The sequence below is a fragment of the Methylobacterium sp. E-025 genome (assembly GCF_022829705.1).
Classification (GTDB): domain Bacteria; phylum Pseudomonadota; class Alphaproteobacteria; order Rhizobiales; family Beijerinckiaceae; genus Methylobacterium.
In genome coordinates this window covers 1-53,820 of the sequence record NZ_JAKSYR010000086.1, presented here as the reverse complement: position 1 = coordinate 53,820, position 53,820 = coordinate 1, and the positions used below count along the sequence as shown (strand labels likewise).

General features: G+C 71.4%; 57 protein-coding genes (1 of these 57 only partly in view). 33 read left to right on the top strand and 24 right to left on the bottom strand.

All coding sequences use genetic code 11. From position 1 onward, the window contains the following. Both sfsA and MKK64_RS10600 read left to right on the top strand, forming a co-directional pair. Positions 1-55 carry the 3' end of a DNA/RNA nuclease SfsA gene (gene sfsA, locus MKK64_RS10605; RefSeq protein WP_243934433.1) on the top strand. It extends 662 nt beyond the left edge of the window, so the window shows 55 of its 717 coding nt (coding positions 663-717); its start codon lies off the left edge, out of view; its stop codon occupies positions 53-55. Between the two features lie 81 nt (positions 56-136). After that, positions 137-760, top strand: a complete 624-nt coding sequence (locus MKK64_RS10600) for a Uma2 family endonuclease (protein WP_243934420.1) — start codon at positions 137-139, stop codon at positions 758-760. 32 nt (positions 761-792) lie between these two features. Here MKK64_RS10600 and MKK64_RS10595 read toward each other — a convergent pair whose 3' ends face one another. Then, positions 793-1,623 (bottom strand): FkbM family methyltransferase, encoded by an 831-nt coding sequence (locus MKK64_RS10595; RefSeq protein ID WP_147842613.1) that lies wholly within the window; start codon positions 1,621-1,623, stop codon positions 793-795. A 122-nt stretch (positions 1,624-1,745) separates the two neighbouring features. On the opposite strand from MKK64_RS10595, the gene MKK64_RS10590 reads away from it, so the two are divergent. Further along, complete coding sequence (locus MKK64_RS10590; protein ID WP_243934418.1) at positions 1,746-2,510, top strand: alpha/beta fold hydrolase; 765 nt, start codon at positions 1,746-1,748, stop codon at positions 2,508-2,510. Positions 2,511-2,526: 16 nt separating this feature from the next. On the opposite strand, the gene MKK64_RS10585 is transcribed toward MKK64_RS10590, so the two are convergent. Beyond that, on the bottom strand, positions 2,527-2,853 hold the full coding sequence (locus MKK64_RS10585) for a hypothetical protein (RefSeq protein ID WP_243934416.1): 327 nt from the start codon (positions 2,851-2,853) through the stop codon (positions 2,527-2,529). Between the two features lie 360 nt (positions 2,854-3,213). Here MKK64_RS10585 and rpsD point away from each other — a divergent pair, with 360 nt between their 5' ends. Further along, a complete protein-coding gene (gene rpsD, locus MKK64_RS10580) occupies positions 3,214-3,831 on the top strand; it encodes a 30S ribosomal protein S4 (protein ID WP_147725774.1) in 618 nt (205 codons plus the stop codon). A gap of 323 nt (positions 3,832-4,154) precedes the next feature. Here the strand turns inward: rpsD and MKK64_RS10575 are convergent, their stop codons facing one another. Together MKK64_RS10575 and MKK64_RS10570 are read right to left on the bottom strand one after the other, a co-directional pair. Continuing rightward, positions 4,155-5,102 (bottom strand): ABC transporter ATP-binding protein, encoded by a 948-nt coding sequence (locus tag MKK64_RS10575; protein WP_243934407.1) that lies wholly within the window; start codon positions 5,100-5,102, stop codon positions 4,155-4,157. A 30-nt stretch (positions 5,103-5,132) separates the two neighbouring features. After that, the gene (locus MKK64_RS10570; protein ID WP_243934406.1) at positions 5,133-5,390 is read right to left on the bottom strand and encodes a hypothetical protein; all 258 of its coding nucleotides are present in this window, start codon (positions 5,388-5,390) and stop codon (positions 5,133-5,135) included. Positions 5,391-5,555: 165 nt separating this feature from the next. Here MKK64_RS10570 and MKK64_RS10565 point away from each other — a divergent pair, with 165 nt between their 5' ends. From MKK64_RS10565 to MKK64_RS10540, 6 genes are all read left to right on the top strand, one after another. Beyond that, a complete protein-coding gene (locus MKK64_RS10565) occupies positions 5,556-5,906 on the top strand; it encodes a DUF2293 domain-containing protein (protein ID WP_243934404.1) in 351 nt (116 codons plus the stop codon). Positions 5,907-5,991: 85 nt separating this feature from the next. After that, a complete protein-coding gene (gene tsaD, locus MKK64_RS10560) occupies positions 5,992-7,047 on the top strand; it encodes a tRNA (adenosine(37)-N6)-threonylcarbamoyltransferase complex transferase subunit TsaD (protein WP_243934402.1) in 1,056 nt (351 codons plus the stop codon). Beyond that, on the top strand, positions 7,044-8,000 hold the full coding sequence (locus MKK64_RS10555) for a GNAT family N-acetyltransferase (RefSeq protein ID WP_243934400.1): 957 nt from the start codon (positions 7,044-7,046) through the stop codon (positions 7,998-8,000). The genes tsaD and MKK64_RS10555 overlap by 4 nt, the downstream gene beginning before the upstream one ends. Beyond that, the gene (locus MKK64_RS10550; protein ID WP_243934398.1) at positions 7,997-9,001 is read left to right on the top strand and encodes an NAD(P)H-dependent glycerol-3-phosphate dehydrogenase; all 1,005 of its coding nucleotides are present in this window, start codon (positions 7,997-7,999) and stop codon (positions 8,999-9,001) included. Before MKK64_RS10555 ends, MKK64_RS10550 begins: the two co-directional genes overlap by 4 nt. Next, positions 8,998-9,456 carry an opioid growth factor receptor-related protein gene (locus tag MKK64_RS10545; protein WP_243934395.1) on the top strand — a complete coding sequence of 153 codons (459 nt, stop codon included), beginning with the start codon at positions 8,998-9,000 and terminating at the stop codon, positions 9,454-9,456. The genes MKK64_RS10550 and MKK64_RS10545 overlap by 4 nt, the downstream gene beginning before the upstream one ends. 23 nt (positions 9,457-9,479) lie before the next feature. Then, entirely contained in the window at positions 9,480-9,896 is a 417-nt protein-coding gene (locus MKK64_RS10540) for an EVE domain-containing protein (protein WP_243934393.1), read from the top strand. 72 nt (positions 9,897-9,968) lie between these two features. On the opposite strand, the gene MKK64_RS10535 is transcribed toward MKK64_RS10540, so the two are convergent. Next, the gene (locus tag MKK64_RS10535; RefSeq protein WP_243934386.1) at positions 9,969-11,516 is read right to left on the bottom strand and encodes a sensor histidine kinase; all 1,548 of its coding nucleotides are present in this window, start codon (positions 11,514-11,516) and stop codon (positions 9,969-9,971) included. Between the two features lie 244 nt (positions 11,517-11,760). On the opposite strand from MKK64_RS10535, the gene MKK64_RS10530 reads away from it, so the two are divergent. The 5 genes from MKK64_RS10530 (at position 11,761) to MKK64_RS10510 (ending at position 16,480) form a co-directional block, all read left to right on the top strand. Next, positions 11,761-12,216 carry a (2Fe-2S)-binding protein gene (locus tag MKK64_RS10530; RefSeq protein ID WP_243934384.1) on the top strand — a complete coding sequence of 152 codons (456 nt, stop codon included), beginning with the start codon at positions 11,761-11,763 and terminating at the stop codon, positions 12,214-12,216. 99 nt (positions 12,217-12,315) lie between these two features. Then, entirely contained in the window at positions 12,316-14,532 is a 2,217-nt protein-coding gene (locus MKK64_RS10525; protein ID WP_243934382.1) for a xanthine dehydrogenase family protein molybdopterin-binding subunit, read from the top strand. A gap of 164 nt (positions 14,533-14,696) precedes the next feature. Then, positions 14,697-15,398 (top strand): uracil-DNA glycosylase family protein, encoded by a 702-nt coding sequence (locus tag MKK64_RS10520; RefSeq protein ID WP_147726029.1) that lies wholly within the window; start codon positions 14,697-14,699, stop codon positions 15,396-15,398. Between the two features lie 12 nt (positions 15,399-15,410). Continuing rightward, complete coding sequence (gene pyrF / locus MKK64_RS10515; protein WP_147726030.1) at positions 15,411-16,130, top strand: orotidine-5'-phosphate decarboxylase; 720 nt, start codon at positions 15,411-15,413, stop codon at positions 16,128-16,130. A gap of 5 nt (positions 16,131-16,135) precedes the next feature. Further along, on the top strand, positions 16,136-16,480 hold the full coding sequence (locus tag MKK64_RS10510) for a DUF1330 domain-containing protein (RefSeq protein WP_147726031.1): 345 nt from the start codon (positions 16,136-16,138) through the stop codon (positions 16,478-16,480). Positions 16,481-16,490: 10 nt separating this feature from the next. Here MKK64_RS10510 and MKK64_RS10505 read toward each other — a convergent pair whose 3' ends face one another. Next, positions 16,491-17,117 carry a TetR/AcrR family transcriptional regulator gene (locus tag MKK64_RS10505; RefSeq protein WP_147726032.1) on the bottom strand — a complete coding sequence of 209 codons (627 nt, stop codon included), beginning with the start codon at positions 17,115-17,117 and terminating at the stop codon, positions 16,491-16,493. Between the two features lie 144 nt (positions 17,118-17,261). On the opposite strand from MKK64_RS10505, the gene MKK64_RS10500 reads away from it, so the two are divergent. Both MKK64_RS10500 and MKK64_RS10495 read left to right on the top strand, forming a co-directional pair. Continuing rightward, the gene (locus tag MKK64_RS10500) at positions 17,262-18,032 is read left to right on the top strand and encodes an SDR family NAD(P)-dependent oxidoreductase (protein WP_243934380.1); all 771 of its coding nucleotides are present in this window, start codon (positions 17,262-17,264) and stop codon (positions 18,030-18,032) included. A 144-nt stretch (positions 18,033-18,176) separates the two neighbouring features. After that, complete coding sequence (locus tag MKK64_RS10495) at positions 18,177-19,859, top strand: methyl-accepting chemotaxis protein (protein WP_243934378.1); 1,683 nt, start codon at positions 18,177-18,179, stop codon at positions 19,857-19,859. Positions 19,860-19,920: 61 nt separating this feature from the next. Here MKK64_RS10495 and MKK64_RS10490 read toward each other — a convergent pair whose 3' ends face one another. The 5 genes from MKK64_RS10490 to MKK64_RS10470 form a co-directional block, all read right to left on the bottom strand. Continuing rightward, complete coding sequence (locus MKK64_RS10490) at positions 19,921-20,118, bottom strand: hypothetical protein (RefSeq protein WP_147842373.1); 198 nt, start codon at positions 20,116-20,118, stop codon at positions 19,921-19,923. Between the two features lie 353 nt (positions 20,119-20,471). Beyond that, entirely contained in the window at positions 20,472-21,569 is a 1,098-nt protein-coding gene (locus MKK64_RS10485) for a Gfo/Idh/MocA family protein (RefSeq protein WP_243934376.1), read from the bottom strand. 87 nt (positions 21,570-21,656) lie between these two features. Next, positions 21,657-23,453, bottom strand: a complete 1,797-nt coding sequence (locus tag MKK64_RS10480; protein ID WP_147726037.1) for an NADPH-dependent assimilatory sulfite reductase hemoprotein subunit — start codon at positions 23,451-23,453, stop codon at positions 21,657-21,659. A gap of 186 nt (positions 23,454-23,639) precedes the next feature. Then, positions 23,640-25,412 (bottom strand): sulfite reductase flavoprotein subunit alpha, encoded by a 1,773-nt coding sequence (locus tag MKK64_RS10475; RefSeq protein WP_243934374.1) that lies wholly within the window; start codon positions 25,410-25,412, stop codon positions 23,640-23,642. Positions 25,413-25,523: 111 nt separating this feature from the next. Beyond that, the gene (locus tag MKK64_RS10470; RefSeq protein ID WP_147725948.1) at positions 25,524-26,039 is read right to left on the bottom strand and encodes an Lrp/AsnC family transcriptional regulator; all 516 of its coding nucleotides are present in this window, start codon (positions 26,037-26,039) and stop codon (positions 25,524-25,526) included. 234 nt (positions 26,040-26,273) lie between these two features. On the opposite strand from MKK64_RS10470, the gene MKK64_RS10465 reads away from it, so the two are divergent. From MKK64_RS10465 to cysN, 3 genes are read left to right on the top strand one after another with little or no spacing between them, the layout of a single operon-like run. After that, positions 26,274-27,068, top strand: a complete 795-nt coding sequence (locus tag MKK64_RS10465; protein ID WP_243934372.1) for a phosphoadenylyl-sulfate reductase — start codon at positions 26,274-26,276, stop codon at positions 27,066-27,068. Then, a complete protein-coding gene (cysD, locus tag MKK64_RS10460) occupies positions 27,065-28,000 on the top strand; it encodes a sulfate adenylyltransferase subunit CysD (protein WP_243934370.1) in 936 nt (311 codons plus the stop codon). Before MKK64_RS10465 ends, cysD begins: the two co-directional genes overlap by 4 nt. Then, positions 28,000-29,412 carry a sulfate adenylyltransferase subunit CysN gene (cysN, locus tag MKK64_RS10455; protein ID WP_243934363.1) on the top strand — a complete coding sequence of 471 codons (1,413 nt, stop codon included), beginning with the start codon at positions 28,000-28,002 and terminating at the stop codon, positions 29,410-29,412. The genes cysD and cysN overlap by 1 nt, the downstream gene beginning before the upstream one ends. A gap of 143 nt (positions 29,413-29,555) precedes the next feature. Here the strand turns inward: cysN and MKK64_RS10450 are convergent, their stop codons facing one another. Together MKK64_RS10450 and MKK64_RS10445 are read right to left on the bottom strand one after the other, a co-directional pair. Further along, positions 29,556-30,572, bottom strand: coding sequence for a fumarylacetoacetate hydrolase family protein (locus tag MKK64_RS10450; protein ID WP_243934361.1), 1,017 nt, complete (start codon positions 30,570-30,572; stop codon positions 29,556-29,558). A gap of 173 nt (positions 30,573-30,745) precedes the next feature. Then, positions 30,746-31,768: an LLM class flavin-dependent oxidoreductase gene (locus tag MKK64_RS10445; protein ID WP_243934471.1), complete on the bottom strand. Its 1,023-nt coding sequence runs from the start codon at positions 31,766-31,768 to the stop codon at positions 30,746-30,748. Positions 31,769-31,952: 184 nt separating this feature from the next. Between MKK64_RS10445 and MKK64_RS10440 the strand changes: the two genes are divergently transcribed. From MKK64_RS10440 to MKK64_RS10430, 3 genes are all read left to right on the top strand, one after another. Beyond that, on the top strand, positions 31,953-33,155 hold the full coding sequence (locus tag MKK64_RS10440) for a pyridoxal phosphate-dependent aminotransferase (RefSeq protein ID WP_243934359.1): 1,203 nt from the start codon (positions 31,953-31,955) through the stop codon (positions 33,153-33,155). 95 nt (positions 33,156-33,250) lie between these two features. Continuing rightward, positions 33,251-34,114, top strand: a complete 864-nt coding sequence (locus MKK64_RS10435; RefSeq protein ID WP_243934350.1) for an NAD(P)-dependent oxidoreductase — start codon at positions 33,251-33,253, stop codon at positions 34,112-34,114. A gap of 356 nt (positions 34,115-34,470) precedes the next feature. Then, entirely contained in the window at positions 34,471-34,767 is a 297-nt protein-coding gene (locus MKK64_RS10430; RefSeq protein ID WP_147725955.1) for a hypothetical protein, read from the top strand. Positions 34,768-34,846: 79 nt separating this feature from the next. On the opposite strand, the gene MKK64_RS10425 is transcribed toward MKK64_RS10430, so the two are convergent. After that, the gene (locus MKK64_RS10425) at positions 34,847-35,425 is read right to left on the bottom strand and encodes a type 1 glutamine amidotransferase domain-containing protein (protein WP_243934348.1); all 579 of its coding nucleotides are present in this window, start codon (positions 35,423-35,425) and stop codon (positions 34,847-34,849) included. Positions 35,426-35,570: 145 nt separating this feature from the next. Here MKK64_RS10425 and MKK64_RS10420 point away from each other — a divergent pair, with 145 nt between their 5' ends. Continuing rightward, complete coding sequence (locus MKK64_RS10420; protein ID WP_243934347.1) at positions 35,571-35,777, top strand: hypothetical protein; 207 nt, start codon at positions 35,571-35,573, stop codon at positions 35,775-35,777. 7 nt (positions 35,778-35,784) lie between these two features. On the opposite strand, the gene MKK64_RS10415 is transcribed toward MKK64_RS10420, so the two are convergent. Beyond that, positions 35,785-36,174: a hypothetical protein gene (locus MKK64_RS10415; RefSeq protein ID WP_147843063.1), complete on the bottom strand. Its 390-nt coding sequence runs from the start codon at positions 36,172-36,174 to the stop codon at positions 35,785-35,787. Positions 36,175-36,465: 291 nt separating this feature from the next. On the opposite strand from MKK64_RS10415, the gene MKK64_RS10410 reads away from it, so the two are divergent. Continuing rightward, positions 36,466-36,675 carry a cold-shock protein gene (locus MKK64_RS10410; protein ID WP_147725959.1) on the top strand — a complete coding sequence of 70 codons (210 nt, stop codon included), beginning with the start codon at positions 36,466-36,468 and terminating at the stop codon, positions 36,673-36,675. A 187-nt stretch (positions 36,676-36,862) separates the two neighbouring features. Further along, the gene (locus MKK64_RS10405; RefSeq protein ID WP_147725966.1) at positions 36,863-37,099 is read left to right on the top strand and encodes an AsnC family transcriptional regulator; all 237 of its coding nucleotides are present in this window, start codon (positions 36,863-36,865) and stop codon (positions 37,097-37,099) included. A 73-nt stretch (positions 37,100-37,172) separates the two neighbouring features. On the opposite strand, the gene MKK64_RS10400 is transcribed toward MKK64_RS10405, so the two are convergent. Continuing rightward, positions 37,173-38,006 carry a 3'(2'),5'-bisphosphate nucleotidase CysQ gene (locus MKK64_RS10400; protein ID WP_243934345.1) on the bottom strand — a complete coding sequence of 278 codons (834 nt, stop codon included), beginning with the start codon at positions 38,004-38,006 and terminating at the stop codon, positions 37,173-37,175. Between the two features lie 354 nt (positions 38,007-38,360). Here MKK64_RS10400 and MKK64_RS10395 point away from each other — a divergent pair, with 354 nt between their 5' ends. Then, entirely contained in the window at positions 38,361-38,885 is a 525-nt protein-coding gene (locus tag MKK64_RS10395) for a DUF6101 family protein (RefSeq protein ID WP_243934343.1), read from the top strand. A gap of 4 nt (positions 38,886-38,889) precedes the next feature. Here MKK64_RS10395 and ubiA read toward each other — a convergent pair whose 3' ends face one another. Beyond that, positions 38,890-39,822, bottom strand: coding sequence for a 4-hydroxybenzoate octaprenyltransferase (gene ubiA / locus MKK64_RS10390; RefSeq protein ID WP_243934340.1), 933 nt, complete (start codon positions 39,820-39,822; stop codon positions 38,890-38,892). A 70-nt stretch (positions 39,823-39,892) separates the two neighbouring features. After that, complete coding sequence (locus tag MKK64_RS10385) at positions 39,893-40,357, bottom strand: hypothetical protein (RefSeq protein ID WP_147843066.1); 465 nt, start codon at positions 40,355-40,357, stop codon at positions 39,893-39,895. Positions 40,358-40,651: 294 nt separating this feature from the next. Between MKK64_RS10385 and MKK64_RS10380 the strand changes: the two genes are divergently transcribed. The 4 genes from MKK64_RS10380 to MKK64_RS10365 all read left to right on the top strand — a co-directional run bounded on the left by MKK64_RS10380 (position 40,652) and on the right by MKK64_RS10365 (position 44,035). Next, positions 40,652-41,404, top strand: coding sequence for a 16S rRNA (uracil(1498)-N(3))-methyltransferase (locus tag MKK64_RS10380; RefSeq protein ID WP_243934338.1), 753 nt, complete (start codon positions 40,652-40,654; stop codon positions 41,402-41,404). Between the two features lie 225 nt (positions 41,405-41,629). Beyond that, positions 41,630-43,000, top strand: a complete 1,371-nt coding sequence (locus tag MKK64_RS10375) for a glutamate--cysteine ligase (protein ID WP_147859372.1) — start codon at positions 41,630-41,632, stop codon at positions 42,998-43,000. A gap of 131 nt (positions 43,001-43,131) precedes the next feature. Next, positions 43,132-43,407 (top strand): sulfurtransferase TusA family protein, encoded by a 276-nt coding sequence (locus tag MKK64_RS10370; RefSeq protein ID WP_147728331.1) that lies wholly within the window; start codon positions 43,132-43,134, stop codon positions 43,405-43,407. A gap of 55 nt (positions 43,408-43,462) precedes the next feature. Continuing rightward, positions 43,463-44,035: an NUDIX domain-containing protein gene (locus MKK64_RS10365; RefSeq protein WP_147844208.1), complete on the top strand. Its 573-nt coding sequence runs from the start codon at positions 43,463-43,465 to the stop codon at positions 44,033-44,035. Between the two features lie 25 nt (positions 44,036-44,060). Here MKK64_RS10365 and MKK64_RS10360 read toward each other — a convergent pair whose 3' ends face one another. The 5 genes from MKK64_RS10360 to selD all read right to left on the bottom strand — a co-directional run bounded on the left by MKK64_RS10360 (position 44,061) and on the right by selD (position 51,145). Further along, positions 44,061-44,837: a WecB/TagA/CpsF family glycosyltransferase gene (locus MKK64_RS10360; RefSeq protein WP_243934330.1), complete on the bottom strand. Its 777-nt coding sequence runs from the start codon at positions 44,835-44,837 to the stop codon at positions 44,061-44,063. 148 nt (positions 44,838-44,985) lie between these two features. Then, entirely contained in the window at positions 44,986-46,470 is a 1,485-nt protein-coding gene (locus tag MKK64_RS10355) for a GumC family protein (RefSeq protein WP_147728333.1), read from the bottom strand. A gap of 262 nt (positions 46,471-46,732) precedes the next feature. Continuing rightward, on the bottom strand, positions 46,733-47,833 hold the full coding sequence (locus MKK64_RS10350; protein ID WP_243934328.1) for a glycosyltransferase: 1,101 nt from the start codon (positions 47,831-47,833) through the stop codon (positions 46,733-46,735). Then, a complete protein-coding gene (locus MKK64_RS10345; RefSeq protein WP_243934326.1) occupies positions 47,833-50,010 on the bottom strand; it encodes a glycosyltransferase in 2,178 nt (725 codons plus the stop codon). Before MKK64_RS10345 ends, MKK64_RS10350 begins: the two co-directional genes overlap by 1 nt. An 85-nt stretch (positions 50,011-50,095) precedes the next feature. Then, the gene (gene selD / locus MKK64_RS10340) at positions 50,096-51,145 is read right to left on the bottom strand and encodes a selenide, water dikinase SelD (protein ID WP_243934324.1); all 1,050 of its coding nucleotides are present in this window, start codon (positions 51,143-51,145) and stop codon (positions 50,096-50,098) included. 159 nt (positions 51,146-51,304) lie between these two features. Between selD and moaB the strand changes: the two genes are divergently transcribed. Further along, positions 51,305-51,859 (top strand): molybdenum cofactor biosynthesis protein B, encoded by a 555-nt coding sequence (gene moaB, locus MKK64_RS10335; protein WP_243934322.1) that lies wholly within the window; start codon positions 51,305-51,307, stop codon positions 51,857-51,859. Between the two features lie 3 nt (positions 51,860-51,862). Here the strand turns inward: moaB and MKK64_RS10330 are convergent, their stop codons facing one another. Continuing rightward, a complete protein-coding gene (locus tag MKK64_RS10330; protein WP_147844223.1) occupies positions 51,863-52,381 on the bottom strand; it encodes a hypothetical protein in 519 nt (172 codons plus the stop codon). 174 nt (positions 52,382-52,555) lie between these two features. Between MKK64_RS10330 and MKK64_RS10325 the strand changes: the two genes are divergently transcribed. Then, the gene (locus MKK64_RS10325) at positions 52,556-53,668 is read left to right on the top strand and encodes a PA0069 family radical SAM protein (protein ID WP_243934320.1); all 1,113 of its coding nucleotides are present in this window, start codon (positions 52,556-52,558) and stop codon (positions 53,666-53,668) included. Positions 53,669-53,820 lie beyond the last annotated feature (152 nt).

The following is a 53,820-nucleotide window of genomic DNA, read 5'->3' as shown; positions in this document are numbered from 1 at the left end:
CGACCGGGAGGGCGTGACGATCGCCGACGCGATCCCGATCGTCACGCCGCCCTGACGCGCGTTTTCCGCGCTCCCCGGCGCATGGTACGGTGGTGGCGAGGCTGCGGCGTGCGCTCCGGCCGCCCGAGGCATCCCGATGGCCGATCGCGCGATCCGTGAACCCGTCCTGTTCGATGTCGCCGACTTCCGCGAGTTCCTCGAGACGCGTCCGTCGGAGGAGCGATGGGAACTGATCGAGGGGCTTCCCATGCAGTCGGCGGCACCGCGGATCGGGCATCAGCGCATCGCCAGCAACTTCGAGCGCCATCTCAACGCGGCGCTCAGGAGCCGCCGCCCGGAATGGCACGCCGACCGCGAGATCGGGATCGAGGTCTCGCCGGATTCGCCCTATCGACCCGAGCCCGGGGTGACGGTGATCGACACCGACATCGACACCGAGCGCAATTTCACGGATCGCTTCCATCTCGTGATGGAGGTGCCGTCGGCGAGCGACCGCGGGCGCATCCTGGCGAGCAAGCTCCGATTCTATCGGGACCACCCGCCGAACCGCTGCATCGTGATCGTCGACCAGGATGCGGTCGCGGTGACGATCCACGAGCGCGACGCGGCGGACCTTTGGGCGGTCCGAGTGCTCCGCTCGGCCGGCGACGTGATCGAATTCGCCGGGCTCGGCTTGATCTGCACGGTCGGCGACCTCTACGAGAACACGCATCTCGACCCGCGGCGCGCGGCGCCGACCCGATCCTCGCAGGATCGGTGAAACCGGAGGCCGGTTTCGCGATCGGAGCCTGCTCAGGCGCTCCGCTCGAACATCCGGTTCAGCCGGGTGCGGCCGATCTCGCGGTAGCCGTGGCCTTCCAGGAGCTTGGGTAGATCAATCTGCCACTGGTCGGTGCCGTCCTCGATCACCAGCAGCGTCGGCAGCAGGGCAGGGGGCGCCTCGCGCAGGAACGGCTCGAGGATTAGGTCCTCGGCGCCCTCCACGTCGAGCTTGATCGCGTCGATCCGGGTCAGGCCCTCGCTGCGCACGAGGTCCATCAGGGTCACCGCAGGCACCTTGATCTGCGCGCTCTCGTTGGTGCCGACGATCTTGAGGCTCGATTCGCCGCGATTGCGCGGATCGACGAACAGCGTCAGCTCGCCGGCCTTGTCGGCGACCGCGCAGGCCACGGCCTTGACCGAATGGAATGCATTCTGCGCGATGTTGAAGGTCAACCGGTCGAACACGTCGGGCTGCGGCTCGACCGCGACGATCCGCGCCTGCGGGCCGGCGAACGCGGCCACGAACAGGGCGTAGGCGCCGATGTTGGCGCCGATGTCGAGGAAGACGCAGCCCGGCCGAAGCCGCGCCTTGAGCAGGGCGCGCTCCTGCGGGTCGAAGAATTGCGGCGTGAACAGCACCTTCTTCTCGCAATTGTTGTTGTAGGGGTGCAGCCGCATCCGGGCGCCGAGGCGCTCGACGTCGAGGGGCTTGCCGCGCATCAGCGTGATCGCGAGGCGGCGCAGGAACATCGCCATCCGCCGTCCGCGCCAGGACTCGGGTGAGATCCGCACGGTCCGCCGGGCGATCGCCGCGACGAGGCCGGCCGGGGCGTAGGTGCCGTAGGGCTGAAGGTCGCTCATGCCGGGCTGATGCCAGCCGCGCCGCCCGCGGGCAAGCATCACGCGCGTTGCCGATCGGCGCCGCGGCTCTTACAGCCGGCACGGACCGCGCGGGCCGGTACGCATGACGAGGAGCGGCGACCATGGACAGCTTCGATTCGGACGGCGTGCGCATCGCCTACATCGACGTGCCGGCCCCCGGCGGCTGCGGCGACCCGATCCTGCTCATCCACGGCTTCGCCTCGAACCACGTGGTCAACTGGGTCAACACGACGTGGGTGCGCACGCTCACGCAGGCCGGCTACCGCACCATCGCGTTGGACAACCGCGGCCACGGCGAGAGCGAGAAGCTCTACGACCCGGCCCGCTACGGCTCCGAGGACATGGCCGGCGACGCCGTGCGCCTCCTCGACCATCTCGGGATCGAGCGCGCCGACGTGATGGGCTACTCGATGGGCGGGCGCATCACCGCGCACCTCGCCCTCGACCACGCGGCGCGGGTGCGCTCGGCGCTGATCGGCGGCCTCGGCCTGCATCTCGTCGAGGGCAAGGGCCTGCCCTCCGGCATCGCCGAGGCGTTGGAGGCGCCGGCGGGCGCGAAGGCGGCGAACCCGACGGCCGCCGCCTTCCGCACCTTCGCCGAGCAGACGAAGAGCGACCTGCGCGCGCTCGCCGCCTGCATCCGCGGCTCGCGCCAGACGCTGTCGCGCGCCGAGATCGGGCAGATCGACGTGCCGGTTCTCGTCAGCGTCGGCACCCTCGACACCGTCGCGGGCTCCGGCCCGGGCCTCGCCGCCTTGATGCCGAACGCGCGAAGCCTCGAGCTCGAAGGCCGCGACCACAGCTCCGCCGTCGGCGCCAAGCCGCATCGCGACGGCGTGCTGGCCTTCCTCGCCGCGCGGCCCTGAGGCCGGCGCGGCCGCGTCACTTCAGCTTCGCATAAGCCTCGTCGAAGGCGGACTTCACCTCGGCGCAGGTGGCCGCGTCGGGCGCCGACATCGAGCGCACGCCGTCGGCGACGCCCTCCTTGAAGCGGGTCATCGCCGGGCTCGGGCCGCCGGTGTCGATGCCCGAGCCCGTGAGCATGGTGTCGGCGAGCTGAGAGACCTGATCCTTCGGCATCTTGCAGAAGGTGACGGCGCCCGTGAACTGGCCGAAGCCGAAGGCGAGCTCCTCGGGCGTCTCGGCCGAGGCGGGGGCCGGGCCGGCGAGCGCACAGGCGAGCAGGAGCGTAGAGAGGGCACGGTTCATCGATCGTCGTCCAGGCAGTGGCGTCAAGTCCAGCGACGAGGCATGCCGGCCCGGCCGTTCGCGGTCCAGGCGCGCGCAGGCGGTCCCGACGCGTTTGGGACGTACGGTCAAGGATACGGGACGGCGCGTTTCCCGGCGCGGCAGCGGCCGGTCGAGAGGCGCGGGCGGGGGCTTAGGATTGACCGGCCCGGCCGCCTCGACTACGAACCGCTCGTCACCGCGGCTCCTTCAGGGGCCGCTTGGCGTTTTCATACGCACCCGTGAGTCGCCTTCGAGGCGGCTCTGTCGTCCCGGGCCGCAAGGCCGGCGGGAAGAGGAGGGCGCGTTCCTCACTATCTCGTTTGCGAGAGGACACGCGATATGTCGAAGCGGATTCAGGCCAAGCACAAGCTCGACCGCCGCATGGGCCAGAACATCTGGGGCCGCCCGAAGAGCCCCGTGAACCGCCGCGAGTACGGCCCCGGCCAGCACGGCCAGCGCCGCAAGGGCAAGATGAGCGACTTCGGCACGCAGCTGCGCGCCAAGCAGAAGCTCAAGGGCTATTACGGCAACATCACCGAGAAGCAGTTCCGCCGCTACTACGCCGAGGCGATCCGCCTGCGCGGCGACTCGAGCGAGAACCTGATCGGCCTGCTCGAGCGCCGCCTCGATGCCGTGGTGTACCGCTCGAAGTTCGTCGCGACGCCGTTCGCCGCCCGCCAGTTCGTCAACCACGGCCACATCAAGGTCAACGGGCGCCGGGTCAACATCCCGAGCTACCTCGTGAAGCCGGGCGACCTGATCGAGGTCAAGGAAGCCTCGCGCCAGCTCGAGATCGTGGTCGTCGCCTCGCAGCTCCCCGAGCGCGACGTGCCGGACTACATCGAGGTCGACCACCAGAAGATGACCGCCCGCGTCACCCGCGTGCCGGGCCTGACCGAGGTGCCGTACCCGGTGCAGATGGAACCGAACCTGGTGATCGAGTTCTACTCGCGCTGAGCCGATCGACGGATCACCGTCGTGCCGCTGGGAAGGGTCGTCCGAAAGGGCGGCCCTTTTCCATGTCCAGGGGGCGGACGTGTCGCGCGCTCGCGCGCGTTCACGCGTCCCTCCGTCGCCCGTCATAGCCGCCCGGCATTTCCGGAGCGCCGGTGGCGAACCCGGAATTCGGAACCGCAGGTCGTGCTCCCACCTGCCGCTTCGGCGACTCTGGCTTTCGGGCTCCGCTGCGCGGACCCGGAACGACGGCGGGGGTCGGAAGTGCCGGGTCGGGGCAGGCCGGATCGCCTGTGCAGAACCGGCGACGGCCGAGCCGTTCGGTATCAGGCTTCGCGCTTGCCGACCGCGCCCGCCCGCCGGACCGCATCGAGCGTCACCACGTGCGGCCCGGCGGGACCGGCGACCGCGAGCCGGGTGCGACCGCCTGCCAGCATCATGGACAGCGCATCGCGCAACGTCGCCGTGTCCGCGATCTCCGGCGCGTCGGCGGCCGTTCCGGGCTCGGCGGTTTCGGAGACGGTGAGCAGCGCGAGGCGCCGCAGCGCCCGGTCCTCGCCGACGAAGGAGGCGACGAACGGGTCGGCCGGCGCGGCCAGCAGCGCCTGCGGCGCATCGGCCTGGACGACGCGGCCAGCCCGCATCAGCACGACGCGGTCGCCCATCAGCATCGCCTCGTCGATGTCGTGGGTGACGATCAGCACGGTCTTGGACAGGCGCTTGAGGATCGTGCCGATCTCGGCTTGGAGCCGGCCGCGCGCCACCGGATCGACCGCGCCGAAGGGCTCGTCCATCAGGATCACCGGCGGGTCGGCGGCGAGCGCGCGGGCGACGCCGACGCGCTGGCGCTGTCCGCCGGAGAGCGCGTCCGGGCGGCGGTCGCGGTAGAGCGCCGGATCGAGCCCGACGAGGTCGAGCATCGCGTCGACGCGCGCCGCGATCCGCGTCTTCGGCCAGCCGAGCAGCTCGGGCACGGTCGCGACGTTCCGCGCGACGCTGCGGTGGGGGAAAAGGCCGATGCCCTGGAGCACGTAGCCGATGCCGCGCCGAAGCGCGATCGGGTCGACGGCCGCGACGTCGTGCCCGCCGAGCGTGATGCGGCCGGCATCCGGCTCGATCAGGCGGTTGACCAGGCGCAGGGTCGTCGACTTGCCGCAGCCGGACGGCCCGATCAGCACGCAGGTGGTGCCCTCGGGGATCGTCAGGTCAAGCCGGTCGACGGCGGGGCCGGGCGCCCCGGCGAAGTGCTTGGAGACGCCCTCGAACCGGATCACCGCCGGTGCGGCGCGCTCGGACCCGTGCCCTCAGCAGCCCTTGCAGATCGAGGACATCGAGTTGCGCGTGCGGGCGTCCCAGGCCTTGTCGCGGGCGGCCGAGGCCTTCTGCGCCTTGATCATCTCGGCCTCGTTCGCCGCCTTCATCGCGGAGGCCTTGCTCGCCTCGCTGGCGGGGGGCGCGCCGGACGGCCGCGGCACGGTCGCGCCGGTGGCCGCCTTCTCGGCGAGGGCGGGGGCGGTCGCGAGGGCGGGGATCAGCAGGAGGAAGGCGAGGCGGCGGATCATGGTCGTCTCCGGGGCGTCGCGCGTGCGGCCGGCCGCACGTCCTCGTGCGGATCCCGATCGGGCGCGTCGTCGATGCAACCCATCCTAACGTGCACCTGGTCAAAAACTATGGCACGCCGACATCGAGGCCGGCCGATCGCGCCGGAGCGGAGAGGGGAGCGTCGATTGCCCGCAGCGCGACAGGACGGCGGGGCACCGCGCAACCGTCGCGAGCAGGTCGCCGATGCGCTCGCGCGGCTCGCCCGGCGCCTGCCCGGGTTCGAGGCCGAGGCGATCGTCGATTCGGCGCTCGCCAGCCCGGGCCTGCGCGGGGCGGCGCCCGAGACGGCGGCCCGGCTTGCGCTCGTCGCCTATGCCCGCCACGTCTTCACCGATTACGACGACCTCCTCGCCGAGGGCTACGACCGCGACAGCGCCCGCCACTTCGTCCTCGACGAGCTCAACGCCGTGCTGGCTGGCTGGGGCGCGGCGCCGATCCCGGAGGCCGATCCGGCCGACGACGCCGACGCGCCCTGAGGCGGTCCCGGTCGTTGCCGGGGGGCGTCCGGTGCGGATACACGGGGCGGGCGGGTTCGCGGAAACGGAAGCGTCGATCGTCACCATGAACGTGCTGGGCATCGAGACCACCTGCGACGAGACCGCCGCCGCGATCGTCGCGCCGGGGGAGGACGGCCGCGGCGTCATCCTGTCGAACGAGGTGCTGAGCCAGATCGCCGAGCACGCGGCCTATGGCGGCGTGGTGCCGGAGATCGCCGCCCGCGCCCATGTCGAGGTGCTCGACAGGCTGATCGCGCGGGCGCTCGACCGCGCCGGCTTGGCCCTCAAGGACGTGGACGGCATCGCGGTGGCGGCCGGCCCCGGCCTGATCGGCGGGGTGCTGATCGGCCTCGTCACCGCCAAGACCCTGGCGCTCGTGGCGCGCAAGCCCCTGCTCGCGGTCAACCATCTGGAGGCGCACGCGCTGACCGCGCGGCTGACCGACGGCCTGGCCTTTCCCTACCTCCTGCTGCTGGCGTCCGGCGGCCACACCCAGCTCGTGGCGGTGAAGGGCGTCGGCGACTACGTGCGCCTCGGCAGCACCATCGACGACGCCATCGGCGAAGCCTTCGACAAGGTCGCCAAGCTCCTGGGTCTGGCCTATCCCGGCGGCCCCGAGGTCGAGCGCATGGCGGAAGCCGGCGATCCGGAGCGGTTCACCCTGCCGCGGCCGATGCTCGGGCGCCGCGACGCCAACTTCTCGCTGTCCGGCTTGAAGACCGCGCTGCGGATCGAGGCGGAGCGCACCGCGCCGCTCGCCGAGCGCGACGTCGCCGACCTCTGTGCCGGCTTCCAGGCCGCGGTGGTCGACGTGGTGGTCGACCGCGTCCGCGTGGCGCTGCGCACCTTCTCCACCGTCGCCGGCCACCCGACCGCGCTCGTCGCCGCCGGCGGAGTCTCGGCCAACGGCGCGATCCGGCGGGCGCTGGCCGCGCTCGCGGGCGAGGCGGGCCTCGCCTTCGTCGCCCCGCCGCTGGCGCTCTGCGGCGACAACGGCGCGATGATCGCCTGGGCCGGCATCGAGCGGCTGCGCCTCGGGCTGACCGACGACATCACCGCGCCGGCCCGCGCCCGCTGGCCCTTCGCCGACGCCCCCCGCGCCGAGGCCAGCGCCGGATGAGCGGCGCAGCCCGCCACATCCTCTCGCGCGGCAATCTCCGCGATCTCCGCGTGACGGAGCCCGGGCCGGAGGCGGCTCCGGCCCCCGTCGGCGAGCCGCAGGCGCGGTGGCGCGAACTGGTCGACCGCCTGCTGCCGCAGGCCGCGCCGGACCATCCCGACTGGCCCGTCGTGAACGACCACTGCTTCGCCCGCATCCTGCTCGACAACGCCTGCAACGGGCCGTGGCGCGAGAGCGTGGCGGCGCCGGCCTGGGCCAACATGCCGCCCGACCGGCTCGCGGTCGCGATCGACCTCGGCAACGCCGTGCTCGCCGGCCGCGCCGACCTCGCCCTGCTCAACCGCCGCTCCCTGCTGTGGCGCGGCAAGCGCCGGCTGCCCAAGGCCCCCGAGACCCTGGAGACCGGTTCGCTGCGCCTGCGCCGTTGGCGCCGATCGGACGACGACCCGTTCGCGCGCCTGAACGCCGACCCCGCCGTGATGCGCCATTTCCCGAAGCTGAAATCGCCCACCGAGAGCCTGACCGAGGCGCGGGCGCTCGACCGCCGCTTCGAGGCCGACGGCTTCGGGCCGTGGGCGGTCGAGGAGCCGGGCGGCCCGTTCCTCGGTTTCGTCGGGGCGATGCGGCTGATGCGGTCGATGCCGTTTTCCGGGGGCGAGCGTCCGGGCAGCCTGATCGAGATCGGCTGGCGCCTGAGCCCCGAGGCCTGGGGGCGCGGCATCGCCACGCGCGCCGCGCGCTTGGCGCTCGCCGACCTGTTCGGCCGCTGCGGCCTGCCGAGCGTGGTGGCGTTCACGGCGCTGGCCAACGCGCCGTCGCGACGGGTGATGGAGCGACTCGGCATGGTGCGCGAGGCCGATTTCGACCATCCGGCGCTGACCGCCGGCCACCCGCTGCAGCGGCACGTGCTCTATCGGCTCGCGGCGGCGGATTTTTCCGGAGACTCGGCATGAGCAGCGAGAACGCGCGACCCGTCGCGGTCGTCGGCGGCGGCGCATGGGGCACGGCCCTGGCGAACGCCGCCGCCGCGGCCGGGCGCCCGGTCACCCTGTGGCTGCGCGACGCCCGATCCGCCGCCACCCTCGAAGCCGAGCGTGAGAACCCGCGCTACCTGCCGGGCGTGATGCTGCATCCGCGCATCCGGGCGACGGCCGAGGCCGACGACCTCGCCGCCGCCGAGGCGGTGCTGCTGGTCACGCCTGCGCAGACTTCCCGCGCGGTGCTCGGGCAGCTCGCGCCCGCCTTCGCGCCGGGCACGCCGGTGGTCCTGTGCTCGAAGGGCATCGAGCGGACGACCGGCGCCTTCATGAGCGCGGTGGCGGCCGAGGTGCTGCCGGCGGGTACGCCCGTGGCGGTGCTGTCCGGCCCGAGCTTCGCGGTGGACGTCGCGCGCAACCTGCCGACGGCGGTCACTTTGGCGGCCGCGGATGCGGACCTCGCGGCGCGCCTCGCGCGCCTGCTGTCCGGCCCGGCCTTGCGGCTCTACCACACCGACGACGTCCGCGGCGTCGAGATCGGCGGCGCCGGCAAGAACGTGCTCGCGATCGCATCGGGCATCGTCGCCGGGCGCGGCCTCGGCGAGAGCGCGCGCGCCGCCCTGATCGCCCGCGCCTTCGCCGAGCTGATGCGGTTCGCGCGAAGCTTCGGCGGCCGGCCCGAGACGCTGATGGGCCTGTCGGGGCTCGGCGACCTGGTGCTCACCGCATCCTCCGCGCAATCGCGCAACTTCGCCTTCGGCCTCGCCCTGGGGGCGGGCGCCACGCCGGAAGCCGCCGCCGGCGGCAAGCTCGCCGAGGGCGCCTTCACCGCCACCGCCCTGGTCGGGCTCGCCCGCGGGCAGGGGATCGAGATGCCGATCGCGGAAGCCGTCGCGGCGATCGTGGCCGGGCGGGCGAGCGTCGAGGACGTGGTCGCCGCGCTGCTTGCCCGCCCGCTGAAGGCGGAATCCGAATGACTCCGATCCAGGCCTTCCTCGCGGGCGGCGGCACCGACGGCGCCGGCCGCACGCTGGCCACCGTGCTCGCCTTCGACGACGACCGCATCGAGGCGGTCCACGACTTCATCCAGTGGTGCTTCCCCCTCGAGCAGGCGAGCCGCGCGGTGCCCGGTGCGCCGGTGCTGACGCCGGCGGAGGCGGACTCGATCCGTCGCGATCCGGCCGCCCGCGAGGGCCTGCGCGCGGCGCTCGCGCGGATGCGTCGGTTCTACGCCGACACCGATCGCTGGCTCGCGCCCCACGACCACAACCACCTGCGCATCACCCGCATCCTCACGGCGATCCGCGACCTGCTCGGCGAGGCGGAGGCGCAAGACTTCTACGCGTTCGCGACCGCGCGGAACGCAGGGGCCGGATCGTCGATCAACTTGGCGAGCCTCGCCTTCTGGGCCGCGGCGGTCGGCCGGTCCTGATCTTCGAGCAAGCGACGAGACGCATGCCCCACTGGCTCTACAAGTCCGAGCCCGCGACCTGGTCGTGGGCGCAGCAGGTCGCCGCCGGGGAAACCGGCACGCACTGGAACGGGGTGCGCAACCACCTCGCCAAGAAGCAGCTCATGGCGATGCAGGTCGGCGACCTCGGGTTCTTCTACCACTCGAACGAGGGCAAGGCCGTCGTCGGGATCGTGCGGGTGATCAAGCCGTACTACCCGGATCACACCGACGCGAGCGGCCGGTTCGGCATGGTCGACCTCGCCGCCGTCGAGACGCTGCCGAATCCCGTCACCCTCGACGCGATCAGGGCAGAATCGGCGCTTAAGGACATGGTTCTCGTCAACAACTCGCGCCTCTCGGTGCAGCCGGTGACGGAGGCCGAGTGGGCGCTGGTCCGGGCGATGGGCGGGCTCTGCTGATCGCCGGCCAGGGCATCGTGCGGGGTCGCATCCGCCTCGCGCGAGCCGGACCTTACCGCGCCTGGGGATGCGTCAGGCGGCCCTGGCGGCGGGCTTGGCCCGGACCGACGCCGCGGGCTTCTCCGGCTCCGGGCCGACGGCGACGGCGGCGAGGGTGTCCATCACACGGCTCGCCGGCAGCGTGACGATCACCTCGGTGCCCTCGCGCGGCTTCGACTTCAGCGTGAAGTTTCCGCCATGCAGGTCGACGAGGCCCTTCACGATCGGCAGGCCGAGGCCGGAACCCTGCTCCGCGGTCTTGATCGCCAGCGAACCGCGGCCGAACGAGGACATCACGGTGCCGAGCTCGTCCTCCGGGATGCCGGGGCCGCTGTCCTTGACCGCGACGTACTGGCCGCCGGAGCTGGTCCAGCCGACCTTGATCGTGATCTCGCCGCCCGGCGGCGTGAACTTCACCGCGTTCGAGAGCAGGTTCAGCACCACCTGCCGCAACGCCCGCTCGTCGGCCCAGAGCCGCGGCAGGGTCTCGTCGACGAAGTCCAGGAAGGTCTGGTTCTTGCCGCGCGCCTTGAGCCCCATCATGTGGCGGCATTCCTCGACGATGTGGGCGAGCTTCACCGCCTCCTCGTTGAGCTCGTAGCGGCCGGCCTCGATCCGCGAGAGGTCCAGGATCTCGTTGATGAGGTTCAGGAGGTGCATCCCGCTGTCGTGGATGTCGTTGGAATACTCGCCGTAGCTCGGCGCGGTGTGCGGGCCGAAGACCTCGTTCTTCATCACCTCCGAGAAGCCGAGGATCGCGTTGAGCGGCGTGCGCAGCTCGTGGCTCATGGTGGCGAGGAAGCGCGACTTGGCGAGGTTCGCCTCCTCCGCCCGGCGCCGGGCCTCGTCGGAATTGGCCTTGGCCTCCTCCAGCTCGCCGAACACCGCGTCCTTCTCCGCCCGCGACTGCAGCGCGCCGATGGTCGAGGTGTAGATGCGGCGGGCAAGGCCGAGGAAGAAGATCTGCGAGCCGATCGCCATCGCGACCAGCATCACCGCGTCCATTTGGCGGGTGAAGGCGAGCAGGCACAGGGTCGCCAGGGCCAGCGGCACCAGGGCGGCGACGGCGGCGGCGGGAACGGTGGCGGCCACCATCGTCGCGACCGCGGCCGCGATCACCAGGCCGAACATCGAGAAGTGCCAGCCGCCGACCGCGCCGAGCCCGATCAAAGCCGACCAGCTCAGGCTCTGCAGCACCTCGCCGAAGGCGAAGCGGCGGCGCCAGCGCGCGAGCGACACCGTGTCCGGCTCGGCGCGCAGGAAGCTCCGGCTCATCGACGCGTTGAGGGTGATCATCAGGAAGGCGCACAGCGCCCAGAGCGACGCGACCAGCGGCTCGACCCAGAAGCAGGCGGCGCCGGCCAGCGCCATCGCGAACAGCCCGAGCGGGATGCCCGCGCCGGCGCGATACTGCGCGTAGAGGCGCAGCAGCTCGTAGTCGAACGCCCGTTCGAGGCCCGTCTTCGAGGTCAGCTTCTCGCGGACCGAGCGCATGTCGCGCGCGACGCCACGGCGGCGCACGGCCTCCTCCGACGAAGGACCGCGGCCGCGCTGCACCATCTCGACCGTCAGTTCGGACATCGGCCTCTTCGAAGGCTGGACGTAGGGGGCGCCGGTGCGGGGTGCCCGACCGCAACATGCGGCGGATTGACGATGCGTGGGATGTGTTAAGAACGGCCTGCCGCGAGGGCGAGGATTGTCGCCATCGCGCGAAGCGTGCACTGACGTTCCGGACCGTTCGCGGTTCGTGCGCGGACGCACATCTTGTGGATGCGTCCGAGGATTAGCCATCGACGGCATAAGCTCTGCGCGCGGGAGATCTCGGATGTTGAACCTCACCGTGAACGGCGTCCGGCACACCGTCGACGCCGATCCCGAGATGCCGCTGCTCTGGGCGCTGCGCGACCACCTCGACAAGACCGGAACCAAGTACGGCTGCGGCATCGCGCAGTGCGGCGCCTGCACGGTCCATCTCGACGGCCAGCCGGTCCGCTCCTGCCAGACGAAGATCGGCGACGTCGGCGAGGCCAAGATCACGACGATCGAGGGCATCTCGGGCCGCGTCGCGGAGGCGGTGCAGGGCGCGTGGCGCAAGCTCGACGTCGTCCAGTGCGGCTACTGCCAGTCCGGCCAGATCATGTCCGCGATCGGCCTTCTCACCGACAACCCGAAGCCGTCCGAGGCCGACATCGACGGCGCGATGGACGGCAACATCTGCCGGTGCGGCACCTATCAGCGCATCCGCGCGGCGATCCACGAGGCCGCCCGCACCCTCGCCTGATCCGGCTCGTCCGCGCGTCCCTTCGCGCGGATCGCACGGCCCGTCGCTCGCCCCCTTCGAACGCCCTTCGCCCGTTCCCGAACTGACCGGAGCCACGCCATGCTGAAGATCCGTCAGACGGACCCGCGCTCCCCGCGCGCGACCCGCCGCAGCTTCCTCGCCGGCGCCGCCGCCGCGACGGGCGCGATCGTCATCGGCTTCCGCCTCGATCTGAAGAACACCGCCCGCGCCGCCGCCGGCCCCGACCTGTCGGGGGTGAAGGCCGATCCGAACGCCTTCGTGCGGATCGGCGCCGACGACACCGTGACGGTGATCATCAAGCACCTCGACATGGGGCAGGGCAACACCACCGGCCTCGCCACCATCCTCGCCGACGAGCTCGATGCGGACTGGTCGCGGGTGCGCACCGAGTTCGCGCCGGCCGACGCCGCCCGCTACAACAACCTGCTGATGGGCCCGATCCAGGGAACCGGCGGCTCGACGGCGATCGCCAATTCCTGGTTCCAGCTGCGCAAGGCCGGCGCCGCCGCCCGCGAGATGCTGGTCGCGGCCGCCGCCTACCAGTGGAAGGTGCCGGCGGCCGAGATCACCGTCGCGAACGGCGTCGTCCGGCACGCGGCCTCAAGCCGGCAGGCCCGGTTCGGCGAGTTGGCCGCCTCCGCCGCGACGCTTCCGGTGCCGCAGGAGCCGCGCCTGAAGGACCCGAGCCAGTGGACGCTGATCGGCCAGCGTACGCCGCGCCTCGATTCCGCGGCCAAGACCGACGGCAGCGCCGTCTACGCCCTCGACATCCGTCGGCCCGGCCAGGTCACCGCCGTCGTCGCCCGCCCGCCGCGCTTCGGCGGCACGGTGAAGAGCTTCGACGACGCTGCGACCCGCAAAGTCGCGGGCGTCGTCGACGTCGTCGCGATTCCCTCCGGCGTCGCGGTCGTCGCCAAGGACACCTGGTCGGCGATGAAGGGCCGGGAGGCGCTGAAGGTGGTGTGGGACGACGGCGCGGCCGAGACGCACTCCTCCGACGCGATCCTCGCCGGCTACCGCGAGCAGGCCAAGCGCCCCGGCCTCGTCGCCTCCGAGCGCGGCGACCCGGAGGCCGGCATCAAGGGCGCAGCCAAGGTCCTGGAGGCGGAGTTCACCTTCCCCTACCTGGCGCACGCCGCATTGGAGCCGCTGAACGCGACGATCGAGCAGGCGCCGGACGGCGGCTACGACGTCTATGCCGGCCTGCAGTTCCAGACGATCGAGCAGGCCGCGGTCGCCGCCGTGATGGGCACCACCACCGACAAGGTCCGCCTGCACACGCAATGGGCCGGCGGCTCGTTCGGCCGGCGCGCGACGCCGACCGCCGACTACATCGCCGAGGCCGCGACCATCCTCAAGGCGACCCGGGCCAGAGCGCCGGTCCACCTCGTCTGGACCCGCGAGGACGACATGTCCGGCGGCTACTACCGCCCCACGGTCTACCACAAGGTCCGCGCCGGGCTCGACGCCAAGGGCGGGATCGTCGGATGGCAGCACGTGATGATCGGCAAGTCGATCATGATCGGCTCGCCGTTCGAGGCGATGATCGTCAAGAACGGCATCGATTCGACCACCGTCGAGGGCGCCTCCGACACCGCCTACGCGCTCCCGGCCTACCGCTTCGAGGTCCACAACGCCCGCGAGGGCGTGCCGGTCCTGTGGTGGCGCTCGGTCGGGCACAGCCACACCGCGCAGGCGATGGAGGTGTTCATCGACGAGCTGGCGCATGCCGCCGACGTCGACCCGCTCGCCTACCGGCTCTCGCTTCTGACCGGAGCCCCGCGCCTCTCGGGCGTCCTCAAGCTCGCCGCCGAGAAGGCGGACTGGGACGCCGGCAGCAAGGCCAACGGCAAGGGCCGCGGCCTCGGCATCGCCGCCCACGAATCGTTCGGCTCCTACGTGGCGATGGTCGCCGACATCACGGCGGAGGACGCCAAGGTGAAGGTCAACCGCATCGTCGCGGCGGTCGACGTCGGCGTGGCGGTGAACCCGGACGTGATCCGCGCCCAGGTCGAGGGCGCGGTCGGCTTCGCGCTGTCGTCGGTGATGCGCAACCGCATCACGCTCAAGGACGGCGTGGTGCAGGAGAAGAACTTCGACACCTACGAGCCGACGCGGATGAGCGAGATGCCCGTGGTCGAGGTCCACATAATGCCGTCCTCGGCGGCACCGACCGGCATCGGCGAGCCGGGCGTGCCGGTTCTCGCGCCGTCGATCTCCAATGCGATCTTCGCCGCGACCGGGCAGCGCCTGCGCTCGCTGCCGCTCGATCTGGCCGGCTTGAAGGGCGTGTGAGGTTCGACACGCCGCGGATGCGGGGCAGGGCGTAGCGTCGGCCCGCTTCCCAGAGCTTCGAACCCAACTGCAACCACGGCGCGGGCCTCGTCCCGCGCCGTTTCTTTTGGTCGCGTCGGTCTGGGCTCGCCGAAGCGCGGCGCGGTGCCCATGTCGCATCCAGCATGGACACCGCCTTCGACCGCACCGCCGCGCGCCTGCGCGCCTGCCGGATCTGCCGCGACGCGCCGCTCTACGGGCCGCCGCTGCCGCAGGAACCGCGCCCGATCGTCCAGGGGACCGCCACGGCGCGGCTGTGCATCGCCAGCCAGGCGCCCGGAACGCGGGCGGACCGCACCGGCATCCCGTTCATGGACCCGTCGGGGGTGCGCCTCCGGTCCTGGCTCGGTCTCGACGAGTCCGCCTTCTACGACGCGAGCCGGGTGTCGATCGTGCCGATGGGCTCGTGCTTCCCGGGGCTCGATGCCAAGGGCGGCGACAAGCCGCCGCGGCGCGAATGCGCCGAGCGCTGGCGCGACGAGCTCTTCGCCGGCCTGCCGCATCTCGAGCTCGTCCTGGTGATCGGCCAGTACGCGCAGGCGTGGCACCTCGGCAAGATGCCGGACGGGCTCACCGGCACGGTGCGGCGCTGGCGCCAGATCCTCGCCGAGCCGCGTGCCCCGCGTGTGCTGCCGCTGCCCCATCCGTCCTGGCGCAACAACGGCTGGCTCAAGCGGGAGCCCTGGTTCGAGGCCGAGCTTCTGCCGGTGCTGAAGGCCGAGGTGGCCCGCGTCATGGCGGGCGGGGTCACGGCGAACGGAGTCATGGCTTCCGGTGTCATGGCTGCCCCCGCGGGGGCGCGATTGACACCGCACCCGGCCGCGTGATCGGGAACTGCGATGCGAGATCAGCCGAACCCGAGCCCGACCGACCCGCGCGACCGCCTCATCGTCGCCCTCGACCTCGACGACCCGGCGGCGGCCCGCGCGCTGATCGACCGGATCGGGGACGCGGCGACGTTCTACAAGATCGGCTACCGCCTGGCCTATGCCGGCGGCCTGTCGCTGGTGCCGGAACTCGCCGCGCGCGGGCTCAAGGTCTTCCTCGACCTGAAGCTGCACGACATCGGCAACACGGTGGAGGAGGGGGTGCGTGCGCTCTCCGGCCTCGGCGCGACCTTCCTGACGGTGCATGCCTACCCGCAGACCATGCGCGCGGCGGTGCGCGGGCGCGGCGCGTCCGACCTGAAGATCCTCGCGGTGACGGTGCTCACCTCCTACGACGAGGGCGACGCGCGCGAATCCGGCTACGCGCTGCCGATCTCCGACCTCGTCGCGCACCGGGCCTTCCAGGCGGCCGAGGCCGGCATCGACGGCATCGTCTGCAGCGCCTTCGAGGCGGAGGCCGTCCGCACCGTCGTCGGCCCGGGCAGCCTGATCGTGACGCCGGGCATCCGCCCGGCCGGCAGCGCCGCCGGCGACCAAAAGCGGGTGATGACCCCGGGCCAGGCGCGCGCGGCGGGCATCGACCATGTCGTCGTCGGCCGCCCGATCACCGCTGCCGCAGATCCGCGCGCCGTGGCACAAGCGATCCTCGCCGAGATGGCAGCACAGGAGTGACGAGAATGACGCGCGGCTACTGGATCGTCCGGGTCGATGTGCGGGACGCGGAGGCCTACAAGGACTACGCCGCCTCGAACGGCGCCGCCTTCGCCGAGTTCGGCGGCCGCTTCCTCGTGCGCGGCGGACGCTTCGAGGCGGTGACCGGGACGGCGCGTGCCCGCAACGTGGTGATCGAGTTCGCGAGCTACGACGACGCGCTCGCCTGCTGGAAGTCGGACAGCTACCAAGCCGCGCGCGCTAAGCAGAAGAACGGCGCCGACGCCGACATCCTGATCATCGAGGGCTACGACGGCGAGCAGCCGAACGTCGGCATCGCGCCGGAGCCGGCCAACCCCGCATCGGAGTGACCGACCCGTCTCAGCGGCCGGCCGGTCGCAGGCTTCGCAGCAGGAACGCGATCATCACGTCGAGGTCCGGCACGGGCGCGTCGGGATACTGGCTGACCAGCAGCGGATGGCTGTAGCGCGCGATCGCCGTGTGCAGGCAGCGCGCCGTGCCGGCCGGATCGTCCGTCTCGAACTCGCCGCGCGCGACGCCGTCGACGACGATCCGCTCGAACACCGCCCCGATCCGGTCGACGTGGTGGCGGCAGACCTCCCAGCTCTCGCTCATCGCCGCCTCGATCATCTCGTGCATGCGCGGGAAGGCGCGGCAGCGCTCGGAGGTGTCGCGGTACAAGGCCCCGATCACCGCCGTCAGGCGGTCCGCGGCGCGCGAGCCCGGGGCGTCGGCGATCGTCGAGATCAGCGCCTCGACCTCGCCGACCAGGCGCTCGACCACCGCCTCGTTGATCGCCTTCTTCGAGTCGAAGAACCGGTAGACGTTGGCCGGGCTCATCTTCAGCGTCTTGGCGATGTCGGCGACGGTGGTCTTCTGGTAGCCGATCTCGCGGAACGAGCGCTCGGCCGTCGCCAGGATCCGGCAGCGCGTCGTCGGCGCGCTCTCGTCGCTCTGGATGCGTTCTAGGTCGACGGCGATGGTCATGGACCGAGCGTATGCCGCAATCCGGCAAAGCGTCAAAATGTCGGACCGCGCACCTGTGAGGAACCGGGCCGCGACGCCGGAATTGGCCCGCTGAAACGGCCCGATGGCGGGGCCGGACCACCTCCAGCAGCGAAGCCGGCACCGATGAAGCTCGAAGGCAAGAAGGCCCTGATCACCGGTGCGGATTCCGGGATCGGCCGGGCCACCGCACTCCTGTTCGCGCAGCACGGCGCGGACGTCGCGATCACCTACAACACCGACGCGGACGGCATCGCCGAGACCGCGCGCCTGGTCGAGGAGACCGGGCGCCGGGCGCTGGTGATCCAGAACGACGTCGGCGACCCGGCCTCCGTCACCGCCACCTTCGACCGCATCGCCAGCGACCTCGGGCCGATCGACATCCTGGTGGCCAATGCCGGGCAGGCGATGAGCGGGATGGCGGTGGCGGACATGGAGGATGCGCGGCTGGAGCAGATCCTGCGCGTGAACCTGATGGGGCCGCTGTTCTGCGCCCGCGCCTTCATCAAGCTGCGCCGGGTGCAGGGCGGCCGCGGCAAGATCGTGATGGTCTCGTCGGTCGCGCAGCACTTGCCGACGCCGGAAAGCGCGCCCTACGGCATGTCGAAGGCGGGCGTCGGATCGCTCTGCCGAAGCCTGTCGCGCGAGCTCGCCGAGGACAAGATCAACGTCAACAACGTCGCGCCCGGCCTGATCGAGACGCCGATGACCGCCGACCGCTTCGAGGACCCGAAGGTGCTCGACAAGTCGCTCGAGCGGATCCCGTGGCATCGCGCCGGGCAGCCCGACGACATCGCCAAGGCGATCCTCTACCTCAGCAGCGACGATGCCGACTACGTCACCGGGCACACCCTCGTCGTCGACGGCGGCCTGACGATGCAGTGGGGCGGCGCCTGAACCGCGACCGGTCGTTTCGACCGCGTCCCTCGCATGATCCCGGCAGCGTTAACAGGATGGTAGCGGACTTCAGTCACATCTGAGGGTATGCTGTTCCAGTTCAGAACCAGAGCCCCAGCGCGCACCATCGACGCCTCCACGCCAGTGGAGGCGATCGAGCAGCCCAAGCCCGTGGCGCCCGTGGCGGCGCGTCTCGACGGCGACGTCGTGAACGCCATCGAGGAAGACGTCCGCTCCGCGATCGAAGGGGTGAGCCGCTCGATCGAGACTGCGCAGAGCGACGTCGCCGAGATGAAGGGCGGCCTCTCCGCGATCCGGGCGCAGATGGACGACCTCGTCCAGGTCTCGCGGAACGCGGCCGCCGCGACCGCGAGCCTCGCCGGCCAGACCGGAAGCCTGTCGACCCTCGCGAGCCAGACCGCCGCGGCCATGTCGCAGGCCGGCGGTCATCTCGACCATGCCGGCGATCGCGGCTCCGAGGCGCGCGCCCTGATCGCGACGCTGGCCCAGGCCGGCAACGAGATCGCCGGCATCGTCGACACGATCGCCGCGGTGGCGCGGCAGACGAACCTGCTCGCGCTGAACGCCACGATCGAAGCCGCCCGCGCCGGCGAGGCCGGGCGCGGCTTCGCGGTCGTCGCCGCCGAGGTCAAGGCGCTCTCGGTCGAGACGGCGCGGGCGGCCGAGGAGGTGCGGACCCGCGTCCTGCGCCTCCGGGAAGGCGCCGCCGCCTCCGGCGCCGCGATCGAGGCCGCGGCCGGGGCCATCGAATCGGTCCGCCCGTCCTTCGCCAGCGTCCGGGAGATCGCCGACATCCAAGCCCGCACGGTCACGAGCATCGTCGACGAGGCGACCCGCACCTCGGACCTCGTCGCGCATCTCGACGCGGATGCGGGCTCGGCCAGCGCCGCCGCGTTCGACCTCGACCGCCAGGCGGAGCGCATGCAGTCGGCCACCGCGTCCGCGGCCGAGCAGGCCGGCCGCCTGGGCCAGCGCTTCGTCACCGTGGTCCGCCAGAGCGAGCTCGGCGACCGGCGCCGGTTCGATCGTTACCCGACCGACCTCCAGGTCCGCCTGCCGGATGGGCGCAGCACCCGCACGGTCGATCTGAGCGAGGGCGGCGTCCTGCTGCGCGCGCCGGAGGGGGAAGCCATCGCGGTCGGCGCCGGCATCGTCATCGCGATCGACACCGTCGGCGAGGTCCAGGCGCAGGTGGTGGCGACGAGCGCGATGGGGGTGCACTGCGCGTTCCAGGCGAACGACGAGGCGTTCCGCGACAAGCTGCTGGCGAAGATCGCGTCGATCCACGCGGAGCACGCGCCCCTGATCGTCAAGGTCCAAACCCTGGCGGCGCAGGCCGCGTCGATCCTTGAAGGAGAGCTGGCCGCGGGGCGCGTGTCGGAGGCGGCCCTGTTCGACACCGACTACCAGCCGATCGCCGGCTCGAACCCGGCGCAGTTCATGACGCGCTCGGTCGAGCCGATCGTGCGGTTGCTCGGACCGATCCTCGAGGAGGAACTCGGGCGGGACGAGCGGATGATGTTCTGCATCCTGACCGACCGCAACGGCTTCCTGCCGTTCCACAACCGGGTCTACTCGCAGCCGCAGCGCAGCGACGACCCGATGTGGAACCACGTCAACGCGCGGAACCTGCGGATCTTCGACGACCGGACCGGCATCACGGCGGCGCGTTCGATGCGGCCGGTGACGCTTCAGGTCTACCGACGCGAACTCGGCACCCAGATCATCATGGTGACCGAGGTCGACGCACCGCTGAAGATCAAAGGGCGCCACTGGGGCGGCTGCCGGACCGCCTATCGCTTGTGACCGACGCGGGCCGGAGGACCCGCATCACCCTGATCGATCGAACGCCGAAAAAGCAGACGGCTTACGAACCGAACTGCGAGCCGAGCTGCTCGAGGTATTCGGCGAGGTCGACGCCGCCGACGCGCTTGCCGTAGTCGAAGCGCATGCCCTGGCGGATGTCGACCGCCGCGCTCTTGGTCGTCAGCGTGAACGGGCGGACGCAGACCCAGGCGCCGTCGCGGCGATGTTCGAAGTATCCGAGGATTTCGTGCTTGGCCATGTCTCGGTCCCGTACGGATTTTCGGGATAACGAGCACGGCCCGACTTCGTTCGATGCGCGCGGAGATTTATCCGCATCTTACCGTCAAGCTTTGGTCTTTGCAGGGCAGCACGTGTTTGCTGCGAGGCAACATGGTGACGCATGACGAACCTTGTTCCGACGCGCATGAGCTGGGCGCTTCGTCGATCGCCGCCTCCCGCGCGTCCCTGGTGCCGAGATGCCGCGCAGCGACACCGCAGACGGCCGCGTGATCCCAAGAGCTTGCTGGTTACGAGGTCCACTCGGCGCGATCACATCAGCACGCGGTGATGGGTAAGAGCGAGGCCGGTCGCAACGCCGGCCGCTCGCCGCGTTCAGCCGCCCGGCTTGGCGGCGTTGACGAGGTCCGGGGGCGTGATCTCGGGCAGCGCGATCGCCTGCGACGCATCCGGCCGCGTCCGGCGTCGCATCGGCGCGAGGGCCTGCGGCTGGCCGGTCTCGAGCGCGCGCTCGATCGCGGCGAGGATGCGGACGTCGGCCAGCCCCTCCTCGCCGTCCGGCTCCGGCACGCGGCCGTTCAGGATGCAATCCGAGAAGTACCGCGTCTCGGCCCCGAACTGGTCGACGCTCGGATAGGACAGGGCTTCGGTCTCGCCGCCACGGGTCAGCTCGCCCGCGAGCGACTGGCCGAAGGTGAAGCCCGGCGCCATCAGGAGGTCGCCCTCGGTCCCGGCGATGCGGTAGGCGTCGACCGAATCGGTCTCGTAGGAGACGGTGAACTGCGCGAGGCGGTCGCCGGGGAAACGGAGCGTGACCGCGACGGTGCCGTGGAAGGCGTAGGGGCTTCCCGGCCGGCGGGTACCGTGGGCGTGGACCTCGACCGGCTCGTCGGCGAACAGGTTGCGCACGGCGTTGATCGGATAGGTACCCATGTCCGGCACCGGCCCGGCCCAGTAGCCCTGATGCGCGCGGTGGTTCTCGATCGCGACGTGCTGGCCGAAGGTTGCGGTGAAGACCAGCGGCTCGCCGATCGCGCCGGTCCGCACCCGCTCGATCGCGTCGAGGGTGCCGGGCTCGAAGTGCAGGCGGTAGGCCAGCATCAGCCGGGCGTTGCCGCGCTCGGCCGCGGCGATGATCGCCTCGCACTCGGCGACGCTCGTCGCCATCGGCTTCTCGAGCAGCACATGGATGCCGGCCTCCAGCGCGGGCACGGCGAATTCGCGGTGCATCCCGTTCGGCAGCGCGAGGTAGACCGCATCGAACAGGCCGGAGGCCAGAGCCTCGGCGTAGCGGTCGTAGGAGAAGGTGGTCAGGCGATAGCGTTCGCCGAGCGAAGCGGCCTTCTCCGGATCGCCGGTGACCAGCGCCGTGATCGTGGAATTGCCGGTCTGCGCCACCGCCGGCATGAAGGCGGCCTGCGAGATCCAGCCGCCGCCGACCACCGCGTAGCGGATCGCCTTCGCATCACTCATGGTCGCCCCCGGGTTACGCCGATGCAGGCGCAACGCGAGGTGCGAGCCGAGGTTTCCGAACGCTCGCGGCGCGGAGGCGGTTTCGCGTCAGGCGGCGGGCTTCAGCGCGCCGATGTTGTCGTGGAAGTCGGGCCCGTTGGTGGTCTTCGCCACGTGGCCGGCGCGGACGAGGTAGTCGCCGAAGCGCTCGCCCGGATTGCGGCCGCGCGCGTAGTCGGCGAAGAGCGGGTCGAGGGTGTCGCGGATCTCGTCGGCCTTCACGTCCTCGCGGTAGAGCTTGCCCAGCCGCGAGCCGTCGAAGGCGGCGCCGAGGTAGAGGTGGTAGCGCTCGGGGCCGCGGCCGACGAGGCCGATCTCGGCGATGAACGGGCGGGCGCAGCCGTTCGGGCAGCCGGTCGAGCGGATCGTGATCTCGTCGTCCTGCAGGCCGTGGCGGGCGAGGCTCGCCTCCAGCTCGGTCATCAGGTCGGGCAGGTAGCGCTCGCTCTCGGCCAGGGCGAGGCCGCAGGTCGGCAGCGCGACGCAGGCGATCGAATTGCGCCGCAGGGCGCCGGCGCCCTTGGTCAGGCCGTATTCGTCGACCAGCGCCTCGATCGCCGCCCGCTTCTCGGAGGGCACGTTGGCGATGATCACGTTCTGGTTGCCGGTGAGGCGGAAGTCGCCCTCGTGCTCGGTGGCGATCCGGCGCAGGCCGCTCAGGAACTTGGGGCCGTCCTCGTAATCCTTGATCCGGCCCGACGGCACGTACAGCGTCAGGTGATGGCGGCCGTCGTCGCCTTCGGTCCAACCGTAGCGGTCGCCGTTACCGGTGAAGGTGAACGGCTTCGGGTCGGCGAAGGCCTTGCCGACGCGCTTCTCGACCTCGGCGCGAAACGCCTTCAGGCCGTAGCGCTCGATCGTGTACTTGAGCCGGGCGTTCTTGCGGTTGGTGCGGTTGCCCCAGTCGCGCTGCACCGTCATCACCGCTTCGGCGACCTTCACCGCCTCGTCCGGCTTGCAGAACAGCATCAGGTCGGCGGTGCGCGGGAAGGTGTCCGGCTCGCCGTGGGTCATGCCCATGCCGCCGCCGACGGTGACGTTCCAGCCGGTGAGCTTGTTGGCCTTGTCGAGGATCGCGATGAAGCCGAGGTCGTGCGCGAACACGTCGACCTCGTTCGAGGGCGGCACCGCGACGACGATCTTGAACTTCCGCGGCAGGTAGGTCTTGCCGTAGACCGGCTCGAACTCCTCCTCGCCGCCGACGACCTTCTCGCCGTCGAGCCAGATCTCGCGCCAGGCATTGGTCCGCGGCAGCAGCGAATCGGAGATGTCCTTGGCCAGCTCGTAGGCCGCGGCGTGCGCGTGGGTCTGGGCCGGGTTGGTCGCGGCCATGACGTTGCGGTTGACGTCGCCGCAGGCGGCGATGGTGTCGAGCAGCGCGGCGTCGATCGCCGCCATGGTGCGCTTGAGGTTCGACTTGATCACGCCGTGATACTGGAAGGTCTGGCGCGTCGTCGCGCGGATCGCGTCGCCGGCATAGGTCGTGGCGATGTCGTCCAGCGCCAGCCACTGCTTCGGGCTGATGACGCCGCCGGCGATGCGCAGGCGGATCATGAAGGCGTAGGCCTTGTCGAGCTTCTTCTTGGTCCGCTCCGGGCGCAGGTCGCGATCGTCTTGCAGGTACATCCCGTGGAACTTCACGAGCTGGCCGTCATCGTCGGAGATCGCGCCGGTGGCGTGCTTGAGCAGCCCGTCGGCGAGACCGCCGCGGAGATAGCCGCTGGCGATCTTCAGGTGCTCGTTGTGCGCGAGCCCCGCCGCCCGCGCGGCCTCCGCCTCGTCGATCGGGCGGCCGGTCGGCGGGGTCTCGTAGACGCGCTCGGAAGCAGGCTTGTGGTCGTCCATGGCGGTGATCCGTCTCGATTCGTTTCGACTGCCGACGCATCTCCCTCCCCCCTTTGCGGGGGAGGGTGGCCCCTGCGTCAGCAGGGGTCGGGAGAGGGGAGCGCCGTATCCGGCATCGTCGCTCCCCTCTCCCGACCCGCTTCGCGGGCCACCCTCTCCCGCAGGGGGGAGAGGGAAGAGGTGGCGTCAGTACACGTCCTGCTGGTAACGGCCGGCGCGCTCAAGGGCCGACACCGCCGCTGCGGCATCGTCGGCACTCAGGCCCTTCACCGCCGCGTAGGCGTTCTCGACCGCGACGCGGACGTCCTTGGCCATCGCCTTGGCGTCGCCGCAGACGTAGAGGTGCGCGCCGCCCTCCAGCCACTCCACCAGTTCCTCGCGATGCTGGTCGATGCGGTGCTGCACGTAGAGCTTCTCCGGCTGGTCGCGCGAGAACGCCACGTCGATCTTGGTAAGCGAGCGGTCCTCCAGCGCCTCCTGCCATTCGAGCTGGTACAGGAAGTCGTGGGTGAAGTGCCGGTCGCCGAAGAACAGCCAGGAGCGGCCAGTGGCCTCGACCGCGCGGCGCTCCTGCACGAAGGCGCGGAACGGGGCGACGCCGGTGCCGGGCCCGACCATGATGATGTCGGTCGCCGGGTCGGCGGGCAGGCGGAAGTGGCGGTTCGGCTTCAGGCGGACCCGGAGCTTGGCGCCGTCCGACATCCGGTCGGCGACGTGGGTCGAGGCGACTCCGGTCCGCGCCCGGCCGTGGGTCTCGTACCGCACGGCGGCGATCACAAGGTGGACCTCGTCGTCGACTTCCTTGCGCGAGGAGGCGATCGAGTAGGCGCGCGGCGGCAGCGGACGGGTGATGCCGCCGAGATGCTCGGCGGTCAGGGCCGCCGGGTAGGTCTCGATCAGGTCGATGAGGTGGCGGCCCTCGATCCAGGCGCGGACCTCGCCGCTCTCGATCAGCCGCTTGGCCTCGTCGTGCCCGGTCGCCTTCACGAAGCGCTCGACCGTGGCGGCCGAGAGGGTGGTGATGTCGCGCTCGGCGAGCAGCGAGCGGCGTAGGGCCTCGTCGCCGGTCAGGCCGGTCGCCTTCAGGATCTCCTCGACCAGGGCCGGGTCGTTCTCCGGGTAGATCTCGAGCGAGTCGCCGGGCTCGTAGGCGGGCGCGCCGTCCTCGAAGGCCAGCGCGAGGTGGATCGTCTCCTTGTCCGAGCGCGACGAGTTGAGGTTCACGTGCTCGACCACCTCGACCACGACCGGCTCGCGGCTCGGCTCGGCATCCTCGTCCTCGGCAGCCGTGGCGCGGGCGAAGTCGACCGCCACGACGTTGTCGGCGGCGACCGGGGCCGGCGCCAGCGCCTTCAGCGTGTCCTTGATCCAGGCGGCGGCCGGCGTCTCGTAGTCGAGGTCGAGGTCGGCGCGCTCGGCCGCCCGCTTGCCGCCCAGCGCCTCGAAGCGCGCGTCGAGCGCCTTACCGATGGCGCAGAACTCGGCGTAGGAGGTGTCGCCGAGCGCGAGCACCGCGAACTCGACGCCGTCGAGGCGCGGGGCGCCGTCGCCCATCAGGGCGTTGTAGGCGTGGGTCGCGCGGGCGGGCGGCTCGCCTTCGCCCCAGGTCGCAGCGATGGCGACGAGCTTGCCGGCCTTCGGCAGCACGGCGAGGTCGAGGTCGGCGAAGTCGATGACCTTCGGCTTGAAGCCCTGCTTGCGCGCGAGCTTGGCGACGGTGCCGGCCAGGGCCTCGCAGTTGCCGGATTCGCTGGCGTAGATGATCGTCAGCGGCTCGGCGGCCTTCGGCGGAGCGGCCGGTGCCGCCGCAGGCTGCCCGCCGGCCGCGTCGATCCCGGCGAGGAAGCCGGCGAGCCAGGCGCGCTGGATCGCGGTGGCGCTGCCGAGCACGGCGTCGAGGCTGGCCCGCTCGCTGTCGCCGAACGGCGCGGTGCGGGGAAGAAGGCTTTGGCGTGACATCGGAAGACCATGTCGTGGGGCGGAAGGCCCCTGTCAACGGGAAAACGTCCGTTTTACAGAACGCTTGATTTGGAGAAGGAGTCGATCGTCGTTGCGGCGCAAAAAAGAACTTTATTCTCCGACCGCCACGAGGGTCGGCGGCAATCCCTGGATCTGGCGGCCGTTCGTCGGTGGCGCGGGCAGCGGCAGGGCCGTCGTCGACTTCACCTTCTCCATCGCGAAGCGCGAGGTGACGTTCTTCAACGGCAGCGTCGCAATCAGGCGCTTATAGAACGTGTCGTAGGCGCTCATGTCGGCCACGACGACGCGGAGCATGTAATCGACATCGCCGGCCATGCGGTAGAATTCCAGCACCTCGGGCATCGCCGAGACGGTGCCGGCGAATCGCTCCAGCCACTCGCGCGAATGGTCGGCGGTCTCGATCGAGACGAACACGGTGAGCCCGAGGCCGAGCTTGACCGGGTCAAGCACGGCGACGCGGCGGTCGATCACCCCGTCGGCCTCGAGGCGCTGGATGCGCTTCCAGCACGGGGTCTGCGACAGGCCGACCCGCTCGCCGATCGCGGCGATCGACAGGGTCGCGTCCGTCTGCAGCAGCGCCAGGATCTTCAGATCGATCGAATCCACGGCCAACCTCGCATCTCGACGTCGCTTCGCCATGCGGCCCATGCAGGGCGCCCATGAGAAGGAACTTCCATTTCCGCGCAACCGATCCCGATTGCGGCGTGTTGCCAGGGCTTACTGCATCGCAGCGCAGGGAATCCGGGCCTCGCGGCGGCGCCTTGACACCGTTCGTTATAGCGAACATCTCAGGGAACAACCAGTGCCCCTGGCACGACCCGGCCCGCGAACGAACAGGCGATGACCCTTCCCACCCCCCAGGCGGCGGCCGATCTCGCCGCCCAGCTCAAGCTCCTCGACCTCAAGGGGCGGATCGCGCTGATCGAGGCGACGATTTCCGGACGCCTCGTCTTCACCACGAGCCTCGGCATCGAGGATCAGGCGCTGACGCACGCGCTCGCGATGGCCAAGGGCCGGACCGAGATCGTCACCCTGGATACCGGGCGGCTCTATCCCGAGACCTACGACGTCTGGGCGGAGACGGAATCGGCTTACGGCATCCGCATCCGCGCCTACGCCCCCGAGCGGCGATCCGAGGAAGCGTTCGTGCGCGAGTCCGGTATCAACGGCTTCCGCCACTCGGTCGAGGCGCGGCAGGCCTGCTGCGGCTTCCGCAAGGTCGAGCCGCTGGGCCGCGCCCTCGACGGGGCGGCCGGCTGGCTCACCGGCCTGCGCGCCGGCCAGTCCGCCAACCGCGCCGACACGCCGCTCGCGGAGTTCGACGAGAGCCGCAACTTGATCAAGCTCAATCCGCTGGCCGACTGGACGCGCGAGGACGTCGACCGTTTCGTGCGCGACAACTACGTGCCCTACAACGTGCTGCACGATCGCGGCTTCCCCTCCATCGGCTGCGCCCCGTGCACCCGTGCCGTCCGCGTCGGCGAGCCGGAGCGTGCCGGCCGCTGGTGGTGGGAGCAGGAATCCAAGAAGGAATGCGGTTTGCACGTCCACGTGCCCGAGGCCGACGTCGCGCCCGGCGAGGAAGCCGCGGCATTCGAGACCACGCAATCCCACAGACCGGAGATGGCCCGATGAGCGCCGCACCCGCGATCCAGGCGCAAGCCGGCAGCCGCCTCACGCACCTGCAGCGGCTGGAAGCCGAGAGCATCCACATCTTCCGGGAGACGGTCGCCGAGACCGAGAACCCAGTGATGCTCTACTCGATCGGCAAGGATTCGTCGGTGCTGCTGCACCTGGCGCTGAAGGCGTTCGCCCCCGGCCGCCTGCCGTTCCCGCTGATGCACATCGACACGACCTGGAAGTTCCGCGAGATGATCGCCTTCCGCGACACCCGCGCGAAGGAGCTCGGCCTCGACCTGATCGTCCACACCAACCAGGACGGGCTCGCCCGCGGCGTCGGCCCGATCAGCCACGGCTCGGAAGTCCACACCGACGTGATGAAGACGCAGGCGCTGCGGCAGGCGCTCGACAAGCACAAGTTCGACGCGGCCTTCGGCGGCGCCCGCCGCGACGAGGAGGCCTCGCGCGCCAAGGAGCGGATCGTCTCCCTGCGCACGGCCCAGCACCGCTGGGACCCGAAGCGCCAGCGGGCCGAGCCCTGGCACCTCTACAACCTGCGCAAGAAGCGCGGCGAGAGCCTGCGCATCTTCCCGCTCTCCAATTGGACCGAACTCGATATCTGGCTCTACATCGAGCAGGAGCGGATCCCGATCGTGCCGCTCTACTTCGCAGAGCCGCGGCCGGTGGTCGAGCGCGACGGGCAGCTGATCATGGTCGACGACGACCGCCTGCCGCTGGAGCCCGGCGAGACGCCGACCTTGCGCAAGGTCCGCTTCCGCACGCTCGGCGACTATCCGCTCACCGGCGCGGTCGAGAGCGGCGCCGACACGCTGCCGGCGATCATCGGCGAGACGCTGGCCGCCCGCACCTCGGAGCGGCAGGGCCGGGTGATCGACAAGGACGGCGCCGGCGCCATGGAGCGCAAGAAGCAGGAAGGCTACTTCTGATGACGGTCCACCCCTCCAAGGACGCGTTCGACGCGCCCGAGTTCGGCTACGCGTCGTTCCTGGCCGCGCATCAGAGCAAGGAAGTCCTGCGCTTCATCGCCTGCGGCTCGGTGGACGACGGCAAGTCGACGCTGATCGGCCGCCTGCTGCACGACACCAAGCAGATCTTCGACGACCAGATCACCGCGCTTCAGCGCGATTCGAAGAAGCACGGCACGCAAGGGCAGGAGGTCGACCTGGCGCTTCTCGTCGACGGCCTCCAGGCCGAGCGCGAGCAGGGCATCACCATCGACGTCGCCTATCGGTTCTTCTCCACCGACAAGCGCTCGTTCATCGTCGCCGACACGCCAGGCCACGAGCAGTACACCCGCAACATGGCCACCGGCGCCTCGACCGCCGACGTGGCTGTGATCCTGGTCGACGCCCGCCAGGGCCTGACCCGCCAGACCCGGCGCCATGCCCTGCTGGTCTCGATGCTCGGCATCCGCCGCGTCGTGCTCGCCATCAACAAGATGGACCTCGTCGGCTGGTCGCAAGCCACCTTCGACGGGCTGGTGGCGGGCTTCTCCGCCTTCACCCGCGATTTCGGCTTCGTCGAGGTCCGGGCGATCCCGCTCTCGGCCAAGAACGGCGACAACGTCGTGCTGCCGGCGGTCTCCGCGCCGTGGTACCAGGGTGGCCCGCTGCTGGCCTATCTCGAGAGCGTGCCGGTGCACGAGGAGGCGCTGGCCGCGCCGTTCCGCATGGCGGTGCAGTGGGTCAACCGCCCGAACTCTGAGTTCCGCGGGTTCTCGGGCCTCATCGCCGCCGGCACGGTGAAGCCGGGCGACCCGGTGGCGATCGCCCCGTCTGCGCGCACCTCCACGGTGGCGCGGATCGTCGGCCCGGACGGCGATCTCGCCAGCGCCCAAGAGGGCCAGTCGGTCACCCTGGTGCTCGCCGACGAGGTCGACGCCTCGCGCGGCAGCGTCATCGCCGCCGCCTCGCATCCGATGCAGGTCTCCGACACCCTCGACGTACGCCTGTTCTGGGCCGCCGAGACCGAGCTCGCCCCCGGCACGGCGCTGCTCGCCAAGGTCGGCACCGTCACGGCCAACGCCGTGGTGGACCGCATCCGCAACCGCATCGACCCCGAGACCGGGCAGCCCGGCCCGGCCGAGAAGCTCGTCGCCAACGACGTCGCCGATGTCACGCTCAAGCTCGACCGCGCGGTGCCGTTCGACCCCTACGCCGAGACCCGCGACACCGGCGGCCTGATCCTGATCGATCGCGAGAGCACGGACACGGCGGCTTTGGGGCTGGTTCAGGCGCCGACGCGGGCGGCCGCGGCCGCGCCGACGAGCGCCGCCGCCGCCGCGACGACCCCGACCGGCGGCTTCCTCAGCCGCCTGCGCGGGTTGTTCGGCGGCTGAGACGCGGCGGCCTCGGCCGTAGACGGGATAAGAGGACCGCGCGGTGATCCGCGCGATCCCTCGGTTGCCGGTACGGAGCCACGTCGTTCCCGCAAGCGGTAAGGACCGCGGAGTGCGGGCGGATCGGTATTTCCGAACGCCGGTCAGACCAGGCTGAACTGCAGCTCGCCCAGCCCTTCGAGGCTCGACACGATGACGTCGCCCGGCTTCAGCCATTGCCGCTCCGCCCGCGGGATCTTCTCGCCGAAGATCACCCCCTGCGGCGTGCCGGTGTAGAAGACGTCGCCCGGCTTGATGGTCATCACCTTCGAAGCGAAGCTGATCAGCTGGCGGCAGTTGAAGATCATGTCCGCGGTCGTCCAGTCCTGCCGCACCGCGCCGTTGACCTTGGTCACGAGGCGCAGGTTGTTCGGGTCGGGCACGCGGTCGGCGGTGACGAGGTAGGGCCCGAGCGGCGCGAACCCGTCCGAGGTCTTGCCGATCATGAACTGCGAGGTCAGCGTCTGCAGGTCGCGGGCGCTGAAGTCGTTGCCGGTGGCGTAGCCGGCGACGTAGTCGAGCGCGTCGGCCTCCGAGACGTCGCGGCATTCCCGGCCGAAGACGATCACCAGCTCGGTCTCGTAGTCGAACTCGCGCGCCGCCTGCGTCGGCAGCCGGATCGTGCCGCCGTGATGGTTGAGCGTGTTGTTGTACTTGTTGAACAGCGGCGGGTCCTTCGGCGGCGGCGTTCCCGTCTCCTCGGCGTGCTTGCGATAGTTGAATCCCATCATGATGATCTTTTCCGGCCGGGTGACCAGCGGCGCGTAGGCGATCCGGTCCTCGGGGATCGTCAGCCGCGGGTCGGGGGCCGCCTCGACCGCATCGATCAACGCGCGCAGCATCGGGCCCTTCCCGTTCTGCAGAAGGTCGTCCATGTCGGCCGGCACCGGCAGGCCGACCGCCTTCCCGGCGGCGGCGACGTCGAGCACGCCGTCCGGGGTCTTCAGGCCGAGGCCGTAGCCGCCGTCGCGGCGCAGGTTGATCAGGATCATGTCGCGCGGCATGCCGAAGGCGGTCGGCGCGGGCGGCCGCTTCTCCGCGGCCCGTGCCGCGACCGGGGCGGCCATGGCGGTGGCCGCGAGACCGGCCGTCGCCTTCAGGAAATCGCGTCGATCGCCCATCGTTCTCTCCTCCCGAGATCGTCGATGCCTGGGTGGCGGCCCTTCGACGGGCCATCCGCGTGCCCGACGCCGCGAAGCCGCGTCGAGACCGCCAGGATGCGCCGATCCCGGATCGATGTCAGGAGCCCGGGACCGGTCGAGGCGACAGGCTGGTCAGGATGTCGTCCGGCGATTCACGCGGCCGCGGCCGTCTCGGCGAGTCCCCAGGCCTGCGCCAGCAGGCTGTAGGAGCGCCGCCGGGCCTCCTGATCGGGAACGGCGCAGACCACCATGATCTCGTCGGCCTGCGTCGCCTCGGCGAGGCCCGAGAGCAGGGTGCGCACAGTCTCCGGCGTGCCGACATGCAACCGGTCTCGGCCGCGGGCGATGCGGGCGCGCTCGGCATCGCTGTAGGGATAGGCTTCGGCCTCGGTGAGCGTCGGGATCGGCGCGTACTCGCCGCGCTCGCGCCGGAGCGTCGCCAGCTGGGTGCTGAGCGCCAGGCGCTCGGCCTGTGCCTCGGTCTCGGCGCACACGGCCGCGACCGCGAGGATCGCATGGGGCCGGGTGCCCCACCGCGAGGGCTGGAAGCCGCGGCGATAGTCGAGCATCGGGCCACGCGCGTCGAATGAGGCGAAGTGCTGCGCGAAGGCGAAGCCGAGCCCGAGGCGTGCGGACAGATGCGCGCTGTAGTCGGACGACCCGAGCAGGAAGATCGGCGGCAGCGGCACGCCGGCCGGCATCACGGTCACGGTGTTGAACGGATGGCCCTCGGGGAAGCCGCCGGTCTCCCACAGCATCAGCTCCTGCAGCCGCTCGAGGAAGTCGTCGCCGCCGCGCGGCGCCTCGCGCCGGCGCAACGCCTGGGCGGTGATGCCGTCGGTGCCGGGCGCGCGCCCGAGGCCGAGGTCGATCCGCCCGGGAAACAGCGCCTCCAGCACCTTGAAGCGCTCGGCGACCATCAGCGGCGCGTGGTTCGGCAGCATGATCCCGCCCGAGCCGACCCGGATCGTCCGGGTCGCGGCCGCGATCTGGCCGACCATGATGTCGGGGGCCGGGCTCGCGACCGAGGGCAGGGCATGGTGCTCGGCGAGCCAGTATCGCCCGTAGCCGAGGCGGTCGACGTGGCGGGCGAGGTCGAGGGAGTCGCGCAGCGCCTGAGCCGGGCTGGAGCCGGAACCGACGAACGACAGGTCGAGGACGGAGAGCGTTGCCATCGCCAGGAGATGGTGTCGCCGGAAGCCGCCGTCGAGGCGGCGGCCGAGCACGAGCCCTGCACCCCGTGCGTGACGTTTGCCGGCGAACCCCGAGCCGGCGCCTTGCTCGTCCCAGGAGCCGCGACTACGGTCCCGCCGCCGTCACGGGACGGCGAAACCTGCATGAAAACCGGAGCACCCGACCATGGGCTTTCTCGCCGACGCCCTCTCGCGCGTAAAACCATCCGCGACGATCGCGATGACGCAGAAGGCGCGCGACCTGAAAGCCGGCGGCATGGACGTGATCAGCCTGTCGGTCGGCGAGCCCGACTTCGACACGCCCGAGCACATCAAGCAGGCCGCGATCGAGGCGATCGCCCGGGGCGAGACCAAGTATCCGCCGGTGTCGGGCATCGTGCCGCTGCGCGAAGCGATCGTGAAGAAGTTCAAGCGGGAGAACGGGCTCGACTACAAGGTCTCCCAGACCATCGTCGGCACCGGCGGCAAGCACGTGATCTACAACGCGCTGCTGGCGACGCTGAACCCCGGCGACGAGGTCGTGATCCCGCGCCCCTACTGGGTGTCCTACCCGGAGATGGTGGTGCTCTGCGGCGGCACGCCGGTCTTCGCCGAGACCGACATGGCGCACGACTTCAAGCTCCAGCCCGAGGAGCTGGAGCGGGTGCTGACGCCGAAGACCAAGTGGATCATCCTCAACTCGCCGTCGAATCCCTCGGGCGCCGCCTACAGCCATGCCGAGCTGAAGAAGATCACCGACGTGCTGATGAGGTACCCGCACGTCTGGGTGCTCACCGACGACATGTACGAGCACCTGACCTACGGTGACTTCGAATTCGTCACCCCGGCGCAGATCGAGCCCGGCCTCTACGAGCGCACGCTGACCATGAACGGCGTCTCGAAGGCCTACGCGATGACGGGCTGGCGCATCGGCTACGCCGCCGGCCCGGAAAAGCTGATCAAGGCGATGGACTTCGTCCAGGGCCAGCAGACCTCGGGCGCGTCCTCGATCTCGCAATGGGCGGCGGTGGCCGCGCTCGACGGCACGCAGGCGCACCTCGCGCAGTTCAAGGCGGCGTTCCAGGAGCGGCGCGACCTCGTGGTCTCGATGCTGAACCAGACCAAGGGCCTGCAATGCCCGACGCCGGAGGGCGCGTTCTATGTCTACCCGTCCTGCGCCGAGACGATCGGGCGCACGACCCCGTCGGGCAAGACCCTCGCCACCGACGAGGACTTCGTGACCGAGCTGCTGCAGGCGGAGGGCGTCGCCGCCGTGCACGGCTCGGCCTTCGGCCTCGGCCCGAACCTGCGCATCTCCTACGCCACCTCGACCAAGACGCTGGAGGAAGCGTGCAACCGCATCCAGCGCTTCTGCGGCTCGCTGCGCTAGCACGACGACGGCGGGCACCATCGGGTGCCCGCCACTTCGATACGGATCCGCCGCGGATCGTCCCTGTGGTTCGGGCCATGGCTTGAGGTGATTCGATGCCGACCATCGCCGTCATCGCCCCGGGCGCCATGGGAAGCGCGGTCGCCCGCCGCCTCACCGAGAACGGCGTCCGCGTCCTGACATCGCTGACCGGACGGAGCGCCGGGACCCGCGACCGCGCCCGGGCCGCCGGCATGAGCCACGCCGACGATGCGGAGATTGCCGCGGCCGACCTGATCCTGTCGATCGTGCCGCCGGCCGATGCGGCCGGCCTCGCGGTCCGCCTCGCCCCGAGCCTGGCGGCTCAGCCGAAAAAGCCGGTCTACGTCGATTGCAATGCGGTGTCGCCGGCGACGGTGCACGGCATCGCCGCGATCATCGCGGGCACGGGCGTGCCGTTCCTCGATGGTGCGATCCTCGGGCTCCCGCTTGAACCCGGCGCGAAGGGGCCGCGGGTCTACGTCGCCGGTGACGACCTTGCGCCGCTGATGGCCCTGCGCGCATGCGGCCTCGACATGCGGGCCTGCGCGGGTGGCGTCGGGGCGGCGTCCGGCCTGAAGATGGCCTATGCCGGCATCAACAAGGGCCTGAAGGCGGTGGCCGCGGCGGTGGTCCTCGGCGCAGAGCGCGCGGGCGCCGCCGACGCGCTGCGGGCGGAGCTGGCGGAGAGCGAGCCGGAGCTGCTCGCCCGCCTCGCCGGCGGGTTTCCCGACATGATGCCGAAGGCCTACCGCTGGGTCGCGGAAATGCACGAGATCGTCGACTTCCTGGCGCCGGACCCGGCCGGCGGCGCGATCTTCGCCGGGGCGGCCGAGACCTTCGCGCATCTCGCGACGCCCGAGGGCGAGGACGACGTCGCCACGCTCCTCGCCTTCGCCGAAGCGGCAGGCGGATCGTCGCGGACGCGCGGATCGTCCTGAGCATCGGTTGCCGGCTCTTTGCACTTCACCTACATCGGCGGTCCCCGCGGCCGATGCGCCTGAAGGTTTCGCGAGCCCGCTCGGGCCTGCATGGACGCGGGGTCGGCAGTGACGGGGCGGCCCGGACCAGTTCTCTGGACCGCTCCTGTGAATCCTGGTGGGCCGGGGTGCTGCAGGCGTGTCGGAGGCGCGGGGAACAGGAACCGCGGACCCGGCGCATGGCCCACACAAGTTTCGCCCCGTTCCGGGACGGCAGCCGGTGCCGACCTTCGGATTTCGTTCACGCTCATCGGCAACAGTGGCAATGGGCCGGGGAACCGGTCGCGTGTCACTGCGTATTGTCGGGCTTGACCATCATGCGGGGGTTCCTCACCAGCGGCGTCAAGGCGATCCTGGCGATCGCGGCGCTGTCCACCGCCGCCCATTGGGCGCTGCGGGTCCAGCGCGATCCGGCGCCGAGCACTCAGGTTCTGGCGAGCCTGCCCGATCCGGTGACCACCGGGTCGATCGAGCCGCGCAAGCCCGAGCGCGTCGCCGCCCAGCCGGCGCAGAAGGCGGCCGCGGACCTCGACCAGGATCACCTCTCGGCGCTGATCGCCAGCACCACCGGCCTGAAGCCGAAGGCGCAGAAGGCCGTCGTCGCCAAGCGCTGAGCGAGGAACGAGGCTTCCATTCGACGAAAAATGCCGCCCGCCGAGAGGGCAGGCGGCCTTCCATGATCTCGTCGCGCGATCAGGCGGCGAGGGAGCGGGGCTCGTGCCGCCCTTCGGCGATCTCCTCGATGATCTTCGTCGAGAACGCATCGAGATCGCCGGGATTCCGGCTGGTGACGATGCCGTGGTCGGTCACGACCTCGCGGTCGTGCCAACGGGCGCCGGCATTGATCACGTCGGTGCGGATCGAGGAGAACGAGGTCAGGTCACGGCCCTTCGCCGCGCCGACCTCGATCAGCAGCCACGGCGCGTGGCAGATCGCGGCGACAACCTTTCCCGAGGTCACGAAGGCCTTGATCACCTCCAACGCCTTCGGCTCGAGGCGGAGCTTGTCCGGGTTGATCTGGCCGCCGGGCAGGACGAGGGCATCGTAGGCAGACGGATCGACGGTCTCGAGGTCGAGGTCGACCGCGACGTTCTTGCCCCAATCGGTCTTGTCCCAGCCACGGATCGATTCCGGCTTCTCGCGCGATTTCGGCGACGCGACGTGGACCGTCGCGCCGGCCTGCCGCAGCTTGGCCTGCGGGACGGTGAGCTCGGTCTCCTCGAACCCGTCGGTGGCGAGGATCAGGACCTTGGCTTGCTTGATGTCGGGCATGGCGGTTCGCTCCGATGGATGACGTCGGCCGGCAAACCGGGACGTCTCCCCGCGGTTCCCCGACGATCCGGCAACCCAGGAATGCGCGGAACCCTCGCGCAGGCGATCCGTTGGCTAGCTTATTCCCAACTGCACGAGGCAGCGCATGGCCAATCCCGGCCTTCCGACCCCCGATCCGACCCCCGGGGACCTTCCGCCGCCCGTCCCGCCGGACGAGATGCCCGATATCGGGCCGACAGGGCCGCGCACGCCCTATCCGGTGAACGATCCCGGCATCGACGAGCCCGGCGGCCCCGGCTCGGAGCCGGACGTGTTTCCCGGCGCCCCGACCGATCCCGGCGTCAGGATGTAGGAACGGATCAATGGCCGCCGTGCGACGCCCGCACGTCGCGCGGGGCCGCGAGGATCTCGGACAGGCTCGTCGCCACGTGACGGGCCTCCTCGTCGGTCAGGCGCAGCTGGAACGGCGGCAGGGCGCCGGCCTGGAGCGCGACGACGGCCTGGCCCTGGTCGTCGGTGCCGATCTCGATCGCGGAGGAGGTCACGTCGAGCATCGCGATCTCCTCGTCGCCCATCTCCTCGGCCATGTCGGGCTCCTCGGGTTCGTCGATGGCGGTGAGCAGTTGCCCGACGGCGCGCACGAGGGCGCGGGCGGCGCGGGCATCCATCACCACGGCGGTCGCCTGATCGTCCTTCTGGAAGGAGAGCTGGATGTTGGCCCCTTCCAACGAAACCGAGATACCTGCCATGGATCGCCTAAAAGCCTGAGCGCGAACCCTTATATGCACTGGGGCCCGCGAGAATCCCAGCCGCCGGGCCTCCGCTTTTGCCCGGGCACGCCGAGAACCTGCATCCCTGCCTTGTTGCGGCCGCAGGGAGCCCTTAGATAGGGTTGTGGGGGCCCAAACCCTGGGACGGACGCCGGTTACGGGTTCCTTGCCCGACGCCCTGCCACCCATACCAGACTTAGAAGTCAGTCGATCCGTTCGCGCTTTCACGAGCGCGAGGGCTCGACCCATCGTCGATACGAGGTTCTCTACGTGAATACCGGTACCGTGAAGTGGTTCAACGAGACCAAGGGCTACGGCTTCATCCAGCCGGATGACGGCGGCAAGGACGTGTTCGTCCACATCTCCGCCGTCGAGCGCGCCGGCATGCGCAACCTGATCGAGGGTCAGAAGGTGTCTTACGAGATCCTGACCGACAAGCGCAGCGGCAAGGACGCCGCCGGCAACCTCCAGGCTGCCTGAGGCCATCGGTCTCCCATCCACGCGGCCGTGAACACGGTCGAAACCATCCGACGCTGCCATCCTCCGGGAGCGGCCGCGCCGGACGGTCAAGGTAAACGCAATCTTAATCGCAACACCACAGAAACAGAGTCGGGCCCGCCGCGTGGCGGAGCAAACCCGGTCACATCGGAAGACAATCAAACACACCATGTTGTTCGAATACACCCGACGCCGTAGCGTCCGGTCGCCCGTCACGGATTCGGCGACCTTCAAGGTGGGGTGCATCAAGCAGAGCGCGACGTCGGACGCCCCGACCCTCGACCTCTCCCACCTCATCGATCGATCCTACAATTATCATTCGCCCCGAGAGTTGCGCTGGCATCTCGCCGACCGCCTCGGGCTCGCGCCGGCCGCTCTGGCCCTTCGCGAAGCCGCCCACGCCTGACCGCGCCGAGCCGATCCTGCAGATGCGGGATCGGCTCTTCTTCGTTTCAGGGCGGCTCAAGCTCGCGAGATCGTCACGACCGGCCCCGGTCCCAGGCCGACACGACGACGTCGCGCAGGTCGTTCGGCAGCGCGACCAGCTCGCCATGCACCGGATCGGTCCGGTTGTAGACGGTCGCGACGCCGGACATGTCGCAGACGGAGCCGCCCGCCTCGCGCAGGATCAGGTCGGCCGCCGCGAGATCCCAGTCGCGGGCATCCGAGGAGACCAGCCCGACATCGACCGAGCCTTCGGCGACGCGGGCCACGCGCAGGGCCAGCGACGGAATCCGGTCGATGCGCTCGAAGGCGGCGTCCCCCAGATCGCGCGAGACGCCACGCCCAAGCCGGTCGATCATCGGCTTCGGGCCGGTGACGCGGGCCGTCGCTAGCGCGACGCCCTGCCGCGCGCCGATCGGCTCGCCGTTGCGCGTCGCGCCCCGCCCGTGGATCGCCTCGTAATCGTGCCCGAGCGCCGGCGCGTTCACGAAGCCGATCACGGGCTCGCCGGCCTTCAGCAGCGCCACCGCGATCGACCAGTCCCGATGCCCGGACAGGAAGGCGCGGGTCCCGTCGATCGGGTCGACGATCCAGACGAGGTCGTGACCGATCCGCACGGCGTCGTCGGCCGTCTCTTCGGACAGCCACGCCGCCGCCGGCACGATCTGGCTCAGGCGGATCTTCAGGAAGGTGTCGACGGCGACGTCGGCTTCCGTCACCGGCGAGCCGCCGGCCTTCGACCAGATCTTCGCCGAGGTCTGGCTGCCGGCGCGGAAGAAGGGCAGGGCGAGGGAGGCCGCCTCGCGAAGCGCCTCGCGCAGGTCCGGCATCAGGGCGTGCACGAAGTCCGCTGAGATCGTATCGGTCATGGCGGTCCGTGTCCGGCGACGGGGGAGGGGATCGGCATCGCGGCTCGCGCCGACCCGCGCGCCGATGCGACGTGCGGATGGTCCCGATCGCGACAGGGGGGCGGCGCGCCGGAGCGCGCGACCGCACCGTTGTAGGGTCTGCCCCGAAGCGCCACAAGGATCGCGAGGCCGCAGCGCGGAACCGGCGGTTTTCATCGATCGCGGCAAGGAACCGTTGAGCATTCCGAGCGCGAACGCGCTGTCCACGATCGCTTAACGCTCACTCTTAAGGCACCGTGGGGAGGTTAGACGCCAATCTGCTTGGCATAACGGACGACCCGAGCAGGTCGCCACTTGCAAATGGACGGCGGGCAGATGAACACGTTCGACACCATGGACCGGAACCCGACCGATCATCTTGCCGAGACCGATCGCCTCGATCGCGACGGCGCCGCGCCGGCGCGCTTCGCCTTCGACGCCTCGCCGCTGCCGGTGTTCGGCGCCGCCACTGCGACGTCCAAGGCCGCCGGCATCGCGCTCACCTTCGCGACCGACGAGGCGGAGAGCTGCGGCGAGGACCGGTTCGACCTCTGCCTCGTCGACGCCGCCGGCGCCGTCGTCGCCCGTCTCGGGCCGTTCTGCGAGGAGGAGGTCGTCGCGATCTGGCGGGACCTCGCCGCCCGCACCGGCTTGCCGCGGATGATCGTGCGCGAGGACGGCGTGCTCGCCACCGTGTCGGCGCAGGTCGGCCGGCTGATGCTCGGCAAGACCCGCATTCGGCGCCGGCACGGCTCGCTCGGCGACCGCCGCCCGCGCTTTCTCGTGCGCCGCAAGACCGGCCGCCTCCCGGTCCGCCCGCAGATCCACCGCGGCGAGAACGAGATCATCGCCCGCTCGTGAGCGCTCAGCCCGGCCAGCCCTGGTTGATCGTATCGGCGGCGAGCCCCACGAACAGGATCAGCCCGGCCCCGCGATTCGAGCGGAACAGGGCCAGCGCCTCCCGCCCGTCCCGCGCCTTGAGCCGCCAGACCTGCCGGCCGAGATGGCCCGCGAACGCGGCGACGCCCAGAAAACCGAGCAGTCCCGCCCCGGCCCCGTAGGCCGCCGCGCCGATCAGCAGCACGGCCGCCCCGTAGCAGGCCCCGACGGCGACCCGAAGCCGGCCGCCGAAGAACCGCGCCGACGAGCGGATGCCGGCGATCTCGTCGTCCTCGATGTCCTGCACCGCGTAGATCGTGTCGTAGCCGACCACCCAGGCGATCGTGCCGGCGTAGAGCAGCCAGGCCGGTGCGGCGAGCTGGTCGAGCAGGGCGGCCCAGCCCATCAGCGCCCCCCAGGAGAAGGCGAGGCCGAGCACCAGCTGCGGCATCGACATCACCCGCTTCATGAACGGGTAGATCGCCACGGGGATCAGCGAGCACAGCCCGACGCCGATGGCGAACGCATCGAACTGCATCAGGACGAGGAAGCCGACCAGCGCCTGGGCGGCGAGGAAGATGGCGGCGGCGCGCGTGCCGACCTGCCCCGAGGGCAGGGGCCGCGAGCGCGTGCGCTCGACCTGCGCGTCGAGGTCGCGATCGGCGATGTCGTTGTAGGTCGAGCCGGCCCCGCGCATCGCCACCGCGCCGACGAGGAACAGCAGCAGGTGGCGCGGATCGGGCCAGGGCAGGCCGGCGCGGGTGGCGGCCAGCGCCGTCGACCACCAGCACGGCAGCAGCAGAAGCCACCAGCCGATCGGCCGGTCGATGCGGGCGAGGCGCAGGTACGGCCGGGCGGCCCGCGGGGCGAGCCGGTCGACCCAATGGCCGGTCACCGCGTCGGCAACGCGGGATTCCACCGCCTTCGCGGCATTCACGACCGGGGCCCGGACGGGATGAGGAACGGGTGGGAGGCGGGTCGCATCCGCCTCAGAGCGCGCCCTGCGGCATCTTGAACTGGCCGGTCAGGCCGGGGCCACCGAGGAGGCCGCCGCCGCCGCCGTTCTGGGCCTGAGCGCGGGCCTGAGCCTCCATCTTGGTCGCCTGGGCCGCGATGCCGCAGATCTTGGTGCGGATGCCCACCACCTTCGAGTGGTCCGCCTTGAAGCCTTCTGCGAACGAGTCGGGGATCGAGCACCACTCCTTGTTGGCGGCGATCCACTTCATGCCCTCGACGCCGTTGGACTGCAGCTTGCCGAACAGCGCGCAGGCCTCCTGCGGGGTCATCTTCTTCTTTCCGTTCGACGCCACGTTCGCCTTGGCGACGAGATCCTTGCGGGTCTGCAGCGTCGTCTGGATCGCGCCGCACTCGGCGGACTGAGCGAAGGCGGCCGTGCTGGCCAGGAAGCTGCCCGCGACGAGGGCGGCGGCCAGTCCGTAGGTCTTGTAGCGCATGGTCTCGTCTCCCTGGAGATCCGCCCCGGTCGCAGGCGATGCGCCGTCGGCATGGCGCGCAGCGTCGACGGATGTCGTCTTCGAGCCGGAGGTCGGCCGCGCTGCGGTACGGCCGGTCCGGAATGTCCGGGCTCCGCTTCGCCATAGGAATGTGGCGTCAATCGAGCCGCAAACGGGCCGGCTCCGACATGGCGGGGTAACGTTTCGAAAACCAGCGCCCGTGATGTTTCGGCAACATCGGCGCCGCCTCGCTCCGGCGTTGACAGCGGCGATCCCGCACGCGACGGAGCCCGGATGGCGGCCTACGACTTCACCGCGCCCCGTCTCCACGTGGCGCACGACCTCTTCGCCAGCGCGAACCTTCCCCTGGACCGGGCGCAGGCGAACTACCTGCTCAACGTCCTGCGCCGGCAGCCGGACGACCCGGTGCTGCTGTTCAACGGGCGGGACGGCGAGTGGCGGGCGAGCCTGGTGCCGTCGGGGCGCAAGAGCGCGCATCTGACCGTCGTCGACCGAGTACGGCCCCAGACCGCACCGCCCGACCTGCACTACCTGTTCGCGCCCTTGAAGAGCGCGCGGCTCGACTACCTCGCCCAGAAGGCGGTCGAGATGGGGGCGGGCACGATCCGGCCGGTCCTGACGCGCTACACGCAAGGCGACCGCCTCAACACCGAGCGCCTGCACGCCAACATGATCGAGGCGGCCGAGCAGTGCGGCATCCTCGCCGTGCCGGCCTTGATGGAAGCCGCGCGCCTGCCCGCGGCGCTCGCCGACCTCGCGCCGGAGCGGCTGCTGGTGTTCTGCGACGAGGACGCCGCGATCGCCGACCCCGTCGCCGCCCTGCGCCGGGCCGCGGATCCGGCGGGCCCCGTTCCGCTCGCGGTGCTGATCGGCCCGGAGGGCGGGTTCGCGCCGGAGGAGCGCGCGGCGATCCTGGCGCGGCCCAACTCCGTGGCGCTCTCCCTCGGGCCCCGCATCCTCCGGGCCGACACCGCCGCGGTCGCGGCGCTCGCCCTGGTCCAGGCCGTACTCGGCGACGCGCGATGATAGACCGGTCGGCGTGCGCCCGCGCACATCGACCGCGCGCGGCGCCTCCGACGCCCGACGATTGCCGGTCGAAGCGGGGCAGGGGCGCTCAAGGTCGCGTTGTCGGGTCCGGCGCCCTGGATTATGGACGACCCATCCCGGCGACGGGGCACGACCGCATCGCTCTTTTCCAGACGGCCGGCGCGCTTCCCGAGTTCAGCCCATGATTTCACGGCGAGGCAGCGCATGGCGCGCGATACGTCCGACACGACACCGCTCACCACGCGTGTCGAACTGATCGACTGGTTCGCGGCCGGCGAGAAGCCGCGCGAGAGCTTCGCGATCGGCACCGAGCACGAGAAGATTCCCTTCTACGTCGAGACGCGTGAACCGGTGCCGTATGAAGGCGAGCGTGGCATCCGCGCCCTGCTCGAAGGCGTCGGCCGCGAGACCGGCTGGGAGCCGATCCTCGATGCCGGCCACGTCATCGGCCTGTCGGCTGCGGAAGGCGGCGCGATCTCGATCGAGCCCGGCGGGCAGTTCGAACTCTCGGGCGCGCCGGTCGCCGACGTGCACGCCACCGCCCGCGAGCTCGACGAGCACTTGGCCGCGACGAAGCGCGTGGCGGACGGCCTCGGCATCGGCTTCCTCGACCTCGCGATGAGCCCGAAATGGTCGCGGGCCGAGACGCCGGTGATGCCCAAGAGCCGCTACAAGATCATGGCCGGCTACATGCCGAAGGTCGGATCGCTCGGCCTCGACATGATGCTGCGCACCGCCACCGTGCAGGTCAACGTCGACTTCGCGTCGGAAAGCGACATGACGCGGAAGCTCCGCGCCTCGCTCGCGCTGCAGCCGGTCGCGACCGCCCTGTTCGCCAACTCGCCCTTCACCGACGGGCGGCCGAACGGCTTCCTGTCGCGACGCTCCGAGATCTGGCGCGACACCGACGCCGACCGCACCGGGATGCTCGGCTTCGCCTTCGACGCAGGCTTCGGCTACGAGGGCTACGTCGACTGGCTGCTCGACATGCCGATGTACTTCGTCAAGCGCGGCGACACCTACCACGACGTCTCGGGCGCCTCGTTCCGCGACCTGATGGCCGGCAAGCTCGCCCAGTTGCCGGGCGAGTACGCCACGGTCTCCGACTGGGCCAACCACGCCTCCACCGCCTTTCCCGAAGTCCGGCTCAAGCGCTTCCTCGAGATGCGCGGCGCCGACGTCGGCGATGCCGGCATGATCGCGGCGCAGGCCGCGTTCTGGGTCGGCCTGCTCTACGACGAGGCGTCGCTCGATGCCGCCCTCGACCTCGTCTCGGGCTGGAGCGCGACCGACCGGGAGGCCCTGCGCGCCACCGTCCCGCGCCTGGGCCTCGCGACGCCGGTCGCGCGGCGCAGCCTGGGCGCGGTCGCGGCCGAGGCGCTCGCCATCGCGCGGGCCGGCCTCAAGGCGCGCGCCCGCCGCGACGGCTCCGGACGGGACGAGACGATCTACCTGCAGCCGCTGGAGGCGATCGTGGCGGCCGGGCGCTCGCATGCCGAGGACCGCCTCGCCGACTACGAGGGACCGTGGAAGCGCTCGGTCGACCCCGCCTTCACCCATTGCCGGTTCCCGTAATCGGGCGGGCGACCCGCACCGCTTCCTCGTCACGCGCTAGGGTCACGGCCGGCCGCTTCGCCCGGCTGACAAGCCGCATCGATCCGGTCTATCGACCCCGGCGACGGCGGCCCCGTCGTCGGGGTTCTCGCATGCCGGACGCACCACCGATCGACCTCGATCTCGCCGGCCTCAAGTGCCCGCTTCCGGTGCTGCGGACGCGCAAGGCGCTGCGCCGCCTGCCGCCGGGCACGCTGCTGCGGGTGACCTGCACCGATCCGCTGGCCTGCCTCGACATCCCGAACCTCGTGCGCGAGGAGGGCGACACCGTCGAAGCCTGGGACCGGATCGGCACGGCGACCCGGTTCTCGATCCGCCGCGGCCCCGGCACCTGCCCCGGAGACTCCGCGAAGCCGCCTCATTCCTGAACGATCGCCTGCCTAGAACGGCCTCGACGCGACTCGGGCAGGAAGATCCACAGGCATGGTACCCATCATCCGCGGGACACGCCTCGTTCATGACGGCTGGGCCCGGTTCCTCGTCGCCGAGGTGACGATGCCGGACGGCACCCGCATCACCCGCGAGATCGAGGATCACGGTCGCGCGGTGGCGGTGCTGCCCTACGATCCGACGCGCCGCGTCGCGCTCCTGGTCTCGCAGTTCCGCGCCCCGGTGTTCTTCGCCGAGGGCCCGCTGGACATGCTCGAGACCCCGGCGGGCATCCTCGACGAGGGCGACCCGGAGGACGGCGCCCGCCGCGAAGCCTACGAGGAGACCGGCGTCGACCTGAACGTGCTCGAGCGGGTGGTAAGCGCCTGGACCGCGCCGGGCATCTCGACCGAGCGGATGGACCTGTTCCTCGCCCCCTTCGGCGCGGCCGACCGGTCGGGACCGGGCGGCGGGCTCGCCGAGGAGAACGAAGCGATCACCGTCCACGAGGTGGCGCTCGACGACCTCGCCCGCCGCAGCGACGCCGGCGAGATCGCGGACATGAAGACGCTGACCCTGGTCTTCGCGCTGCGCCTGCGGCACCCGCACCTGTTCGCGTCCGCCTGAACCCGCGGAGCCGCGAAGCGGCGCGTCAGGCCGCGTCCCGGTTCCCGATCTCGCCGCGCAGGAGCGCGAGGAAGCGCCACGACCGTACGAAGTAGCGCCGGAACAGCCGTCGCGGCGCGAAGGCGAACCGGAACGCCCATTCGAGCCCGGCACGCTGCAGCATCACTGGCGCCCGCGGCACCAGCCCGGCGGCGACGTTGACCGCCTCGCCCACCGCCAGCACGAGCGGCGTGCCGAGGGCTGCACCCTGGCGCGTCACCCAGACCTCCGAGCGCGGCGCGCCGACGCCCATGACCAGCAGGGTGGTGCCGTGCTCGCGGATGCGGGCCGACAGCGCGCGGCCGTACTCCGCGTCGTCGTCGAAGCCGAAGGGCGGCACGCAGGTCGCGATGGCATCCGCGTCATAGCCGGACCGCTCGAGCCGGTCGCGGATCGCCTCGGCGACCGCCTCCCGCGAGCAGACGAGGAATACGCGCCGGCCTTCGACCGGCCGGGCGAACAGCGCGTGCGCGAGGAGGTCGTGCCCGGTGACGCGGGCCGCCGGCTGGCCGCGCAGCCGCGCGAGCCAGACCAGCGGCGTGCCGTCCAGCGTCCGCGCGACGGCGCCGGCATAGGCCTGCCGGAAGGCGGCGTTCTCCGAGAGCAGGACGATGTGGTCGATGTTGGCGGTGACGACGAGGCGCGGCCCGGCCGACGGCTGCATCGCCGAGGCGGCGAGGATCCCGGCTGCGGGCCCGGCGGCGAAGTCGTGGCCGAACATCCGCACGCGCCAGGCGCTGCCGGCCTCGCTGCGGCGATCCATGGGGGTTTCCGGCGTGGCGCCGGCCGCATGGCCGGGTTCGATACGAGGGCTCGTCCCGCGGACGGCCCGGGGCCGCGGCATCGCGGGGTGAATGGCGAATCCGGCGACCTTCACCGCGCCGTCCTCCTCGACCTGCGCCTGTCCCGCCTCAAGCATCGGCAGCTCGGAAGCTCCGGGGCGGCACGGTCGCGGCACGGCGCTCGTTGCGGTCGTTGCGACGGTCGCGGGCGGCGCCGAGCGACAGCGCGATGGCCACGCCCAGCATCATCCCGACGAGCAGGGCCAGCGGCAGGACCACCTTGGGCGAGGGCGGCCAGGTCCGGGTGCGGGCGGGGACCGCCGGCGAGATGATGCGGACGTTGATGCTGTTCAGGCGCTCCTGCTCGCTCGCCTCGCGCGAACGGCGGAGATAGGTCTCGTACACGCCGCGGCGGGATTCGAGCGTCCGCTCCAGCTCGCGCAGGCCGACATTGGCGCGATCGCTGGTGACGGTCTCCGCCTTGGCCCGGTCGAGGCTCTTGCGGATCGCCGTTTCGCTCGCCGCCGCGCGATCGTAGTCCTTCTGCGTCGTCTCGATGATCCGCTCCTTCTCGCGCTGGATCAGGCGCTGGAGGTCGCGCTGCTGGGCGTACTGTTCGGCCATCGCCGGGTGGCGCTCGCCGAGGCGGGTCGCGAGCTCGGCGGTGTTGCGCGAGAGCGTCGCGTATTGCTGGCGGAGCGCCTGCATCTCGAGCGATTGCAGCATCTCCGGCAGCGCCGTGCTGGCGTCGCCGGCCTTCATCTTGCGCGCCTGCTCGAGGCGCGAGCGCGATTCCGCGGTCTTGATCTGGGCCGTGACGAGCTGCTGGTTGAGGTCGCCGAGCTGCTGGTCGGTCAGCAGGCGACCGCTCGACGCGACGAGGTTGTTGTCCTCGCGGTACTTCAGGAGCTTGCCCTCGGCGAGCTCGACGTCGCGGCGCAGACTCGACAGGCGGCCGTTGAGGGCGTCCGAGGCGCGGCGAGCGGCCTCGGTGCGGGCGCTGGCCTCCTCGGCGAAGTAGGCGTCGCCGATGGCGTTGGCGATCTTTGCCGCCTTCTCCGGATCGCGCGACTGCACCAGCACGTCGATCACGAAGGTGCGCTCGGCCCGGCGCACGGTCAGCTTGGTCTGCAGGGTGTCGACGGCGACGTTGACCGGGTCGCGGCTGCCGGGCGGCGGCAGCATGCCGAGCGCCGTGCGCAGCCAGACGATCGTCGGGTTGTCGGACTCGGGCTTGGCGAACTCGTCGTCGCGATCGAGGTCGAGCTTCTCGACCGTGCGCCGCAGGACGTTGTCCGACTGGATCACCTTGGTCTGGCTCTCGGCGAGCGACACGCCGCTGTCGGCCTGAGGCGTGCGGGCGCTGACGTCGTTGTCGACGACGCGGAGATCGGAGGGATCGACCAGGATCTGGATGCTGGAGGTGTAGACCGGGGTCAGCAGCCCGAGCAGCGCGACGGCGGCGGCGACCATGAACAGGCCGCCCAGCACGATGAAGCTCGCTCCGCGCCACAGGCGGCGGAGGATCGTGCCCGGGTCGGCCCGATCGGAGAAGCGCGGCGGCAGCGTCACCTCCACGGGCTCGCCGCGGACGGGGGTCGAGAAATCGAACATCGGTCTCTGTCCCTCACCTGCCCGACGGTTACCAGGAACGATCCCGTTTCGGAGCGTTCCCGTGCCACCTTGAACCGGAAGCGCCCGGCGATGGCGGTGTTCGATGACGTCTCCGCAATCTGCGGACCGCAGGTTGCGCTCTCTGGTTGCCGCAAAATCTTTCCCAATGCCTTGGAAACGGGGGCGAACAGCGTCTCTTCAAGACGAGACAGCGTGGCATGCTTAACGATCCGCCGGCGCGACGTTCAATACGTAGTCCGCCTCACCGCTTGGGGATAACCGGATCGGGCGGGACCCCATCGGGCGCGACGAGGTTGTCTGGCCCGTAGGCCGACACGCCCTCGGCGAGGTAGCCGCGGAACGCCTCCGCGTCGCGCGCGGCCAAGCGATTCCATCGTGCGACGTTTGCCCGCGCGTCGGCCGCGGCTTCCGCCAAGCGGCCGGACCGGACGGCCTGGATCAGCGCCGAGGCGGCGCCCTCGGGATCGCCCGGGCGGAGGAACAGGCCGGATTCGCCGAGCACCTCGCGGAACACCGCGTCGTCGGGGGCGACCACCGGCAGGCCGCCATGCTGGATCTCGAGCAGGGGCAGGCCGAGGCCTTCGGCCTTCGAAGTCGAGAGCAGAAGGTGGGCGCTGGCGGCGAGGGCGCGCAGCGCATCGTCGCCGACATAGCCGTGCCAGGTGAGGAACGGCGGCGGATCGTCGAGGAAGGCGTGCCGGCCCCAGCCGAGGCGGCCGACGATGTGCAGCTCGGCCGGCACGCCGGCGCGGTTCAGAGCCGCCGCGAGCGCGATCGCCGCCGGGTAATCCTTGCGCGGCTCGATCGTGCCGATCGCCAGCATGCGCAGCGGCGCCTCGGGCCGGTAGGCGGCGGGGCCGGGGAGCCCGTCGAGGCCGAACACGTCGCGCACCGCCGGCCGCAGCAGGGCGACGAGGGCGTCGTCGGCGCAGTGGCGGCGCAAATCCGCGCCGGTCTTGCGCGAGATCACCAGGAAGCGCCGACCCCAGCGCATCGCGTAGCGGAACGCCGGCGCCATGTAGAGCCGGCTCTTCCAGGCGAGATCCTCCGGCCGGTCGAGGAGGAAGGTGTCGTAGATGCAGAGGATGCAGCGCTCCGCGAACGGCGCCATCAGCGGGCCGGGGGGAAAGCCGGCCATCACGAACTGCGCCTCGGGCTCCCGCGCCGCGCGAAGCGGCAGGCCGAGCTGCTGCGCGAGGATCATCCCCGGGATGCTGCGGCTGCGCAGGGGCCGGACCGCGCCGCCGAGCATCGCCGGCGTGAACTGGTCGAGCGCCACCCGCTCGATGCCGGTGACGTGGCCGCGGACATGGGTCTGGTCGAGGTAGATCGGGCCGCGCATCACCGGGCTCCGCCGAGCGATCGAAGCCGGACGGCCCAGTACAGGCCGCGCCGCGCCCAGGGCGGCAGGCGGCGCCCGAGCAGGCGCTGCTTGGCGCGGCGCAGCCCGCGGACGAGCGGGTTGGACGGCGCGGCGACGAGGCCGGTCGCGGCCGCAGCCGGGATCGCAGCGAACGGGAAATGGCCGAGCAGCGCCGGCGCGAAGCGCAGGCGGCCCCCGTCCGGCGGCAGCAGGCCGCGCTCGCGAAACACCCGGTCGAGCGAGATCGCGCAGGAAGCCGGGCTGAACCGGCTTTCCAAGGCGATCCGCGCGAAGGCGCCGAGCCGGGCGAGCGCCGGCCGATCGGCGACGAGCTCGACGAGGGCATCGCCCAGCGCGCCGGGCTCGACCGGGACGAGCCGCCCGGAGACGCCGTCGATCACCGAGCTGGTCAGGCCGGCGGTGCGATAGGCCAGCGTCGGCGTTCCGCACAGGCCGGCCTCGATCGGCGTCTGCCCCAGCGTCTCGAGCCGGCTCGCCGTGACGTGCAGGTCGCAGGCGCCGTACCAGGCGGCCAGGTGCGCCTCGTCGGCGATCAGCCCGGGTGCGAACAGGTTCGGCAGGGCGAGGCGCGCGGGATGGTCGAGCCGGCCGATCGCGACGAAGCCGACGCCGGGACCGGCGACGCGGCGCAGAGCGTCCGCGAGATCGCCGACGTTCTTGTCCGGTCCGTCGAGCACCACCGCCGAGACCAGGATCAGCAGGTCGTCGGCGGGAAGCCCGAGTCTGCGGCGCAGGGCCGATCGATCGCGGAGCCGGAAGACGCTCGTCGGAAAGGCCAGCGCCAGGGGCGCGAGCACGGTGCCCGGCGGCGCGAGCGCCCGGGCGCGCGAGGCCGTCCAGGCCGAGTTGGCGAGCAGGATCGGACCGTCCCGCCGGGCGAGCACCGCACGCTTGCCGGCCTGCGCGCCGGCGATGCGATGCCGGCCGAGCTGCGGATACTCGTCCGGCGTCGGGCAGGCGGCGTCGCAGCCGACGGTCTCGATCCGGGCACAGCCGCGGGGGTGGGCGCAGCGGCCGGTCAGCGGGAACAGGTCGTGCAGGACGAGCGCGACGGGCCGCTCGGCAGCGAGGCGCCCGGCGATGGCGAGGCTCCGGGTGGCGCCGTGCAGGTTTCCGGCGAGCACGAGGTCGTGGTCGCCGGCACGGATCGCGGCTTCGGCGACGGGAAACGCATCGGTCCATTCCGCCGCGGCGGGCGGCGATTCGTCCGCGAGCACGAACTCCGCGACGCGGTGCCCGGCGAGCCGCAGCGCCTCGCCGATGCGCCGATGCGCGATCCCGGCACCGCCGGCATGCCCCGTGCCGGTGAGCGAGGCGATCGAGAGGGAAGCGGCACCACTCTTCCCTTCCCCCTTGGCGGGGGAGGGTACCATGCGGAGCAGGGGGGGAGAGGGGCGCGACGGTGTCGGATACGGCGCTCCCCTCTCCCGACCCTCGCTGACCCGAGGCCCACCCTCCTCCGCGAAGGGGGGAGTGGAAGACGCGGATTGATTTGAATCCGTTGCGTGAATCGTCCGCTCGCGCTGCAGCAGGACGGGCCGGCCGATGCGGGTGACGCCGGCCTCCGTCCGCACGGCTGCCGACCAAGCGCGTGCGGTCCACTCGGCGTCGACCGGATCGAAGCTGCCCAGCATGCCGAGCGCGGCACGCCGCCACAGAACTTCGCCGCCGGTGAAGACGGCGTCCGGCGCGGCGTCATCCCCCGCCGACGAGGGCAGGTCGAGGCCGGTCACCGCGTCGTCGAACAGCACCCGAAGCCCCGCCACCGCATCCGCCCCCGAGAGGACCGCGTCGAGAACGAGGGCGGCGAGCGCGCCGGGCGCCAGGAGATCGCCCGCCCGCAGGACCAGGACGAAATCGACCCCGTCGTCGGCGAGGATCGCGGCGGGCGACGGCGATCCCGGCGGCACGACGTCGTGCCGGCATTCCGGGTAGTCCTGCCGGGCGACCGAGGCGATGCTGTCCGCCAGACGCGGCGCATCGCCGGAGGCGACGGTGAGCACGCGCAGCCGCGGCCACGGGCGTCCGTCCGGCAAGGCGTCCGGGCGCGCGAGCGCGATGGCGGATCGGCCATAGGGCCAATCCGCGACGCCGTGGGCGGTTTCGAGATCCGGGTCGTAGGGAACGTCGGTCACGACGGGGGCGGGCGGCTCTGCGCGACGCATCGCGGGGCCGCGATGATGCCGGAGGATTGGTTTCGATCGCCTTCCGGCCCTGGGATCAGCCGGCGACGCTAATTCCCGCCGCGCCCGCCTCCGCCCGCCCGACGATCGCCGCCGCCGGATGCCCGGCGGCGCGGATGCGGGCGAGGATCGCGTCTGCGCGCTCGGGGGCGCAGGCGACGAGCAGGCCGCCCGAGGTCTGCGGATCGGTAAGCAGGTGCCGCGCCCATTCGGGAAAGCCGTCCTCCAGCGCGACCTCGCCGCCGAACGCGGTCCAGTTGCGGTGGGACGCGCCGGTGACGAAGCCGTCCCGGGCGAGCGTTTCGGCCGAGGGCAGCAGCGGCACGGACGGCCAGTCGATCACGAGGCGGCAGCCGGCGCCGCGCGCGAACTCGAGGCCGTGCCCGAGCAGGCCGAAGCCGGTGACGTCGGTGATGGCGTGCACGTCCGGGTCGGCGGCCAGCTCGGTGCCGACCTTGTTCAGCAGCGTCGTCGTCGCGACGAACGCGGCGTAGCCGCCCTCCGGCAGGGCGTCGCGCTTGATCGCGGCGGAATAAACGCCGACGCCGAGGGGTTTGGTCAGGATCAGCGCGTCGCCGACCCGCGCGTCGGCGTTGCGGCGCACGTCCTCGCGGCGGCAGGTGCCGATCACCGCCAGGCCGTAGATCGGCTCCGGCGTGTCGATCGAGTGCCCGCCGGCGATCGGGATGCCGGCCTCGGCGCAGGTCGCCGCGCCGCCCTTCAGGATCTCGGCGACGATCTCGGGCGCGATCTTGCCGACCGGCATCCCGAGGATGGCCAGCGCCATGATCGGGCGGCCGCCCATGGCGTAGACGTCGGAGATCGCGTTGGTGGCGGCGATCCGGCCGAAATCGCGTGGGTCGTCGACCATCGGCGTGAAGAAGTCGGTGGTGGCGATGACGCAGGTGCCGTCGTCGAGCGCCCAGACCGCGGCGTCGTCGGCGGTCTCGTTGCCGACGAGCAGGCGCTCGAACGGGCCGGCGATCGGCTGGTCGGCGAGCAGCGACCGCAGGATCGCCGGGTCGAGCTTGCAGCCGCAGCCGCCGCCGTGGGCGAGGCTGGTGAGGCGGACGGGGGTCGCATCCATGAGGGCACCGCGCGTTCGAACGGACAGGGGTCGCTGATCGGTGCCGATACCATGGATCGCGGGTTTGGCGCGCCTCGGCCCGCGCGCCGCACGCCGGGAAGGATGGGACAATCGCGGGCGGGCGCCCATATTCCGGTCGTTCAACCCGGAGACGGCCCGATGCCCGATACACCTGCCCGCAGCTTCGTCCCCCTGTCGATCGCGGTGCTGACCGTCTCGGACACGCGCCGGCCGGAGGACGACCGCTCCGGCGACACCCTGGTGCAGCGGCTGACCGAGGCCGGCCACAGGCTCGCGGCGCGCGCGATCGTGCCGGACGAGGCGACGGCGATCCGCGGGACGGTCGAGAGCTGGACGCGTGATCCCGGAATCGACGTGGTGATCACCACCGGCGGCACCGGCTTCACCGGCCGCGACGTCACGCCCGAGGCGTTGGAGCCGCTGTTCGAGAAGCGGATGGACGGCTTCTCGGCCGTGTTCCACCGCATCTCCTACGACAAGATCGGCACCTCGACGCTGCAGTCGCGGGCGACGGCCGGGGTCGCCAACGCCACCTACGTCTTCGTGCTGCCGGGCTCGCCGGGCGCCTGCCGCGACGCCTGGGACGGGATCCTGGTCAGCCAGCTCGACTACCGGCACCGCCCCTGCAACTTCGTCGAGATCATGCCGCGCCTGGACGAGCACCTGCGGCGGGGCGCCTCGCTCACGGCCTGAGGATCACATCCGGTCGATCCGCGCGATCAGGCGCCGCGGCACCAGCCGCGGGGCGAAGGTTCCGATCTCGGTGAGGCGATCGCGGCGGACGAGGTCGCCGGGCCGCGCCGCACCCGCGCCGAGCAGCGCCTCGGCCCGAATGGCCAGCCGCGTCGCCAGCCCGGCATGCGGGCGGGACAATCGCCCCAGGGCGTCGGCCGGCGCTGTGCCGACGAAGCGGTCGAGGGTGCGGATCCAGCCGTCGCCGGGCACGTCGCCCGCCTCCAGGCACAGCACCCAGTCGCGGCGCGCGACCGCCGCGCCGGCGAACCACCGGTCCGATCCGCGCGGCGGCACCACCAGGGTCGCGCCGGTCGCGTCGGCGATCGTGTCGACCGCCTCGCCCATCGCGGCGGCGACGATCACGGCGTCGCCCACGAGCCCGGCGGCCACGCCTCCGACGAGGGCGCCCAGGGTGTCGGCCAGACGGTCGATCGCATCGGCGTCGCCGGGGTCGGCGACATGAACCAGGGCGGAGATCATGGCCGCGCATACCGTATTTTCGCCGGGCGCGGGCAGGCCGGCTCGACGCGGCGGCCCAGCGTTGCACCACAGCCACAAAGCCCGAGAAACTGCCTAAAATCGAGGCGTATCCGGTCGACCTTGTTCCTGTTATGTTCCATGTGAAACACGCTTCTCCGGGGTGCTGCCAGTCCGATGTCCACACCCCGTCCTCCGCTCGGCGCCGAATCCACGCCGCGACGCCGGCTCGCCGCGACGTCGGAAACGCTGCGCGGCCGGGGCGCCACCGCCAACCCGGGCGGGCGCTTCGAGGCGATCCGCCGCGAGGCCGCCGACGACGGCTGGCCGGCGGACGAGCCCGCACCGGCCAGACGCACAGAGGTGACGCTGGAGCGAGCGAGCGGGATCATCTCCCGCAACACCTCGCCCGACATCTCGTTCGACCGCTCGATCAACCCCTATCGCGGCTGCGAGCACGGCTGCGTCTACTGCTTCGCCCGGCCGAACCACGCCTATGCCGGCCTGTCGCCCGGGCTCGACTTCGAGACGAAGCTCTTTGCCAAGCCGGACGCCGCGCGCCTGCTCGAGCGGGAGCTGTCGGCGCCGGGCTACGCGCCGCGGACCATCGCTCTCGGAACGGCGACCGACCCGTATCAGCCGATCGAGCGCGAGCACCGCATCACCCGGGAGATCCTCGAGGTGCTGGCCCGCCTGCGCCATCCCGTCGGCATCGTGACGAAGTCGAACCTCGTCACCCGCGACATCGACATCCTGGCCGGGATGGCGGAGCGGAACCTCGTGAAGGTGGCGATGTCGGTGACGACCCTCGATCCGGTGCTCGCCCGGAAGATGGAGCCGCGCGCGCCGCATCCGCGCAAGCGCCTGGAGGCGATCCGGGCGCTTAGCCGAGCCGGCGTGCCGGTGATGGTGATCGTCGCGCCGATCATCCCCTCGCTCAACGACCACGAGATCGAGGCGATCCTGACGGAGGCCCGCGCCTGCGGCGCGCAGGAGGCGAACCACGTGCTGCTGCGCCTGCCGCACGAGCTGAAGGACCTCGTCGCCGACTGGTTCGCCGAGCACTATCCCGGGCGGCAGCGCCACGTGTTCTCCCTGGTCGAGCAGGCCCGCGGCGGCCGCGAATACGACGCCACGTTCGGCAAGCGGATGACCGGGGAGGGCGCCTACGCCGACCTGATCGCGACGCGGATGCGGCTGGCCAAGGCGCGTCTCGGCTATGGGCAGACCCGCATCACCCTCGACGCCTCGGCCTTCGCCAAGCCCGGCGAGCAGTTCTCGCTGCTGTGACGGGGGCGAAGGCGGCGATCGAGCAATGCTCCGCGGCGGCAGGACGGTGTGATTTTTTGCGTCGACGGACGATCTCAGACACCTTGCGAACGAACGCGGCGCGTTCTCCCTCCCCCCTCTGCGGGGGAGGGTGGCCCGCGCAGCGGGTCGGG

What these genes read in the sequence shown, in the direction of transcription:
- MKK64_RS10585 (WP_243934416.1), bottom strand. Translation starts at nt 2,853, where the DNA reads ATGAACCGTGCCCTCTCTACGCTCCTGCTCGCCTGTGCGCTCGCCGGC.
- MKK64_RS10535 (WP_243934386.1), bottom strand. Translation starts at nt 11,516, where the DNA reads ATGTCCGAACTGACGGTCGAGATGGTGCAGCGCGGCCGCGGTCCTTCG.
- MKK64_RS10530 (WP_243934384.1), top strand. Translation starts at nt 11,761, where the DNA reads ATGTTGAACCTCACCGTGAACGGCGTCCGGCACACCGTCGACGCCGAT.
- MKK64_RS10450 (WP_243934361.1), bottom strand. Translation starts at nt 30,572, where the DNA reads ATGGGCGATCGACGCGATTTCCTGAAGGCGACGGCCGGTCTCGCGGCC.
- pyrF (WP_147726030.1), top strand. Translation starts at nt 15,411, where the DNA reads ATGCGAGATCAGCCGAACCCGAGCCCGACCGACCCGCGCGACCGCCTC.
- MKK64_RS10380 (WP_243934338.1), top strand. Translation starts at nt 40,652, where the DNA reads ATGGCGGCCTACGACTTCACCGCGCCCCGTCTCCACGTGGCGCACGAC.
- MKK64_RS10540 (WP_243934393.1), top strand. Translation starts at nt 9,480, where the DNA reads ATGCCCCACTGGCTCTACAAGTCCGAGCCCGCGACCTGGTCGTGGGCG.
- MKK64_RS10600 (WP_243934420.1), top strand. Translation starts at nt 137, where the DNA reads ATGGCCGATCGCGCGATCCGTGAACCCGTCCTGTTCGATGTCGCCGAC.
- cysD (WP_243934370.1), top strand. Translation starts at nt 27,065, where the DNA reads ATGAGCGCCGCACCCGCGATCCAGGCGCAAGCCGGCAGCCGCCTCACG.
- moaB (WP_243934322.1), top strand. Translation starts at nt 51,305, where the DNA reads ATGCCCGATACACCTGCCCGCAGCTTCGTCCCCCTGTCGATCGCGGTG.
- MKK64_RS10510 (WP_147726031.1), top strand. Translation starts at nt 16,136, where the DNA reads ATGACGCGCGGCTACTGGATCGTCCGGGTCGATGTGCGGGACGCGGAG.
- MKK64_RS10325 (WP_243934320.1), top strand. Translation starts at nt 52,556, where the DNA reads ATGTCCACACCCCGTCCTCCGCTCGGCGCCGAATCCACGCCGCGACGC.
- MKK64_RS10330 (WP_147844223.1), bottom strand. Translation starts at nt 52,381, where the DNA reads ATGATCTCCGCCCTGGTTCATGTCGCCGACCCCGGCGACGCCGATGCG.
- MKK64_RS10490 (WP_147842373.1), bottom strand. Translation starts at nt 20,118, where the DNA reads ATGGCCAAGCACGAAATCCTCGGATACTTCGAACATCGCCGCGACGGC.
- tsaD (WP_243934402.1), top strand. Translation starts at nt 5,992, where the DNA reads ATGAACGTGCTGGGCATCGAGACCACCTGCGACGAGACCGCCGCCGCG.
- MKK64_RS10370 (WP_147728331.1), top strand. Translation starts at nt 43,132, where the DNA reads ATGCCGGACGCACCACCGATCGACCTCGATCTCGCCGGCCTCAAGTGC.
- MKK64_RS10570 (WP_243934406.1), bottom strand. Translation starts at nt 5,390, where the DNA reads ATGATCCGCCGCCTCGCCTTCCTCCTGCTGATCCCCGCCCTCGCGACC.
- MKK64_RS10525 (WP_243934382.1), top strand. Translation starts at nt 12,316, where the DNA reads ATGCTGAAGATCCGTCAGACGGACCCGCGCTCCCCGCGCGCGACCCGC.
- MKK64_RS10505 (WP_147726032.1), bottom strand. Translation starts at nt 17,117, where the DNA reads ATGACCATCGCCGTCGACCTAGAACGCATCCAGAGCGACGAGAGCGCG.
- MKK64_RS10465 (WP_243934372.1), top strand. Translation starts at nt 26,274, where the DNA reads ATGACCCTTCCCACCCCCCAGGCGGCGGCCGATCTCGCCGCCCAGCTC.
- MKK64_RS10385 (WP_147843066.1), bottom strand. Translation starts at nt 40,357, where the DNA reads ATGCGCTACAAGACCTACGGACTGGCCGCCGCCCTCGTCGCGGGCAGC.
- MKK64_RS10485 (WP_243934376.1), bottom strand. Translation starts at nt 21,569, where the DNA reads ATGAGTGATGCGAAGGCGATCCGCTACGCGGTGGTCGGCGGCGGCTGG.
- rpsD (WP_147725774.1), top strand. Translation starts at nt 3,214, where the DNA reads ATGTCGAAGCGGATTCAGGCCAAGCACAAGCTCGACCGCCGCATGGGC.
- cysN (WP_243934363.1), top strand. Translation starts at nt 28,000, where the DNA reads ATGACGGTCCACCCCTCCAAGGACGCGTTCGACGCGCCCGAGTTCGGC.
- MKK64_RS10590 (WP_243934418.1), top strand. Translation starts at nt 1,746, where the DNA reads ATGGACAGCTTCGATTCGGACGGCGTGCGCATCGCCTACATCGACGTG.
- MKK64_RS10555 (WP_243934400.1), top strand. Translation starts at nt 7,044, where the DNA reads ATGAGCGGCGCAGCCCGCCACATCCTCTCGCGCGGCAATCTCCGCGAT.
- MKK64_RS10440 (WP_243934359.1), top strand. Translation starts at nt 31,953, where the DNA reads ATGGGCTTTCTCGCCGACGCCCTCTCGCGCGTAAAACCATCCGCGACG.
- MKK64_RS10595 (WP_147842613.1), bottom strand. Translation starts at nt 1,623, where the DNA reads ATGAGCGACCTTCAGCCCTACGGCACCTACGCCCCGGCCGGCCTCGTC.
- MKK64_RS10365 (WP_147844208.1), top strand. Translation starts at nt 43,463, where the DNA reads ATGGTACCCATCATCCGCGGGACACGCCTCGTTCATGACGGCTGGGCC.
- MKK64_RS10545 (WP_243934395.1), top strand. Translation starts at nt 8,998, where the DNA reads ATGACTCCGATCCAGGCCTTCCTCGCGGGCGGCGGCACCGACGGCGCC.
- MKK64_RS10360 (WP_243934330.1), bottom strand. Translation starts at nt 44,837, where the DNA reads ATGGATCGCCGCAGCGAGGCCGGCAGCGCCTGGCGCGTGCGGATGTTC.
- MKK64_RS10355 (WP_147728333.1), bottom strand. Translation starts at nt 46,470, where the DNA reads ATGTTCGATTTCTCGACCCCCGTCCGCGGCGAGCCCGTGGAGGTGACG.
- MKK64_RS10520 (WP_147726029.1), top strand. Translation starts at nt 14,697, where the DNA reads ATGGACACCGCCTTCGACCGCACCGCCGCGCGCCTGCGCGCCTGCCGG.
- MKK64_RS10430 (WP_147725955.1), top strand. Translation starts at nt 34,471, where the DNA reads ATGCGGGGGTTCCTCACCAGCGGCGTCAAGGCGATCCTGGCGATCGCG.
- MKK64_RS10420 (WP_243934347.1), top strand. Translation starts at nt 35,571, where the DNA reads ATGGCCAATCCCGGCCTTCCGACCCCCGATCCGACCCCCGGGGACCTT.
- MKK64_RS10415 (WP_147843063.1), bottom strand. Translation starts at nt 36,174, where the DNA reads ATGGCAGGTATCTCGGTTTCGTTGGAAGGGGCCAACATCCAGCTCTCC.
- MKK64_RS10405 (WP_147725966.1), top strand. Translation starts at nt 36,863, where the DNA reads ATGTTGTTCGAATACACCCGACGCCGTAGCGTCCGGTCGCCCGTCACG.
- MKK64_RS10395 (WP_243934343.1), top strand. Translation starts at nt 38,361, where the DNA reads ATGAACACGTTCGACACCATGGACCGGAACCCGACCGATCATCTTGCC.
- MKK64_RS10435 (WP_243934350.1), top strand. Translation starts at nt 33,251, where the DNA reads ATGCCGACCATCGCCGTCATCGCCCCGGGCGCCATGGGAAGCGCGGTC.
- MKK64_RS10480 (WP_147726037.1), bottom strand. Translation starts at nt 23,453, where the DNA reads ATGGACGACCACAAGCCTGCTTCCGAGCGCGTCTACGAGACCCCGCCG.
- MKK64_RS10475 (WP_243934374.1), bottom strand. Translation starts at nt 25,412, where the DNA reads ATGTCACGCCAAAGCCTTCTTCCCCGCACCGCGCCGTTCGGCGACAGC.
- MKK64_RS10400 (WP_243934345.1), bottom strand. Translation starts at nt 38,006, where the DNA reads ATGACCGATACGATCTCAGCGGACTTCGTGCACGCCCTGATGCCGGAC.
- MKK64_RS10425 (WP_243934348.1), bottom strand. Translation starts at nt 35,425, where the DNA reads ATGCCCGACATCAAGCAAGCCAAGGTCCTGATCCTCGCCACCGACGGG.
- MKK64_RS10375 (WP_147859372.1), top strand. Translation starts at nt 41,630, where the DNA reads ATGGCGCGCGATACGTCCGACACGACACCGCTCACCACGCGTGTCGAA.
- MKK64_RS10500 (WP_243934380.1), top strand. Translation starts at nt 17,262, where the DNA reads ATGAAGCTCGAAGGCAAGAAGGCCCTGATCACCGGTGCGGATTCCGGG.
- MKK64_RS10550 (WP_243934398.1), top strand. Translation starts at nt 7,997, where the DNA reads ATGAGCAGCGAGAACGCGCGACCCGTCGCGGTCGTCGGCGGCGGCGCA.
- MKK64_RS10350 (WP_243934328.1), bottom strand. Translation starts at nt 47,833, where the DNA reads ATGCGCGGCCCGATCTACCTCGACCAGACCCATGTCCGCGGCCACGTC.
- MKK64_RS10445 (WP_243934471.1), bottom strand. Translation starts at nt 31,768, where the DNA reads ATGGCAACGCTCTCCGTCCTCGACCTGTCGTTCGTCGGTTCCGGCTCC.
- selD (WP_243934324.1), bottom strand. Translation starts at nt 51,145, where the DNA reads ATGGATGCGACCCCCGTCCGCCTCACCAGCCTCGCCCACGGCGGCGGC.